At 62.0% G+C, this 57,098-nt stretch carries 48 protein-coding genes and 5 pseudogenes (1 of these 53 running past the window's edge); 32 read left to right on the top strand and 21 right to left on the bottom strand.

The genetic code is table 11. The features are described 5' to 3' along the window. Positions 1-345: the final stretch of a fimbrial protein gene (locus RTX79_RS06495; RefSeq protein WP_312682843.1), read on the top strand. 609 nt of this gene lie to the left of the window's left edge; only the last 345 of its 954 coding nucleotides appear in the window; its start codon lies off the left edge, out of view; it ends in the stop codon at positions 343-345. 81 nt (positions 346-426) lie between these two features. Here the strand turns inward: RTX79_RS06495 and RTX79_RS06490 are convergent, their stop codons facing one another. After that, positions 427-1,089, bottom strand: a complete 663-nt coding sequence (locus RTX79_RS06490) for a response regulator transcription factor (protein ID WP_312682842.1) — start codon at positions 1,087-1,089, stop codon at positions 427-429. 172 nt (positions 1,090-1,261) lie between these two features. Here RTX79_RS06490 and RTX79_RS06485 point away from each other — a divergent pair, with 172 nt between their 5' ends. The 8 genes from RTX79_RS06485 to RTX79_RS06450 all read left to right on the top strand — a co-directional run bounded on the left by RTX79_RS06485 (position 1,262) and on the right by RTX79_RS06450 (position 11,372). Beyond that, positions 1,262-2,113: a hypothetical protein gene (locus tag RTX79_RS06485; protein WP_312682841.1), complete on the top strand. Its 852-nt coding sequence runs from the start codon at positions 1,262-1,264 to the stop codon at positions 2,111-2,113. A 492-nt stretch (positions 2,114-2,605) separates the two neighbouring features. Continuing rightward, positions 2,606-3,160 carry a fimbrial protein gene (locus tag RTX79_RS06480; RefSeq protein ID WP_312682840.1) on the top strand — a complete coding sequence of 185 codons (555 nt, stop codon included), beginning with the start codon at positions 2,606-2,608 and terminating at the stop codon, positions 3,158-3,160. 74 nt (positions 3,161-3,234) lie between these two features. Next, a complete protein-coding gene (locus RTX79_RS06475) occupies positions 3,235-3,966 on the top strand; it encodes a fimbrial biogenesis chaperone (RefSeq protein WP_312682839.1) in 732 nt (243 codons plus the stop codon). Positions 3,967-4,125: 159 nt separating this feature from the next. Then, positions 4,126-6,645 (top strand): fimbria/pilus outer membrane usher protein, encoded by a 2,520-nt coding sequence (locus RTX79_RS06470; protein ID WP_312682838.1) that lies wholly within the window; start codon positions 4,126-4,128, stop codon positions 6,643-6,645. A gap of 125 nt (positions 6,646-6,770) precedes the next feature. Further along, positions 6,771-7,307, top strand: coding sequence for a fimbrial protein (locus tag RTX79_RS06465; RefSeq protein WP_312682837.1), 537 nt, complete (start codon positions 6,771-6,773; stop codon positions 7,305-7,307). Positions 7,308-7,340: 33 nt separating this feature from the next. Further along, positions 7,341-7,853, top strand: a complete 513-nt coding sequence (locus RTX79_RS06460) for a fimbrial protein (RefSeq protein WP_312682835.1) — start codon at positions 7,341-7,343, stop codon at positions 7,851-7,853. A gap of 64 nt (positions 7,854-7,917) precedes the next feature. Next, the gene (locus tag RTX79_RS06455; protein ID WP_312682834.1) at positions 7,918-8,901 is read left to right on the top strand and encodes a hypothetical protein; all 984 of its coding nucleotides are present in this window, start codon (positions 7,918-7,920) and stop codon (positions 8,899-8,901) included. A gap of 119 nt (positions 8,902-9,020) precedes the next feature. Further along, entirely contained in the window at positions 9,021-11,372 is a 2,352-nt protein-coding gene (locus RTX79_RS06450; protein ID WP_312682833.1) for an ATP-binding protein, read from the top strand. A 688-nt stretch (positions 11,373-12,060) separates the two neighbouring features. Here RTX79_RS06450 and RTX79_RS06445 read toward each other — a convergent pair. Next, positions 12,061-12,717: pseudogene (locus RTX79_RS06445) on the bottom strand (ATP-binding protein); the annotation flags it as partial. 214 nt (positions 12,718-12,931) lie between these two features. On the opposite strand from RTX79_RS06445, the gene RTX79_RS06440 reads away from it, so the two are divergent. The 6 genes and pseudogenes from RTX79_RS06440 to RTX79_RS06420 all read left to right on the top strand — a co-directional run bounded on the left by RTX79_RS06440 (position 12,932) and on the right by RTX79_RS06420 (position 18,819). Then, a complete protein-coding gene (locus tag RTX79_RS06440; protein ID WP_312683024.1) occupies positions 12,932-13,504 on the top strand; it encodes a TnsA endonuclease N-terminal domain-containing protein in 573 nt (190 codons plus the stop codon). Between the two features lie 81 nt (positions 13,505-13,585). Beyond that, positions 13,586-15,412 carry a Mu transposase C-terminal domain-containing protein gene (locus RTX79_RS06435; RefSeq protein WP_312682832.1) on the top strand — a complete coding sequence of 609 codons (1,827 nt, stop codon included), beginning with the start codon at positions 13,586-13,588 and terminating at the stop codon, positions 15,410-15,412. Then, complete coding sequence (locus RTX79_RS06430) at positions 15,412-16,299, top strand: TniB family NTP-binding protein (RefSeq protein WP_312682831.1); 888 nt, start codon at positions 15,412-15,414, stop codon at positions 16,297-16,299. The genes RTX79_RS06435 and RTX79_RS06430 overlap by 1 nt, the downstream gene beginning before the upstream one ends. Positions 16,300-16,301: 2 nt before the next feature. Then, positions 16,302-16,715: pseudogene (locus RTX79_RS18300) on the top strand (TniQ family protein); the annotation flags it as partial. 165 nt (positions 16,716-16,880) lie between these two features. Beyond that, entirely contained in the window at positions 16,881-17,336 is a 456-nt protein-coding gene (locus tag RTX79_RS06425; RefSeq protein WP_312682830.1) for a hypothetical protein, read from the top strand. Between the two features lie 613 nt (positions 17,337-17,949). Further along, positions 17,950-18,819: a hypothetical protein gene (locus tag RTX79_RS06420; RefSeq protein ID WP_312682829.1), complete on the top strand. Its 870-nt coding sequence runs from the start codon at positions 17,950-17,952 to the stop codon at positions 18,817-18,819. 66 nt (positions 18,820-18,885) lie between these two features. On the opposite strand, the gene RTX79_RS06415 is transcribed toward RTX79_RS06420, so the two are convergent. Beyond that, the gene (locus RTX79_RS06415; RefSeq protein ID WP_312682828.1) at positions 18,886-20,814 is read right to left on the bottom strand and encodes a hypothetical protein; all 1,929 of its coding nucleotides are present in this window, start codon (positions 20,812-20,814) and stop codon (positions 18,886-18,888) included. Positions 20,815-20,935: 121 nt separating this feature from the next. On the opposite strand from RTX79_RS06415, the pseudogene RTX79_RS06410 reads away from it, so the two are divergent. From RTX79_RS06410 to RTX79_RS06400, 3 genes and pseudogenes are all read left to right on the top strand, one after another. Continuing rightward, positions 20,936-21,694 (top strand): annotated as a pseudogene (locus RTX79_RS06410) (IS3 family transposase); the annotation flags it as partial. Positions 21,695-21,958: 264 nt separating this feature from the next. Next, positions 21,959-23,077, top strand: a complete 1,119-nt coding sequence (locus RTX79_RS06405; RefSeq protein WP_312682826.1) for an AAA family ATPase — start codon at positions 21,959-21,961, stop codon at positions 23,075-23,077. Continuing rightward, the gene (locus tag RTX79_RS06400) at positions 23,067-23,807 is read left to right on the top strand and encodes a hypothetical protein (protein ID WP_312682823.1); all 741 of its coding nucleotides are present in this window, start codon (positions 23,067-23,069) and stop codon (positions 23,805-23,807) included. Before RTX79_RS06405 ends, RTX79_RS06400 begins: the two co-directional genes overlap by 11 nt. A gap of 518 nt (positions 23,808-24,325) precedes the next feature. Here the strand turns inward: RTX79_RS06400 and RTX79_RS18295 are convergent. The 6 genes and pseudogenes from RTX79_RS18295 to RTX79_RS06365 all read right to left on the bottom strand — a co-directional run. Beyond that, positions 24,326-24,457: pseudogene (locus RTX79_RS18295) on the bottom strand (transposase); the annotation flags it as partial. A gap of 597 nt (positions 24,458-25,054) precedes the next feature. Beyond that, on the bottom strand, positions 25,055-28,129 hold the full coding sequence (locus RTX79_RS06390; protein ID WP_312682822.1) for a metallophosphoesterase: 3,075 nt from the start codon (positions 28,127-28,129) through the stop codon (positions 25,055-25,057). 552 nt (positions 28,130-28,681) lie between these two features. Beyond that, entirely contained in the window at positions 28,682-30,517 is a 1,836-nt protein-coding gene (locus RTX79_RS06380; protein WP_312682819.1) for a caspase family protein, read from the bottom strand. Positions 30,518-30,884: 367 nt separating this feature from the next. After that, positions 30,885-31,733 (bottom strand): annotated as a pseudogene (locus RTX79_RS06375) (magnesium chelatase domain-containing protein); the annotation flags it as partial. Positions 31,734-31,862: 129 nt separating this feature from the next. Continuing rightward, a complete protein-coding gene (locus RTX79_RS06370) occupies positions 31,863-33,233 on the bottom strand; it encodes a HipA domain-containing protein (protein ID WP_312682818.1) in 1,371 nt (456 codons plus the stop codon). Next, complete coding sequence (locus tag RTX79_RS06365) at positions 33,230-33,499, bottom strand: helix-turn-helix domain-containing protein (protein ID WP_312682815.1); 270 nt, start codon at positions 33,497-33,499, stop codon at positions 33,230-33,232. Before RTX79_RS06365 ends, RTX79_RS06370 begins: the two co-directional genes overlap by 4 nt. 271 nt (positions 33,500-33,770) lie before the next feature. Between RTX79_RS06365 and RTX79_RS06360 the strand changes: the two genes are divergently transcribed. Together RTX79_RS06360 and RTX79_RS06355 are read left to right on the top strand one after the other, a co-directional pair. Beyond that, positions 33,771-34,721 carry a glutathione S-transferase family protein gene (locus tag RTX79_RS06360; protein ID WP_312683022.1) on the top strand — a complete coding sequence of 317 codons (951 nt, stop codon included), beginning with the start codon at positions 33,771-33,773 and terminating at the stop codon, positions 34,719-34,721. A gap of 207 nt (positions 34,722-34,928) precedes the next feature. After that, positions 34,929-35,315, top strand: a complete 387-nt coding sequence (locus tag RTX79_RS06355) for a glycine zipper 2TM domain-containing protein (protein ID WP_057508509.1) — start codon at positions 34,929-34,931, stop codon at positions 35,313-35,315. Positions 35,316-35,353: 38 nt separating this feature from the next. Here RTX79_RS06355 and RTX79_RS06350 read toward each other — a convergent pair whose 3' ends face one another. Beyond that, entirely contained in the window at positions 35,354-36,247 is an 894-nt protein-coding gene (locus RTX79_RS06350) for a LysR family transcriptional regulator (RefSeq protein WP_312682810.1), read from the bottom strand. A 94-nt stretch (positions 36,248-36,341) separates the two neighbouring features. Between RTX79_RS06350 and RTX79_RS06345 the strand changes: the two genes are divergently transcribed. After that, positions 36,342-37,412 carry a tartrate dehydrogenase gene (locus RTX79_RS06345; RefSeq protein ID WP_312682808.1) on the top strand — a complete coding sequence of 357 codons (1,071 nt, stop codon included), beginning with the start codon at positions 36,342-36,344 and terminating at the stop codon, positions 37,410-37,412. A gap of 10 nt (positions 37,413-37,422) precedes the next feature. Here RTX79_RS06345 and RTX79_RS06340 read toward each other — a convergent pair whose 3' ends face one another. Together RTX79_RS06340 and RTX79_RS06335 are read right to left on the bottom strand one after the other, a co-directional pair. Then, on the bottom strand, positions 37,423-37,710 hold the full coding sequence (locus tag RTX79_RS06340) for a hypothetical protein (RefSeq protein ID WP_312682807.1): 288 nt from the start codon (positions 37,708-37,710) through the stop codon (positions 37,423-37,425). 228 nt (positions 37,711-37,938) lie between these two features. Next, the gene (locus RTX79_RS06335) at positions 37,939-38,424 is read right to left on the bottom strand and encodes a hypothetical protein (protein ID WP_312682805.1); all 486 of its coding nucleotides are present in this window, start codon (positions 38,422-38,424) and stop codon (positions 37,939-37,941) included. Positions 38,425-38,804: 380 nt separating this feature from the next. Between RTX79_RS06335 and RTX79_RS06330 the strand changes: the two genes are divergently transcribed. From RTX79_RS06330 to RTX79_RS06310, 5 genes are all read left to right on the top strand, one after another. Beyond that, a complete protein-coding gene (locus RTX79_RS06330; RefSeq protein WP_312682804.1) occupies positions 38,805-39,068 on the top strand; it encodes a hypothetical protein in 264 nt (87 codons plus the stop codon). Further along, on the top strand, positions 39,065-39,343 hold the full coding sequence (locus RTX79_RS06325; protein WP_312682802.1) for a DNA-binding protein: 279 nt from the start codon (positions 39,065-39,067) through the stop codon (positions 39,341-39,343). Before RTX79_RS06330 ends, RTX79_RS06325 begins: the two co-directional genes overlap by 4 nt. Before the next feature lie 157 nt (positions 39,344-39,500). Beyond that, positions 39,501-40,016: a hypothetical protein gene (locus RTX79_RS06320; protein WP_312682801.1), complete on the top strand. Its 516-nt coding sequence runs from the start codon at positions 39,501-39,503 to the stop codon at positions 40,014-40,016. A 58-nt stretch (positions 40,017-40,074) separates the two neighbouring features. Then, on the top strand, positions 40,075-40,662 hold the full coding sequence (locus RTX79_RS06315) for a hypothetical protein (RefSeq protein ID WP_312682799.1): 588 nt from the start codon (positions 40,075-40,077) through the stop codon (positions 40,660-40,662). A gap of 86 nt (positions 40,663-40,748) precedes the next feature. Then, complete coding sequence (locus RTX79_RS06310; RefSeq protein WP_312682797.1) at positions 40,749-42,545, top strand: peptidoglycan-binding protein; 1,797 nt, start codon at positions 40,749-40,751, stop codon at positions 42,543-42,545. Between the two features lie 127 nt (positions 42,546-42,672). Here the strand turns inward: RTX79_RS06310 and ubiK are convergent, their stop codons facing one another. Further along, positions 42,673-42,927, bottom strand: a complete 255-nt coding sequence (gene ubiK, locus RTX79_RS06305; protein ID WP_057508499.1) for a ubiquinone biosynthesis accessory factor UbiK — start codon at positions 42,925-42,927, stop codon at positions 42,673-42,675. A gap of 137 nt (positions 42,928-43,064) precedes the next feature. Here ubiK and RTX79_RS06300 point away from each other — a divergent pair, with 137 nt between their 5' ends. After that, positions 43,065-43,403, top strand: coding sequence for a P-II family nitrogen regulator (locus RTX79_RS06300; RefSeq protein WP_312682795.1), 339 nt, complete (start codon positions 43,065-43,067; stop codon positions 43,401-43,403). Between the two features lie 102 nt (positions 43,404-43,505). On the opposite strand, the gene RTX79_RS06295 is transcribed toward RTX79_RS06300, so the two are convergent. Beyond that, the gene (locus RTX79_RS06295; RefSeq protein WP_312682794.1) at positions 43,506-44,171 is read right to left on the bottom strand and encodes an RIO1 family regulatory kinase/ATPase; all 666 of its coding nucleotides are present in this window, start codon (positions 44,169-44,171) and stop codon (positions 43,506-43,508) included. Positions 44,172-44,616: 445 nt separating this feature from the next. Here RTX79_RS06295 and RTX79_RS06290 point away from each other — a divergent pair, with 445 nt between their 5' ends. Continuing rightward, complete coding sequence (locus tag RTX79_RS06290) at positions 44,617-45,522, top strand: aspartyl/asparaginyl beta-hydroxylase domain-containing protein (RefSeq protein WP_312682792.1); 906 nt, start codon at positions 44,617-44,619, stop codon at positions 45,520-45,522. A gap of 107 nt (positions 45,523-45,629) precedes the next feature. Here the strand turns inward: RTX79_RS06290 and speE are convergent, their stop codons facing one another. Further along, positions 45,630-46,481 (bottom strand): polyamine aminopropyltransferase, encoded by an 852-nt coding sequence (gene speE, locus RTX79_RS06285; RefSeq protein ID WP_312682789.1) that lies wholly within the window; start codon positions 46,479-46,481, stop codon positions 45,630-45,632. 176 nt (positions 46,482-46,657) lie between these two features. Here speE and speA point away from each other — a divergent pair, with 176 nt between their 5' ends. Next, a complete protein-coding gene (gene speA / locus RTX79_RS06280) occupies positions 46,658-48,547 on the top strand; it encodes an arginine decarboxylase (RefSeq protein WP_312682787.1) in 1,890 nt (629 codons plus the stop codon). Between the two features lie 80 nt (positions 48,548-48,627). Here speA and RTX79_RS06275 read toward each other — a convergent pair whose 3' ends face one another. Genes RTX79_RS06275 through RTX79_RS06265 form a run of 3 tightly spaced genes read right to left on the bottom strand, consistent with a single transcriptional unit; the run spans position 48,628 to position 50,889 of the window. Beyond that, complete coding sequence (locus RTX79_RS06275; protein ID WP_312682785.1) at positions 48,628-49,950, bottom strand: sensor histidine kinase; 1,323 nt, start codon at positions 49,948-49,950, stop codon at positions 48,628-48,630. Positions 49,951-49,960: 10 nt separating this feature from the next. Next, a complete protein-coding gene (locus RTX79_RS06270) occupies positions 49,961-50,623 on the bottom strand; it encodes a response regulator transcription factor (RefSeq protein WP_057508487.1) in 663 nt (220 codons plus the stop codon). Next, positions 50,623-50,889, bottom strand: a complete 267-nt coding sequence (locus RTX79_RS06265; protein WP_428695973.1) for a PepSY domain-containing protein — start codon at positions 50,887-50,889, stop codon at positions 50,623-50,625. Before RTX79_RS06265 ends, RTX79_RS06270 begins: the two co-directional genes overlap by 1 nt. Positions 50,890-51,040: 151 nt before the next feature. Here RTX79_RS06265 and RTX79_RS06260 point away from each other — a divergent pair, with 151 nt between their 5' ends. Further along, a complete protein-coding gene (locus RTX79_RS06260) occupies positions 51,041-51,490 on the top strand; it encodes a PepSY domain-containing protein (protein ID WP_123700191.1) in 450 nt (149 codons plus the stop codon). 107 nt (positions 51,491-51,597) lie between these two features. On the opposite strand, the gene RTX79_RS06255 is transcribed toward RTX79_RS06260, so the two are convergent. From RTX79_RS06255 to RTX79_RS06245, 3 genes are all read right to left on the bottom strand, one after another. Continuing rightward, on the bottom strand, positions 51,598-52,113 hold the full coding sequence (locus RTX79_RS06255) for a hypothetical protein (protein WP_312682779.1): 516 nt from the start codon (positions 52,111-52,113) through the stop codon (positions 51,598-51,600). A gap of 204 nt (positions 52,114-52,317) precedes the next feature. Then, positions 52,318-53,532 carry an NAD(P)/FAD-dependent oxidoreductase gene (locus RTX79_RS06250; RefSeq protein WP_312682777.1) on the bottom strand — a complete coding sequence of 405 codons (1,215 nt, stop codon included), beginning with the start codon at positions 53,530-53,532 and terminating at the stop codon, positions 52,318-52,320. A 4-nt stretch (positions 53,533-53,536) separates the two neighbouring features. Continuing rightward, complete coding sequence (locus tag RTX79_RS06245; protein WP_057508484.1) at positions 53,537-54,031, bottom strand: lipocalin family protein; 495 nt, start codon at positions 54,029-54,031, stop codon at positions 53,537-53,539. 164 nt (positions 54,032-54,195) lie between these two features. On the opposite strand from RTX79_RS06245, the gene RTX79_RS06240 reads away from it, so the two are divergent. Further along, positions 54,196-54,444: a hypothetical protein gene (locus tag RTX79_RS06240; RefSeq protein WP_042613258.1), complete on the top strand. Its 249-nt coding sequence runs from the start codon at positions 54,196-54,198 to the stop codon at positions 54,442-54,444. Between the two features lie 120 nt (positions 54,445-54,564). Beyond that, the gene (locus RTX79_RS06235; RefSeq protein WP_312683020.1) at positions 54,565-56,934 is read left to right on the top strand and encodes a DUF3772 domain-containing protein; all 2,370 of its coding nucleotides are present in this window, start codon (positions 54,565-54,567) and stop codon (positions 56,932-56,934) included. Positions 56,935-57,098 lie beyond the last annotated feature (164 nt).

Here is a 57,098-nt window from a genome sequence, read left to right as displayed (position 1 = left end):
AAGCACTCTGCCCTCGCGTCCAATCCCACTAGTGTCTGGGTGACCGGTAATCTGGTCAGCGCAGGCTGCGAGCACGTGGCGATCATGAACTATTCCGGAACAGCAGACAGTTCCAATCCTGCACTGTTTGCTCCCACTTCGGCTGGCGCTGCCAAAGGCATCGGCATCGAGTTGCAGAGCTACAACGGCCAGGCTGCGAAACCGAACGACCCGACAGGCATCCGCTGGGGCTTGCGCAACGACGGCGAGTCGTATCAGCACCGGGCGCGCATGGTGCGCACCACGGGCCCGCTGCAGCCCGGTACCGTGGGTGCAACCATCACGGTGTCTGTGACTTACGAGTAAGTGACTGATCCGGTGCGCTGCCATGGCGGGGGGGCGGACAGCGCACCTGCAGGCGGGCGGGTTTACGACCAACCGAAACGACTAGGTCAGCAGATTACGCAGTTTGAACAGTTCGTTGTCGTTGCGGACGCCCAGCTTGCGGAAGGCCGCCTGCTTCTGGGTACTGATCGTGTTCGAGCTGCGCGAGAACTTGGTGGCGATATCGCCCACCGACATGCCCTCCAGGCAGCAGCGGATGACCTCGCGTTCGCGCGGCGAGAGCTTACCCACAGCCAGAATCCCGGAGTCGTCCCCTCCCACGCTGGGCGCGCCTTCACTGCGCCCGGCAAGCTCCAGCGCCATCTCGGGTTGGAGGTAGATCCGGCCGTTGGCGATGGCGCGCACCGCGTCGAGGAAGTCGCCAAGTTCCAGGCGTTTGCCGATGAATCCGCGTGCTCCGGCCTGCAGCGCCAATGACACCGTAGATACATTGTGGTGCGATGAAAGCACCAGTACCTTCGTGGACGGAAACCTGATCGCCATGCCGCGGAGAAGGTTGAAACCGTCCACGTCTTCCGGGCCAAGGGAAAAATCGACTATCGCGATGTCCGGCGCCTGCTGGCGCATCGCGGCGAGCATCTCGGCGCTCTTTGAAAAGCTGCCGGTCAACTTGAACGCGCCATCCTGGGACAGGGTGGCCTGCAGGCCGACGCGGACGACATCATGGTCGTCCAGGAGCATGACAGTGTGCTTGTGGCCGATCATCGCTCCGATTCCTGTGCGGTGGTTACCAGTTTCAAATGAAATTGGAATCTGTTGCCGCACTCTATCCCCTGCGCGCTTTTGGGGCAATCACTATGGAACCCCCGCTCAGTCGCTGGATAGGCTGGATGGCACGACGATGCCGCTGGGGCATTGGACCGCCACGAGGCAGCACATGATGCAGCAGGAACAAGCACGGGGTCGGCTGAAGCTGGACCGGAGCCAGCGGATGCTCCATTCGCTGCTGCAGCCCGCGGGGACCCTGCTGAGACTGGCACCCCGAACCGACCCCGCGACCCTGATCGTGCAGGAATATGTGGCATCGCTGGACGTGGCGCTGGACGAAGGCCGGCAGTCCTTTGCTGGCGCGAGTGCACTTGCGACAGGACACACGGCTCTGGACTGTGTGGTGTTCGCCCGCACGGCATTGCGTGCAGCGCGTTTCATCGCGCTGTCCAATGCCAGACGGGTGCACCCGACAGTGGTAGTACACGCACCCATGGCGCTACTGCACCTGCCCTGCATTCCGCTGTGGCTCGCGCGGATCACCGCTGTGTCGGCGATCCACGCACAGGCGCTCAGGGTTGAGATTTTTCTGGAAACCGATGCGGCCATCCAAGCCCATCAGCAGGCTCTGCTCGCTTGTGGCCTGGCACCCATCCAGGTCATCGACGGTGCATGCGCAGTCGGCGATCGAAGCCCGTTGGCGTCCGGCCCGGCCAGAGCGCAGTACTGCGCGGCCGGCCCGTCGACATTGCCGCGCTCGGCGGACAGCGATACGCGCAGGAAGGCGCATGTCGGTGCGTCAGCTTCGTTGATGACCGGCATCGATAGCCGGAAGGAGCTGGAGCGCGCCGTGGCCGCCGGTACTGCGCTGGTCGAAGGCACGATGTTCGCTCTGCCTGCCGCGGTTGCGCAGATACTGAAGCAGGTAAATGCAGAGCAGAACGGAGGGTTGTCACCGACGCGTGGCGCTGCCTCCGCTGATGATCTGCGCCCGCATCGCCGCCAGCGTCCGGGCGCCTAGCGGTGTAAGACTGACCATCGGCGATGCCTGTCCCGGCGTGGTCGTCTGCACAGGCCGTACGTAGCAGATGAGTCCCTCAGTTCGCAGGCAATCCAGCGTGCGGTCAACCTGTGTGCCCTGCGTCCACTCTGCTGGCACTAATGCCGCGCCCTTGGGAGTGACCGGGCGTTCGGCCACTTCCAAAAGCTGCATGGCCAGTGGGAGATCCGTTCCGTTCCTCATTGCTGTCTCGCTTTCGTAGATTGGATGGTGCTGACCTTAAAGAAAGGGGAGCACGCATCACTATCGATATCCCCCCAAATTTGCGGCTTGCAGCGAGGGACGCACACGGATCCGCCCTTGGTCGGAAGTCGATCCGAGATTAGGGCGATGTCTAAAGATCTGTGTGGGGGGATGTCCGATAGTACGTCTCCCTTCGGCGGCACCATGAATCAATTCCATGGGTGCGTGGCTGGTGAGGGAACCAACCTTTCGAATCCTAAGAGACTAGCTATGAAAATCACTGCAATCGCTGCCGCCGCCGCCGCCGCTCTGACCCTGGCCGCCGGCACCGCCTCCGCCCAGGACGGCACCATCGATTTCACCGGCAGCATCACCGCCACCACCTGCTTGGTTGAAGGCGTGGCCCCGGGCCAGGGCAACATCGCAAAGGCCGTGGACCTGGGCGGCATCAATGTCGGTTCCCTGCAGACGGCCGGCGAGCGTGCGGGCGACAAGGGCTTCAACATCCAGGTCGGCGGCGCCGGCGATGCCAACTGCACCGACGGCCAGACCGCCCACGTCCGCTTCGACCCGGCCAGCCCGGCCCTGGATATCACGACCGGCCGCCTGAACATTGACAACACCGGTACGCCGGCGACCAACGTCCAGGTGGAAATCGCGAACGTGGACGGCACCGAGATCAACCTGTTCACCGAAGACTCGGCCGGCATCGTCATCGCCAACAACACCGCCGTCATCCCGCTGATCGGCCGCTACTACGCCACGGGCACCGCGGTCGCCGGTGAAGCCAACTCGCGCGTCGGCTTCCAGGTCGTCTACGACTGAGTCCCAGCGTAATCGTCATTCAACGGACGGGGCCGCATTCTGCGGCTCCGCCCATGATCAGGAGTATCAAGCCAATGAACGCAGCTATCCGGACCGCAGTCGCGGCCATTGCAATGACGGGCATCATGACCGCCACCGCGCATGCCGGTGTCATTCTCGGCGGTACCCGCGTCATCTACCCCGAAGCAGCGCGCGAGGTTTCGCTGCGCGTTGAGAACAAGGGTGAGCGACCGGCGCTGATTCAGGCCTGGATCGACGATGGCGAAGAAAAATCCACGCCCGATACGGCGACGGCCCCTTTTCTGCTGACCCCTGCGGTCTTCCGCATGGAGCCAGGCAAGCAGCACAGCATCCGCATGCTGCACAACGGCGAGCAGGCGCCTGCTGATCGCGAATCCCTGTTCTGGGTAAACGTTCTCGAGATTCCGCCGAAGCCCACCGATGCCGATGGCAAGAACCTGCTGCAGTTCGCCTTCCGCAACCGCATCAAGATGTTCTATCGGCCGGAGGGCCTGAAGGCGCCGACGGCGGACACCGCATCCAAGCTGGTCTGGCGCGTCAGTGGAAACGGCCAGCAGGTAACGGTCCAGAATCCATCACCCTATTTCATCTCGTTCTCATCCATCGATGCAGTCAAGGGCGAGGCCACCCTGCCGCGTACTGACAAGGGGCCCGGTATGGTGGCGCCGATGTCGAGCGAGACCTTCAGCTTCGCCGAACCCGTACGTGCGGGAACGACCATCAAGTACGCGGCGATCAACGACTTCGGCGGCCGAGCCGAGTACGAATCCACGCTGCTTCCTTAATCCTATTTTCGACTGTTGGCTGATTCTGTGTGCGCTTGGGCGCGCCGGCGGCGACTGTTGCCTACGCACCGAGAAAAATCTATGCGATCCATGCGTCAATCCCATCGGTCAGTGTCCTCTGCGCGCCGCTTGCCCGCGCGCGATCGACTGTTCACGCTCATGCTTGCTGCGCTCTCCACGACGGCACAGGCGGCGGGTCCACAGGATGCGGGGCATGTTGAATTCGAACCCGGATTCTTCCTCGGATCAGCGGAAACCGCGGCCGATCTCAGCCGCTTCAGTCGGGCCAATGCCGTGCTTCCAGGCAAGTACCGTGTCGACATTCTGCTCAATGGCGAAAGCAGGCAGACGCAGGAGGTCCGCTTTGTCGAAGGTGACGGAGAGACCGGTGTGTACCCCTGCCTTTCCGATCATCTGCTGCGCGGGCTCGGGCTGTCGGCCGAGGTGGTCGGTGATGTTGAACTCACTGCGAAGGAGCCGGAAACGTGCTCACCGGTGGATGTCCGTTTTCCGGGGGTGAAGGCGAACTTCGATGTGGCAAGCCAGTCGCTGGACATCATCATTCCGCAGGGCATGCTGGATCGTCAACCGCGCGGCTACGTCGACCCTGCCAGTTGGGACTACGGCGTCAATGCGGGGCTGCTGGGCTATCGTTTCAACAGCTATACGAACCGGACGCAGGGTGCGACCGCTACGTCGAACTACCTGGGACTCAACGCAGGACTGAACCTTCGGAAGTGGCGCCTGCGGCACGCTTCGTCGCTGACGTCCGGCAGCACCGGTAGCGCCTTCAAGACCATCAACACCTACGTCCAGCGCGACATTCCGTCCCTCAAGTCACAGCTTGTAGTGGGTGATACCTATACCGATGGCCGGCAGATCGACAGCTTCCGCATTCGTGGCCTTACCCTGAGCTCGGATGAGCGTATGACGCCCAGTTCGCTCGTGGGCTATGCGCCCACGGTCCAAGGTGTGGCTGAGACCAATGCGCGTGTTGTGATCAGCCAACGCGGGACCCAGCTCTACCAGGCGACGGTTGCACCGGGTCCGTTTGTGATTGACGACCTGTATGCGACCGGATACGGAGGCGATCTGCTGGTTGAAGTGCACGAGGCCGACGGACGGGTGCGCCGATTCACCGTGGCCTACGCGGCCACACCCAACATCCTGCGTGAGGGGCAGACCCGCTATGCGCTGAGTGTTGGCCAGTTCAACGAAGAGCGGGCCAGCGACAAGCCTTGGTTGGCACAGGCGACCTACGCACGTGGCCTCACCAGCAGCATGACGGGCTACGTGGGCAGCTCCTATGCCGACGGCTATGCATCACTGCAGCTGGGTAGCGCGCTCAACACGCGTATCGGCGCGGTCTCGCTGGACGTCACCGGGGCCCGGGCTACGCTGTCCGACCAGGAAAAGCGGTCAGGTCATAGCCTCCAGGTGCGTTACAGCAAGAACTTCGCCAAGCAGGGCACAACCTTCGCGCTGGGTGCTTACCGTTACTCGACCGAAGGCTATCTCAGCCTGGCTGACACGATGCGTGTCCGTGAAGCCATATCCGCCGGCTTTGGTACCGAGCGGCTGGACCGCATCCGCAGTCGTTTCGACCTGACGCTGAACCAGTCCCTGGGTCAACGCGGAGGATCGTTCTATCTGAACAGTTCTGCACAGAGCTACTGGAACGCGCGCCGGGATACGCGCTCGTTCTCTCTGGGCTACAGCAATAATGTGGGGCCGGTTACTTTCGGCGTGAGCGCGCAGCGCAGCACGATCATCAACTTCGACAATACGTCTCGCGACGATACGGTCTACCAGCTCAACCTCTCGATGCCACTTGGCAAGCAGGTCCGCGCGCCGGTGATGGTTGCCAGCGTTTCGCAGGAAGACAGGCGCGGCGGTGATGCGCGCCTTGGCCTGAATGGTTCCATTGGCGAAGACAATCTGCTGCGCTATGGCGTGGCAGCGTCTTCGGGCCAGAGCCGCGAAACGCAGGTGAGCGGAAATCTGGAATACATGGCTTCGGCCGCCCAGCTGAGCGCGGGTGCCTCGACCAGTTCCGGCTACCGGACCGCCAACGTCGGTGCCAGTGGCGGCGTGGTGATCCATCCCAAGGGGGTGACGTTCGCGCAGAGCCTGGGCGACACCATCGCGGTGGTGGAAGCGCAGGGCGCAGCCGGTGCGCGTGTTTCGAATGCAACGGGTGTCAGGATTGACCAGAACGGTTTTGCAGTGGTGCCCTATCTGACCCCGTACGCGAAGAATGCCGTTGACCTTGATCCGGCGGGCGCAACGCTGGACGTCGAATTCGATGCCACCAGCCAGACCGTCGTGCCTACCCTGGGGTCTGTGCTGATGCTGGACTACGCCAGCAAGGCCGGCCAGGCGACGCTTATACAGGCGGCGGATCACGAGGGTAAGCCCTTGCCATTCGGTGCGGATGTGCTGAATGCCGACGGCGCCGTCGTCGGCGTGGTTGGCCAGGCGAGCCGGATCTTCGTCAACCGTGCGGACCAGGAGTTTGGCTACCTGGTCCGCTGGAGCGCCGCACCCGCGGACCAGTGCGAGATCTCCCTACCCGATGCCGTAGTGCGCAGGAAGGGGGAGCAATACACCCGCCTGACTCTGTCCTGCACGCCCGTTAGAACTGCGGGAAGTCCGGAAAGCGTCGCGGCCTCGCAATAGGCAGGCACGCTGCCGAAACACCTCTGGCGGAAGGCTTCCGCCGACGCCCTCAATCCAGAACATCCAAAGCGCAGGTGTGCAACCTGCATGAAACGTCAGATCGCGTGTGAACGCAGGAGAATTGTATGACCATCTCGCAGAATAATCGCTTCCGTGTATCACAGCTGCTCGGCGCCTTCGCCGTGGCATCTTCGGCCGTCTTGTTTGTCCATGCTGATTCGGCGCTGGCCGCTGACAGCGCGACCTTCGACGTGACCGGGACACTGGTGGCGGATTGTGGCTTCGAAAGCACCAGTCTGACCTTTCCGCTCGGCCAGGTCCCCATCAGCAGTTTCGATGAAGTGGGTGCCATGGGCCCCGAGGTCAAGGCGAACCTTGTCTCAACGGGGTGTTCGGGTGTCACCAGAGTCTATATGAGCTTCACCGCTGATGCAGACCCGCTTAACACGAATCTGTTCGCAACACGGGGTGCGGGAAAGGGCGTGGGTATCGCGCTGCGGCTCAGAGACGCGTCCTTGGTTCCGAATGGCCCTGAAGGGTCGTGGAACCCGCGCGGCCCCGGCGGCAGCTATGAATTTTATGCGCGCTACGTAAGCACGGGTGCGCAGTTTGCACCGGGCGCTGCGAATGCCACGATTACGGTGAATATCCGTTATGAATGATCAATTGCAGGATAAAGCTGGGGAGATCGAACGATGATTGACTTCATTGCGTGCCGTTCTCGCAAATTCCTCCCGCTCGGTCTGGCGCTGTGTCTCTTGACCCCTATAGAAAAGGCACAGAGCGCCGACTTTGCCATGTGGGGCTCCCTGACGGGTACCTGTCGGGTCACGACGGAAAACGTGGAGATGCATTACAAGCTCACCGATTTCAGGGGCGTAGGCGTTGATCAGGAGTGGACCCCGTTCAACATCACCTCCGCCGGCTGCGATGACGGTGTGACAAGTGACATCAAAATCGCATTCACCGGTGAGGTGGATCCCGTCGATTCCACACTGTTCAAGGTGCAGGGCGTGGGCGGAGTCGGCCTGGAAGTGCAGACCAGCAATGCGCGCCCGGTCAGTCCGGATGGCACCTCCGCGCCTGTCTGGTCGCCCGGTGATGTGGGCTTCGTCTACGGCTACCGGGCGCGGTTTTCACAGCACTCCGCGACGGTGACGCCCGGTGTAGGCCGTGTCACTGCAGTGATCACGGTCACGCTTCAGTAATCAAATCGTTCAATGGGCCAGCCGGGGTCAACGACTGTGCCGACTTCCTGAAAGGACATTCATCATGGACACCATCCAAGTATCCACCAGGTGCCTGCGTCGCGCTGCATGGATCCGGGTCGGGTCGAGCATGCTCAGCGTGGTCTTCGGACTGCCGGCTACCGTGTGCCTTGCCGCGGACTCGGACGACGTCCGGTCGTTCCAGAACAGCGGTATGGCATCGCTGCTGGCTACGTCTTTCCAGCGCCAAGCCGATGAATCGGGAGAGGGACTCTGGAGTGAAGTCTCACAGCACCAGTCCTCTGGTCGCCATGGCGACGCTGCCCCGAAGGCGCGCGGCCATCATACCGGCGTCCGGATCGGACACCTGACACGCACCGACAAGGTGCCGCACCTCCAGTACGGTATCGAAGCCGGTACATATAGAGGTCACCTGCATGGCCGAGGGCAGCTGGTGGAGCAGGGTGCACGCTCTGGTCCCGGTCATTCGTCCCGGGGCCTCTACATGGGTGCGGGGCTCGGCTGGGCCGACGGCGAGCAGGGCCGTCAGCGACAAGCAGTAAGCGCTGTGGTCGGCTTGGCCAGGCTTTCGCCGCAGACGGCGGGCGGCCACGTGGGCCAGGGCTATTTCAATGCAGCTCAGGTGTCCATGCACTACAGCCGCTTCCAACGCAAGCGGCTCACCGGCGACCGAGTGCTGCTGCTGGTGCCGACAATCGGCATTGCCTCAGTGACACGCTGCAGCGAGGGGCCCGGAACCCGGGCAGAAGCGTGCGATCGTTCGCTGGAAAGTCAATTGGGTGCGCGGTTGAGTGTGGAAGAGCCCGCCCGCAGTGCACGAGTACGTCCTTTCCTGCAGGCCGCGTTCCACCAGGGCCGGGCCTCCGGCACTCCCAGGACGGCAGAACCCGCACGCGGAGTGTCGTATGGACTGGGCGCCGAGGTTGCGCCGGCTGATGCCGTGGTGGTGCATGCGGCATTGAACTTCGCTCATCTCCGGGACCGCAAAGAGGGAGGCGTAAGCATCGAGATTCGCCGGAACTGGTGACGGAGCGCTGCTGGTGCCGAGGCCGCCCTCGGCCTGCGCGACGCGGCCCAGGGGCTGTTATGCTGCCAGCGGACCTCACCGTTCGGTCCGCAGCGGAGAATGCTGTCATGCAAGTGGTCATGATGCTGTTGTCCGCAGCCTGCCTGCTGGGAGCCCAGGTCTCTGCGTTCGCGGCAACGCCATTGGCGCTATCCGCCGATGAGGCGCGCTGGATCGAGCAGAACCCTGTGGTCCGCTTTGCCGTGGAGTCCGGGCTGCCTCCATTGGAAGACGTCGAGGACGGACGCTACGTCGGACTCTTCGCACTTTATGTGGATGCGGTGGCACGACGGTCCGGGCTGCGTATGGAACTGGTGCCCACCCGCGACTGGAAGGAAGCGCAGCAGCTGTTTCTGGACGGCAAGATCGACATGCTCTCCAATGCAGCGCCCGACCGCGTCAGTGCGCAGGTACGCGAGCGTATACGCTTCAGCGAACCCTACTACGCCAGTCCGATCATCGTGATCGCGCCGGCCCGCGGGCACATCGTCTTCCGGCGTGAGCAGCTGCGCGGACTACGCATCGCGTTCCGCAGCCGCGGCGGTACCAATGAGAAAGCCCTGGATAATCTCATCCCTGACGCACGCGCCACGGCCTATCCCGATGCGGATGCTGCGATGCAAGCCGTTGCCGATGGGCGAGCTGATGTCCTTGTTGGAACGGAGGCGCTTTACCCGCCGCTTCTGCGCAGTCAGTACATGGGCGAGCTCGGTGTTGCCGGAATGCTCGACGCCGCCCCGTATCAGGCGATGTTCGGCATACGCCAGGATAAACCCGAGCTGCTCGGCATCATCAATAAAGTGCTGGGTACGCTGACTGCCGCTGAGACCGATAGCTTTTACGAGGAAGGTTTCGTTGGGGCGGATTATGGCGAGCCAACGCTTCGTTCGATTGCGCATTACCGTAGCTCGGAGCTGGTGCTGCTGTCCGCCCTGATCGCCTTGCTGGCAGCGGCGACCGTCTGGGCGTATCGCGCAAGTAACAAGGCGAAGCGGAGCGAGGCCGCGAAAGCTGTCTTCCTGGCGACCATGAGCCATGAGATCCGCACGCCTATCAACACGATTATCGGGGCAGTGGAGGCGCTTGAGCGCAGCAAGCTGGCACCCGAGGAGCAGGAACTGGTGGACATAACCGCAACGGCGGCTGAAGCATTGACCGACCTTCTGGATAATGTGCTGGACCTATCCAAGATGGATGCGCAGCGCCTTGAACTGGAGCGGCTACCCACGGATGTGGAGCGGCTGCTGAACCATGCGACCGTGGTGGCGGCCATGGCGGGCCGGCAGAAAGGTCTGCGGGTGACTCTGCGTTCCCAAGGACTGGAACAGCCATTGATGGTTGATCCTACCCGTCTTCGCCAGGTAGTCACCAACCTGCTCGGAAATGCCGTCAAATTCACCAACGAGGGCAGCGTCACCCTCAGTGCTTCGTTCGAAAGCGGTGGCACGGAATCAGACGCGGGAACGCTGGACGTGGAAGTTGCCGATACCGGCATCGGAATAGCGCCGGAGAGGCATGCCCGCCTGTTCGAAGCCTACACCCAAGCCGACCAGTCCACGACGCGGCGATACGGCGGTACAGGACTGGGACTGACCATCTGCCGTGAACTCATTCTCCTCATGCGTGGCCATATCGAGCTCGATAGCCGGGTTGGCGAGGGTACGAGGGTTCACTTCCGCATTCCCGTGGAACGTGGGCTGCTGCAGCATGGACCGGTTATGGTGGAATCGGACACGGCTGCGTCGGCTATCAGCCCTGGGGTTGCAACCCATGTGCTGGTGGCGGAGGACCATGAGGTGAGCGGAAGACTGATCTCCAACCAGCTGGCATCGTTGGGGGTGTCGCTTGACCTGGTGACGGACGGTGAGCAGGCGATACAGGCCGTCGCCAGGCGGCATTACGACATGGTCCTGATGGACTGCCATATGCCGGGTATGGACGGCTACGACGCAGCGCTCGCAATACGTCAGCGGCCGGCACAGGGCACCCACCTGCCGATCATCGCCATCTCAGCGGCTACGGATGCGGCGCATCTGCAGCGATGCGATGCCAGCGGCATGGACGGCGTGCTGCGCAAGCCGATCAGGATGGCCGACCTGATGGGGATGCTGGGACTCTGGGGGCTCGAGTACACGATGCCGCCGGAAGCCACGGAAGCCCCCGCGGTAGCGCGGCTGCCACCTGGTTCCCTGGAAGAAAGCCTGCTGGAAGATGCCGTGGCCGTTGCCTCCGCATGGATACGCAGTGATGCGCCGCGGATTGCGCATCACGCGCACCGGCTGCGCGGGGCGGCCGCCATGGCCGGGCTGCACGATCTTGATATGGCCGCCACGCAGCTGGAAGACCTCGTTGGTCTCCAACAGCACGTACCGCTGACCGCGTTGGTGAGTCTGCTGCAGGCAGTGCCTGCGCACGCCGGCGCTCCACCGTGATCTGTATGGGGAGGGGACCACAGCGAGTTGCTGCGCGCGCTGATGGCAGCCGTCAGGCTGCATGAAGGAGCCTTGCGTCAAGGCGCTGATGTGCGCAGTGATCTGTACGACCTTGCGTGACAATTCGTGTTGGAACCTCGGTGATCGCAGGCCGACGACCTTCGTGCAAGCTGGGACGAAGGCAGGTGCGCAGACCAGCACACTGTCAGCACGCTCGGCGCCTCGCTTCCCAGGGAAGGATCATGGCGCCTTCCAATCAGCGCTCCCACTGGCCGCGGCAGGTTACCTGACTCATGCGGTGGATCCTCAATTGTGGGCAGAAAGCTGATCCGGTGAACCCTGCTCAGCTCGGACATGCGGAGCTGACTGTTCGTCACTGCCCGCTCCAACGTATGGGGATAACGCTTGGTGAGGAAGATACCAGCACATATCCAGAGAGCGGACGCTGCAGCTGCTCCGCAGAGCAATAGTTTCATCAGTGCATCTGCCGTTGTCGTGACGTCAGAAATGATCGGTCCCTCCGAGACAGAGTGCTATCGATATAGATCTAAAACCGCTGCTAGCGTAAGCGCTGTGCGAACACTCGTGAGCATTGTTGGAACAGCGTGAGGGTCTGCCAAAGTGCAGCGCATCCAGTACGCAAATGAGTCTGACTGTTCCGTCGGTTGGCTCGCTGGAGATATGCTCTCTACGTCCCTCGATCCAACTGCCGATAGCCGATCGCCTCGGCCAGATGCGCCGTATCGATGTCATCAGCTCCCGCCAGGTCCGCGATCGTGCGCGCCACACGCAGGATCCGGTGCATCGCGCGAGCAGACAGCTGCAGCCGCTCGATGGCCTGTTCCAGCAGGCTCTGGTCGGCTTCTGAAAGATGCGCACACAAGCGAAGTGCCTTGCTGTCCATATGCGCATTGAGCGCGCCACGCTGCAGTTGACGTTCGCGCGCCGCGATCACCCGCGCGCGGACATCCGCACTGCACTCGCCCGCCGGGGCGCCTTCGCGCAGCTCCTCCGGCGACAGCCGGGTCACCGTGACATGCAGGTCGATGCGATCCAGCAAGGGGCCGGATACCCGGCCACGGTAGCGTTGGACGCGCTCACTGGTGCACAGGCAGCGGTTGCTGCGGTCGCCTGCCCAGCCGCAGGGGCAGGGGTTCATCGCGGTGACCAGTTGGAAGCGTGCGGGGAACACCGCACTGCGTGCCGCGCGACTGATGCGGATATGGCCTGATTCGAGTGGCTCACGCAGGATCTCCAGTGCCATGCGCGACCACTCCGGCAGCTCGTCCAGGAACAGCACGCCGTTGTGCGCCAGCGAGATCTCGCCGGGGTGGGGCGGGTTGCCGCTGTCATTTGTCAAGGAAACCGCGACTTAGGCCTTTACAGGTCCTTGGTCTTGGGCGATTCTAGCGTCTGAATCGTGCGACAGAAGTTCATCAATAACGCGACGGCGTTGCAAATGGCGATATATGACGCGACTGAGTTCCGCTGCGCCCGCCCGGGCGTTGAAAAATAGCCGCCGTGCCCTGACCGGGAAGGTCACTTTAGGCGGCGGCGAGATGGCAGGCTTCGAGTCCTCGCTGGAACGGGATTGGCTGCGACTGCTCGATTTCGACGCCAACGTCACCGCGTTGCGGGAGCAGCCCTTCACGATCTACTACGAAAATGAGGGGAGGCGCACCCGGTACACGCCGGACGTTCTGGCCGAGTACTCGCAGGCTAAGCAGGCCAAGACCGTGGTCTATGAGGTCAAACCGCTGGAGACCCTGCGCTCGGACTGGCAGCTGCTGCGGCCGCGGTTCAGGGCGGCGGTAAAGCATTGCCGGGCTCAGGGCTGGCAGTTCCGTATCGTGACTGAGCGGCACATCCGCACCCCTCTATTGGCCAATGCCACCTTCCTGCGCCGATACAGAGCCCTGGCCCCGCTGTTGGTGAGGCAGGCCCAGTTGAAGTACACCGCCACGGTGCTCGGACCAACGACTCCTCAGGCACTCCTCGCCGCAGCTTACTGGCCAGTCGATGAGCAGGCGCAGGCCATTCCCGCGCTTTGGCAGTTGGTGGCCAGCGGCGAAATCGAGGCCGACCTGAGTAAACCGCTCACCATGGCCACCTCCATCCGGCTGAGGGGCTGAGCTGTGTCCCTTTCAAATTTCTTCAAGGTAGAGCCTGGTGCCCAGGTCTTTGTTGGCCCTCGTAAGTACCGGGTAACCCACATGCTGTCCATCGACAGCGTGCTGGCCGAGGATATGGAGACGGGAGCCAGCGCCAGGCTCAGGATCGAGACGTTGTCTACGATCGTCTCTGCCGAGGATGCCAGTGGGGCAAGGGGCATCCCGATCCACCACTACTCGAAGGAAGAATGGTCGGTCGCCCAGAAGCGATTTGAAGCGCTGCGGCCGGTGATCGAGCATCCCATCAGAAGTCGCTCTGAGGTCGAGAAGCTCGCCACGGCCGCCGGCGTCCACGTGGCCACGTACTACAAGTGGCTTGCGGCCTATCATGACGCTGGCCATGTTGCCGCCCTTGTCCCGCGCAAGCGAGGTGCAGCCAAGGGCCAGAAGCATCTGGCCGCTGACCAAGAGCTGGTCATCAGCTCCGTGGTTGAGGACATGTATCTCAAGAAGCAGAGACACTCGCCCAAAGAGGTGGTGGACGAGGTTCTCTTGCGCTGCAAGCGCGCCAAGATCACCGCCCCGGCTCCCAGCACCATCCGTCGACGCCTGAAAGAGCTTTCACCGGCAATGACGCTGCGCCGGCGTGGCTTCAAGGACAAGGCCCGTGATGTGTACGAGCCCATTCGCGGGTCATTCCCGGGCGCTGACTTTCCGTTGGCTGTCGTCCAGATCGACCACACCCCGCTCGACGTCATCGTCTTGGACGAAGTGCACCGCAAGCCGATCGGTCGCCCGTGGCTGACGTTGGCCATCGATGTCTACAGCCGAATGATCGTTGGCCTCTATGTCACGCTGGACAAGCCTTCGGCGACGTCAGTGGCCATGTGTATCTCCCACGCAATGACGCCGAAGAGTGAATACTTAGGGGCTCTCGGGGTGGAGGGCAATTGGCCCGTTTGGGGTCAGATCGGCACGTTGCACGCCGATAACGCCAGAGAGTTCAAATGCAAGGCGGTCACCCGTGGCTGCCAGGCCAACCAGATCGACATGCAGTGGCGGCCGGTGAAGAAGCCACACTATGGGGCCCACATCGAACGTTACATGGGCGTAGTTGCGACCGAGCTCAAGAAGGTGCCGGGTACCACCTTCTCCAACATCCAGCAGCGCAAGGGATACGACTCTGAGAAGGAGGCCGTATGCACGATGAAGGAGGTCGAGGCCTATTTGGTGGAATTCATCGTCAACAACTATCACCAGCGCAGCCACAGCCAGCTTCAGGACGCTTCGCCGGCGCGTGTTTGGCAGCAGGGCATCGTGGGAACGTCAGAGCGGCCGGGCATCGGGGCAATGCCGATTGTCGGCGACCCTGAGCGGATTCGGATGGACTTCCTGCCGTACTTCGAGATCACCATCCAGCGGTCGGGTGTTCGCCTTGAGAACGTCTTCTACTACGACCCGGTCTTGGACCCATACATCGGTGCAACCATGCCCGATGACCCCAATGCGAAGCGCAAGTTTATCTTCGCGCGGGACCCGCGCGATGTCAGTCAGATCTACTTCCTTGATCCCCAGGCGGATCGGTACACCCCGATTCCCTATCGAGACCTCTCCCATCCACCCGTATCGGCGTCTGAGCTGAGAGAGGTGACCAAGGCGCTTCGTGCGGAGAACAAAGGGGAGGTGGACGAGCACCGCATCTTCAGCAGCATCCAGCGCAATCGTGACCGGATCAACGCTTCGACCGAGTCCACGAAGGCGGCCCGACGCCAGGCTGCGTCGCGCCCCAAGGCAAAGCAGGCGCCTGCCCAGGTACCCGGCCGAGTACCCGCGGCAGCCCAGTCGCCGGCGAGCGAGCGCGCCGCCGAGCCGGCTCTCAGCATCTTCGATCAGGAGCTGGAAGTGTTTGAAGTAGGAGAGCTGAACTGATGAGCGCCTATCCCCATCTCCTACCCCAGGTCGCTGAGCGAATGGAGGACTCGGAGTCCGAGCGCATAGAGTTTGCCCGCAGCGATCGATGGATCGCATATCCGGTTGCGAAGAGCGTCATTGATGAGCTTGATCAGATCATTGCCTACCCGACAACGCAGCGACCCCCGTGCCGGTTGATCGTGGGCCGGGGTGATAACGGAAAGACAGCCATCCTGCGTCAGTTCCGGCAGCGACATCCGATCACCATCCGCGAGGACGGCAGCCCCAATTCATCTGTGGTCGCCATCGGCATGCCGGCTACCCCAGACCTTTCTCAGATCTGGTCGGAGATCCTGCAGTCCTGCGCCATCACGCACCGTCGTGGTGACGCTGCCCATGCCAAGTACCCTCAGGTGGTTGGAGCCCTGAGATACATCAACGCGCGTGTGCTGTTGATCGACGAGTTCAACAACATCGTGAACGCAAGAAAAGGGGCTTCAGACGTCCTGGCCGGACTGCGCAAGCTCAGCAATGATCTGAATCTGAGCATCGTGGCTGCCGGAACGGAAGCAGCTATCAATGCGCTTTCCTTTGATGCGCAGATGCGATCGCGCTTCAAGCCATTGGCCTTGACCCGCTGGAGCTTGGACCTGGCCTACCTGTCATTCTTGAAGACTTACGAAAGGCTTCTGCCACTACCGGCGGCATCCAACCTATCGGGGAAAGAGTTGGCCCAAGTGATCTTCAATGCCGGCGGCGTCGCCATTGGCGGCAGCGTCTCTCTGATCAAGGAGGCTGCAGTTACCGCGATCCGGTCGGGTCAGGAACGCATCACTCCAGCGACCATCTTGGACACTCAGGAGCGCCTGCGCCAGAACTACGAGGGCGTGGTCGCCTCGACCTGACCATGCGCATCGGGTGGCCGCCGCTGGCTGGGAACGAGTTGCTGAGCTCGTATCTGTCCCGCGCGGCTATTGCTCGTGGCATGAGCGCCCAGAGTCTGACCTCGCTGGTCTGCCCTGGCCATGCCATCTGGACGCGGGATGTGGACACCAATGTCCGCGCGGATACGTTGAAGGCCTTGGCTGCAGCAATCGGTGAGCCTCTACGCTGCATTAGGGGTATGACGCTGCTGGGATTGAGCCATCCAGAGCCGCAGAGGCCTAGTTGGCAGGGAACCCATCACTGGGTTACTGCCATCGGGGTCTACCATCGCTCCCGGCGGCGTCACGGGCTATGCTTCTGCCCCGCCTGTCTCGCTGAGGGGCCGTTCTTTCGCCGCCAGTGGCGCTTGGCCTTCTGGACAGTGTGCCCGCGGCACCACGTGATGCTGCATGACGCCTGCCCTTCATGTGGCGGCACCGTGGAGCCGCATCGTCAGCTGTACGACCTGCGCCTATGCTCGCGGTGCAACCGCTCCTTGGTCTCTGGGGGGCGTGTGGCTGCGGTTCCGTCGTCCCTGCAGGGGGAGCTGTACAGGGCGTGCGTGCTGACCCGCCTCACCCAAGATTGGCCAGCGGCGCGTTGCACCGGCTGGGACTACCTGGTTGGGATGGATGCATTGCTTTCCGGCTTCGGCGTGGCGCGAAGGCGTGACTTCAGTCCCCGGGGCGAGTGCCGGGAGAGGCTGGAAATGCGCCGAGTCGACCAGCGCGACGCCGATCTCCGGTTGCTGGAGGCGCTGTGCCAGGCGTGGCCACAGTCGCTTCGCGCAGCGTCTGGGCAGTATCATGTGACCCAGCGCAGCTTCAGGCAGCAGTGTCCGGACTGGCTGGCACATGAGATTGGCCAGTTGGCGCCCGGACGCATCAACGGAGAGACCAATGTCGGTCGGCGGGCCCTGCGGATTGCGGCTGAGGCAGAGCAATGGCGGAAAGCTGGATGGCGCTCACTACGCGCAAAAACGCTGCTGAAGATGATTACGCCTTTCAATGAGCACTGACGATTACGGCCGCCGCACCTGCGATGGTTGCTACACCCCGATCGCGAAGGCGCACCGCGTTCACAACAAGGTCGAGTACTGCCAGAAGTGCTACGGCGAACAATTCGCCAAACGCACATGCCCGGAATGTGCGGGACCGGCGCGGTATCACGTGTCTGAGCCCTCGATACTGCCTTGCAGTAAATGTCTCCGGCAAAAGCGCCCGTGTGGTCGGTGCAAAAGGCCCACGCCTCGTGCTGCGCTCATCTTTGAGGTCGAGGTTACCGGTTTGGAAGAGGGTTTGGGGTCCGGGACGTTGAGTATGGCGGTCTGTGCCAGCTGCGTCCGGTATTTCCGGACCCCCGAGCCATGCGATCTGTGTGGGGAGCCGAGCTCTCACCTGGCGCGGGCGTCTCATCTGGAAGAAGGGGCGCGCGCGTGTCCCAAGTGCCGTACCGCAGATACCCATGCCACCTGTTGCCGGTGTCGCAAGTACAGGAAGATCGAGACAACGGTCGATGGGCGTCACTGTTGCAAGGCGTGCTCAGGTCCGGCAGCGGCTTCTCATGCCTGCCCGGGCTGCGGGCTCCCGGTCGCTGGTAGTGGCCAGTCCCACTGCGACGACTGTCTGATCATGTCGCGCCTGGCCCGCGAGGTGGACCTGCGCATGCCGCTCTTCGAGCAGCCTTGGGTGGCGCATCTCTACAAGAACTTTGCCGAATGGAGCGCCAACCGCAGTGTTCGCACACCGCGGCTGCCGGAGAACGTCGGTAAAGCGGTGGATTTCTTTCTGATTCTGGACCGTGCGGACGACCTTCGTCCGCCGCTGACGGCCGATGCCATGGTCAAGGTATTCAGCTCCAAGGCACTGCGCTCCAACTTGAATGCCTCGACCTTCCTGCAGGAGCAGTTCGGCTTCATCGTTGACGGCAAGGCCCGCGCCGAAGGACAGAGTCATGCACTCATCGAGGACAAGCTTGCCGCCGCGGCTGGTACCCCGTGGCACCCCTACCTGCTCTCCTACCGTGCCTGGTTGGCAGATAAGTCTGCACGCACGGTGGCTCAGTACATGGGCGTCGCCGAGGCATTCTGCCGGCAGTTCGAGATCAGCGGGCCGTTCTCACAGCAGGAACTGGTTGAGTTCCTGGCGTCCGCGCCGAGCGCTCGAACCAACCTCGGTCCCTGGGTCAGCTTCGTCCGAAAGCACCTTGGCTGGACCGTCACCTTGCCTCCAAAGGTGATTTCGGCTCCGGCACTGCGGACGGATGCTGCTCGTCTGGAGAGGCTTCTGGGGGGGATCGGTGACCTGTCTGAGGCGTCTACCCCGGACCTTGAGGAAGTTGTGGCGCTGGCATTTGGCTTTAACAAGCGCGAACTGGCCAAGGAAGTGCTGGGCGGTTCCGGGCCCCGTTATCTACAGACCCGCAATGGACCGGTAGAAGTCCCCGAGCGAATCGCGCGCCTGGTCGCGACGTGGCTCCAACGACGCGGTGGCAAGGCATAAGCGCGGTCGCCTGCCTGGCCGACAGGGCTTCTGCTTCGCTCGTAGGGGCCACGCCGGTCCTACGGCTCACTTCACAGCGCTGCCGGCAACTTGCCTGCCACTAGACACGTACTTGAAGAAGGCTATCAACCAGTCTTTGTCCCACTCCTTCTTGTGCTCTTTCTTCTTGCCGTCGTCAGTGCCCTCATCCTCATATTCATCCCTTTCTCGTGAAAGATAACGGTGGGTGAAGCAGTACGCCTTCATGGATGCGTTGTGGAAATGGTCATCGAGGTTGCTTCCCCTGGCGCTGTAGATGATGTTCAGCGCCCTAGAAATCTGAGCGTCGGTGTCAGATCCATCGTCAATCACAAGTGGGGTCATTGCGCCCTGGCGGGTCTGGATCTCGATCCAGAAGCCGTTCCTTCCATCCGACAGTGTCACACTCACTACAAGCGCGCCTCGCTCCAGCCCTCCGGACCGCCTGCCTTCCTGGTGAAGGAACGCCCATCCCCTACGTACCCGCTGGTCGTAGCTGACAGCCCGTTCCAGCTCGTCCAGAAAGTTCCAGCAGACGCAGGATCCAATCGGCACGCGTTGGGTCGGATCTTGAGGGTAGACAGGGCCGAATCCGGCAATGACTCCATCAGCCTTTACTGCATCCAGTACTTCCAATAGAGCTGTGAAGTTGCTCTCGGAGGCGCGGGCCTTTAGTCGGGCGTCAAGCGCGCTCTTCGAGCCTTTGGCACCATCGCGGTCGCCAAACGAGCCGTCCTCGGTACCGGTGTTCGGTCCCGGCCTCCGTGGCTCGGTGTACACCGCACTGTGGTCCTTCACCAAGTCAAAGCGAGGAGGGGCATTAATCCACTCGAACGTATCGCTGGGCTCATCGAACGCCTCATGGGTGGTTGAGCCGTTGTGACCATCATTGTCCTGCATGCCATTCGGGCGCTTGCCGCCGCGATCCGGCGCGCCACCATAGGGGGACGGTCCGTCGGAATGCTCGAGATCCCCATGCCGATTGCCATCGTTGACCAGGATGTCGCCCATCTCCGGGAAGTCACGGGGTAGCGAAAACCCCAGGAAGGAGGTGACAAGGAACGTCTTGCGCGGTCGACGGCCCCTATGTGGGGTCAGGTAGTACCCCATTACCCTGCCGCTATAGGGGCCAAGGTCTGGATCCATGGGGATCTGCGCATTGGAGTACCAAGAGAAATCACCACCGAACGCGGCGTCGTTCTGTGCCTTGAGCATCGGTGTATAGAGGGTATTGGCAGCGGCCTTGCCATACGGGAAGAAGTGCAGCAATGCGACAGATACGGCATCGCCCTTGCGCATCCCGCGCTGCATCACTAGGTGGAAGCGACGAGGGTCCTGCACCTCCCGCGTCCAGTTCCCAGCGAACTCCTTGTCCAGGAAGATCACCTTGCCGACAGTCTCATCCCAAATCCCCATGGTGAACACGGACGCCAGATAGGTAGAGCGGGCATAGAAGGTCCGGAATATCAGACTGCGTGGAATTAGGAACTCGATTCCGCTGCCAGAGTCTTCCGCGATCAACACCCCGCTGCGGAAGCGGACGCTGTGCTCGAGGTGAAGTTGGCTGGTCGGAACGGCCTTGATGGGGAAGTCGCCATCCTTGCCGATTACCGAGTCTAGCTGGATGCTGCGCCCGTACTTGCCGGAGCCTTCTCCATTCGACAGGGCATCTCCCAAGGATAGCTCTTGGCTGGGAAGCACGCCCACGCGCTTGCGGTCACAGTAGACGTAACCTATGCGAATAGAGGGCAGTGCACCGACCAAGACCTTTGCCACGAAGGGGGCCTGGTCCGTATAGCCGAACAGCTTAGCTATCTGATCTGGCGTAGCTCTGGCAGGATCTTTGATGTCGTCGGGTAGCGGTACCAGATAGCAGCACACCGACGTCGATGTTGAGGCCTTATGGGGCTTGGTGTAACGATCGATCCACCGGATGAAATACAACCGCGAATCGTCGGGGTAGTGCGTGAAGTCCATCGTGCGCCAATCGATACGTAGCAACGCAATGCTATCGGCACCCGCAAGGGAAGCTTTAGAGTGCTAGCCGCCATCTTCTTTGATGATGGGCCAGAGCCGTCACCGACCATCATCGCGAAGGATGAAAGAGTCGGCAAGCGATCGCGATAGAGACGATCACCGATTGCTGGGACTGATCAAGCACAGCTGGCTGGAAAGCGGTTCCGTGTATGGCCACCGCAAAGTGACCACAGATCTGCGCGAGCTTAGCGAAACGTGTAGTCGTCGTCGCGTGGCGCGCTTGATGAAGGGCGAGGGGCTGCGGGCTACGGTCGGCGATCACGCCCATTGAGCGGCCCTGTCGGATCAGTTCCCAAGAACGTTCTAGCTCGTGGCTTCAAGGTCAGTGAACCAAATCGCGCTTGGGTCACGGACATCACCTAAATCCGAACGTACAACGGTCTCTTGTACTTAGCGGTAGTGCTTGATCCTTCTTCGCGTCAGGTCGTTGGATGGGCAACCCGGCCAACTCAGCATACGGACCTGGTTTTGCAAGCGTTGTTGGCCGCAGTATGGCGGCACAGCCCAAGTGCTGGGCTTCTGCTTCGCTCCGACCACGGCACGCAGTTCACCAGTGAAGACTGACAGAGCTTCCTGCGCGAGCACGACATCGTGTGCAGCCTGAGTCGACGAGGCAATTGCCATGACAACGCGGCGATGTAGAACTTCTTCCAGCTGCTGAAGCGGGAGCGGATCAAGCGGAGGATCTACAGCAATCACGACGAGGCACGTGCGGATGTCATCCAGTACATCGAGATGCTCTACAACCTAAAACGGCGGCACAGTTCCAAAGATGGGCTGTCCGGTAGAGTTTGAGAAGCGGTACGCACTAAACGGCTGACAACTTTCTACAAAACCCTGAGTGATTTATAGATAGCCCACGTGATTCGGTAAATAAAAATAAATGCATGCATGAGATCCTCGCCAAGCTGGAGCCAAGATCATCTGGGTAAGAACTACAAAATTAAGGCTTAGACCAACAAAAAGGGAGGATCAGGCCGCCCTAAGTATGATCGCATCATTGGATGAGACGCACGCCGTAATTTTTTTACGGGAAGATCATGTTCTGGTGCTAGACTGCACCACCCAGTCTAGGAGTGTGGTGATGCTAAAGCGCTTCGAAGTGAAGAACTTCAAGAATTTTGGAGAGAACTTTGTATTTGATCTATCCAAGACCAATGCCTACGAATTCAATAAAAATTGCGTCATTGAAGGGTTAGTTAATAAAGCTATTATTTATGGATACAATGGGGTCGGAAAGTCAAACCTTGGCTTCGCAATCTTTGATCTGATTTCGCACATCACAGATCGTCAGAAGGGCGTTAGATCTTATAATAACTATCTATTTGCCGGTGCTCAGTGTGAGATGGCTATTTTTAGATATACTTTTGCTGTGGCTGGTGGCGAGGTTTACTACGAATATGGCAAGTCGGATCTTGAGACTATTGTATATGAAAAGCTACTTGTAAATGGAGGTGATTTTGCTTCCATTGATCGCAGGGATAGTAGTATTGCCAACATCAATGTGCTGGGGGCAGAAACGCTGAAGCGTGATGTTGGCGATTCTATGATATCTATTGTTCAGTATATCAAGAATAATGTAGTCCTTGATGAAAATTTTGACAATCAATGTTTTTCGAGTTTTCTATCTTTCGTCGATGGAATGTTATTCTTTAGATCGCTAGATAGCAATCATTACATCGGATTCGAGCAGGGCTCGTCTGGCATTCAGTCAGACATCATTGCCAATGGAGGGATTGATGATTTTGAGAGATTCCTCAACGATTCTGGCATCAATTGTAAGCTCGCGGTTGTCAGTGGGGAGGACGGTTCTTACATAGCACTTGATTTTGGCGGAAAGAAGATACGATTTTTTGATGTGGCATCTCAGGGCACAAAATCTTTGGCTCTGTTCTATTATTGGTACAAACGATTGAAGGGGGGGGATTCGAAAGTTAGATTTCTGTTCGTGGATGAATTTGATGCCTTCTATCACTACAGCCTTTCAATAAAAGTAATTGAGCTTCTAACGGAGATAAAGGCGCAGGTAATTGTTACGACTCACAATACGTCCGTCATGACTAACGATTTACTTCGCCCTGATTGCTATTTCTTCATATCTGGCAAAGGGATAGAGTCGCTCTCAAATAGCACTCCAAAGGAGCTGAGGGAAGCGCACAATATTGAAAAAATGTACCGCGCGGGGGCGTTCGGTGGCCAGTAACATTCTTTTTGTGTTTGAAGGTGAAGTCACTGAGAGGCGGATCTGGAATGTGCTTGAAAGCTTTTATTTCAAGGGCCGCGATATCCCCGTGGTCTGTGCGATATATGGTGGTGAGATATATAGTCTATTTCACAAGCTAAAGGCAGACTCTGATCTAGACTTGTTCTCCATTCTCAAGGCGGATGATAAGAATGCTGAATGTCTTGGCCTGCTGTCGCGTGATGAAATATCGGAGATCTACTTATTCTTTGATTACGACGGGCATGCGACAGCAGCATCTGATGAAAAGATTTCGGAAATGCTCGATCTTTTTTGCGAGGAAACCGATAAAGGCAAGCTCTACATTAGCTACCCAATGGTGGAGGCATTGCGGCATCACAATCCGGATGTTGATTTTCGGGCTGTTACGGCAGAGTGCAAGAGGAAAATCGGGTACAAGAATGTAGTTCATCAGACTTCAAGTGCTGCTTATCGCGATGTAACAAGTTATTCTGATGGGCAATGGGCGCATGTGTGTTCGGAGCATTGCCGAAAGCTAAATGTATTGATGCTTGATAATTTTGAATTTCCCGAGGAATATTTTGATCAGTCCTCGGTTTTTAAGATGCAATTAGAGAAGTACATTGGGCCAACATCAGAAGTTGCTGTTCTCAGCGCGTTCCCGATTTTCCTCTTGGATTATTACGGGAGTTCAGAATTCAAGAGGATGCTTAGGCCTGACCAGGGATAAGAGTGATCTTTGCCTTTACGGCGATTATTCTTGATATTCTTTGGTGTATCCTCAAGCATCCCGCCGATGAGGCGCACCGTCTACGTGCGATGAAACGCTCCAGCGAAGCAAATTTTCGACTACTGGACCGCCGTGATGTGCTCCTTTCAGTTTTACCTGCACGGCCTGCGCATTGGGCAACGAGCGCTGCTCGGGGAACCAGTAGCGGGTGACGTCGACCCCAATCAGCAACCCTTCGTCATCGCCCATCGGCGCGAGGTAGGGCGCCGACAACGGCTCCAGGCAGAACGCGGCTTAGATCCGCGCCTGCATAGCAGCGAAGGACGCCGCCGCTAAGCCGACTTCCCTGATGCAGGTCATCTCGCTGCCATGGAATTCGCCTTGAAGCGCCGATGCGGCCAGGCGCTTGCGTGCGATAAGTGCCAGGATCAGGCCGTCGGCGTCGGTGAAGTTGATCGATTTCGAATTCCAACATCCTTCGAAAGTGAAGCGTTCCTGGCCTTCGGCATTGCGCTGAGCATGCGCGTCTTTTCCGCCTCCGAGTCCTTTAGCCGCCTAGCTTGGAGCACGTTCATGCCACCCAACTTACGACGCCACAGATAGTAGGAGGCGTCATTGAAGCCCTGCCGGCACAGGTCCTTGATCGGCATGCCCGTTTCGGCTTCGCGCAGGACGCCAATGATCTGTTCTTCGGGCTTTTCAACAGACGAATGTCAGGTCAAAGCGCTTCGTCAGGTCCAATCTCCTTGTCATTGAGGATTGGCCTCCAAACCGGCGCGCGACTCAAACTCGGCTTGACGTGGTCGAGCGGCATTAACTTGGCCATACAGTAGCCTCTAGTTTAAAAGGAGCCAGAAGGTCATTTTTAAACGCGACTTGCGCCATTTGATACGCGACAGTTAAGCCTGATGCATTCCTCGAGAGAAGGCCGGTCGTGTAGGTTAAGCGAATCCCTTGTCGACACGTAATAATGGTGTGCGCTGGTCAGGCGGGATTTTTGGTTTACGTCTACCTTGCCGAGCGAAGCGTTTTTTGCCAACTGCGCGCGTACGCTATTAATTTCCTGGCTTAACAAGTCGTAAGCAAGCTCATACAGGTCGGCATTCGATATGATGCTTTCCTCGTACATGAAGAAGCTATCTCCGTAAGGGCGGCGACACCGCTAGGAACTCAAAGGTGTAAATGGGCCTGGCGCCGTCCCAACACTCGACGAGGCGCCGCCAGGATTAACATGTGTGTGGCAAGAATTAGCCAATCTTTCTGCCGCCGGACGCGTATGCGATTTGATGTTGTTGCGTGAGCGGGATTTCAATCGTTGAAGCTATCCATCTCATGTCATGCTCAGACGTCTTGAACATATAGAGTCTTGTTAAAACCAAGAGCTTGATGATTCGGTTGGCTATAAGGTCCGATTTTTTTAATTCGTAGAGATCTTGTAGTAATACGCGCGGTATTGGCTTTGCGCTATCAAGGCGAACCGCGAGCTCGATGATCCTGTAAGCCGTTGATACTTCTTCGCGATCTGTGTCTTTTAGCGTCGATCCTTTGACTGCGTCTGCAATCTCCTCACTGAGATCATCGGAATTAATGCTCGCCGCTGCGTGAGCTATGATCCCTACAGAGATCGACTGAATTATTTCGGCAAGAAATCTGCGCGCCAGCTTGTCTCGTTGGGAGGTGTCAGAGACCTTGCCGGTCTCTTCGATAGCCTTCTTCACCCGTGAGAGGGTTCTATCCGAATTGTCACCAACACTATTGAAGAAGCGGTTGATCGCCTTCAGGTTGCCATCGAACAGGGTGTGTAGCAGGTCTCGCTTAACCGGCCTGCGTATTGTGGAATACTGATTTTTTAATATCTGTCCGAGTATCTCGGTCGTTTTGAAAAGCATGATGATCTGGGAGGAGAGACTCAGGCTCTCTGAAGTTTCCTCCACGTCCATCATGCCATCACGGCTCCCATCCCCTTCGTCCATCTCGTCCATTTCTCGATTTTTCTTATCACGATGCTCTTCAGGCGTGCCGCCGTGATAGATAAGTGCTGGGGCGTCCGAGATTAGTTCATTTATGGGCGTTGTATCGCCATTGAAATGAATTGGATCAAACCCATGGAAGAGTTTGGTCATGGAATCTTTCATTGTGCTCAGCAGCCACTCATTATTTGAGTGGTGCGCTAGGAATAGTATCGTGTTCGCATGGTCACGGACGTACAGGTGGTTGCAGCATCTGGCGACATAGTTTTGGATGTTTGGATCAGTTAAGTTGGATGCCAGGTACCTTCCCTTCAGGTGGTAATACATGTATGGATAACGAAATTCGTACTCATCTCCGCATTCGATCAATATTCTTGCCGTCAGAAGTAATTCCAACTCTGCTTCGAAATTGCTACTGAAATACTCCGATGAGAAACGTTGATTGAAGTCGCGAAGTTGCTCCTTATTTAAGCGGCGTGATGGGCTCGCGCTGTATTCCCATGCTAAATAGGTCGCATATTGATAGTGGCTTGTCAGTTTTGCTCGACTAACTCCAGCTTTCATCAACGCTTCGGTTAGCAGGAACTCGTAGTAGTGTCCGAGGGAGCTCTCTTTCAAGTCCGCACTCTTGCCGGCGTTGACGCTTTGAAGAAGTGTCAGCAGATAGAGTGGTGCAGAAGGAATAAGCGACTTGTGCATGGCCGACGCAATCAGGCGCTCATTCCTATCGCATTCGCTGATGAGGTCTGCGCCGTCCATACTGCGGCCGCCCAAACCGATCCACCGTTTTACAAGCTCTGCACGCTTGGTATACCCAAAGGGTTGAATCTCATAGAACTCCATTTCGACGAGATCTTCCGTGTTGTCCTCCTCTAGAATTTCATCAAGACCAAATGAGCCGGACACTACGACAACCAAGTGGTCGGCCAGTTTCCGCAGGTAGGAGAGCATCTCCGCCCTGCCCTTGGTGTCGAGCACCTTCGCATCATCTATATCATCAACCAACAGTATTTTCTCGGAACGAGAGCGTCGGGTGATTTCATCTTGGCTTTCCTTTGCATATTGCTTGCGCACTGCATCGGCAACCAGAGAGTCGATATGGCTAGGTTTGGATCTTTTTATGTCAGCACCATTCAAGAGAACCGGTGCGAAGCCCTTGTCTAGATAACCAAGGAAAAGTTGGTAGAGCAAACTGGTGCTTCCCGTTCGCTCATCCGATTTAAGTATCACACCGCCCCTAGTCGAATCTGGTGCTAGCAGTACTTTGGCGTCGCTGAACTTGCTTGTCTTCCCCCGCTCGTGGACCTTGCGTAGATGTGGGTAGACGTAGATATCTTGCAGTGAGACGGGGACGCTGATGTCGGGGTGAGAGATGGCACCTGCATCCTCTATTACTCTTCTGAAGTCGGCTGCTAGCGTCGGCACACCGTTCTTTGGCGAGGGCATCTTCCAAGCGCGCGAGTTCGCGTCTCGCTTGTAGCCATCACCTGCGTAAGAAAACTCGGTGGCTGTAAAAACCATGTCGCCTAAATCAAGCTCTACCACGTAGAACCCAGTGTTGCTTAGATCAGTAGGGCTGTGTTGAAGAACTTTTCCCTCAATGTAGAGACTTGTCCCTGTTTCGGACTCATCAATCTGTCCCACATTTCCCTCATGTTCATGACCGCTCACCAGGATGCTTCCAAGCTCACGGAGATGTTTGCGAAATGGGCGATAGGAGCTTTGTGAGAACCAGTTTAGGGGGTGATGGAAAACTATAACTCGGGCATCCGATGCCTCCGCCGACGTTTTTTCTCTGTAGCGCTCGACAGGAAAGAAGAGATTCTTGTCTTCTCTCAGGTTAGACACCCAAGCGACGTTCAGGGCGTCAAAGACGATTTTCTTTCCCTCCGCATCAATTCTGTACGTGCGCCACAACCTGTCGCCGTCGAAATCCTTCCACGTTTCAATTTCGTCGCGGAATTTAAAAAACTCATTTTGGATCCGCGTACACGCGTTAATCACTGAGTCGTCCACGTCGCCTGAAGCCTGAACGCTCGCGATATTATTCTTTCGAGATCCATTATTCGTAGTGAAGTCACAGTCGTGATTTCCTGGGCATACCAGGATTTGCACGTCGCAGCGAGCTTCCTTCTTTAAACGCTTCTTAATTTCCTCGAGGAAAAGCCTGGCTGCCAAATATTGTTTCTTCGTTCCTGAGAACGCCACATCGCCAGAGACCACGATTACGATAAGGCTCGCTGTGGCAACGGAGGAATATAAAGAGCTTGCGATCGCCTCGCCCTTCTTCAGGATCGCGTCTCGGTCGGAGCGGATATGAATATCCGAAAGGTGAATCATGAGAACTGACATAAATCTTCCTTGGTTGCCTAGTCTGGGAGTGCACTCCAGTCGAGTCGACTCACCTGAGTCTCCCGAGTTCTATGTCCGTCCATCCCCCTGATGCTATAGTGCGACACGCAGCACATTACTGACAAGATGTGTCTATGCCTCTAAGACAGCCAAGGGCTTTGTAGGCAGTCGTCAGCCGTCTAGTGCGTACTGCTTCTCTGACTCAGCCGGAGACAGCCCTTTGTTGGAACTGCATCTTCGTGCCGATTTGCAGAACGCTTCGATGTACTGATCGTCATGAGCGCATGCCTCGTCGCCCCGCAACCTCCGTGACCTGCGCTACCGGGCGGCCCGTACTCAACGATCTGCATGACCGCTTCGATCTTGAACTCATCGGTGTACCACTTCGTGCTCATAATCACCTTCGCCTAAGCCATAGTTTGTGGCTGCGTGGGGTCTGCGGAACCCTGAGCGATTCATAGTGGCCTTGGACGCCGAACGAAGCGTCCGGTTCAGTGGCAGCGAAACCGGAGCAGTTAACTACCCATCGCTCCGTACCTCGCCGCCAAAATTCTAGAACCAGTTAAGCCGAGTGATAGCTAACCTGTACTCTTCTGCGGCCTTCAAGAATCCCCCGTAGTTGTCTCCAAATAGGCCTGCTTTGAACGGTGCCCACTGTTCACCTTCATCACGCGCGCGCACGAACGCGGCTTCAAGAGGCGCCTTTGAACTCCGACTATGCTTCCATCCGAATCTACCGACCGGGCCCCATACGCTTCGCTCTTCTTTCACATATGCCTGCGCCGACGCGAGTGCGAGTAGAACCTCAAACTCGTCAAACGCGTGCTCATAGGCGCGCCCGATGAACAATGCATCGTCAAGCCGCGGCTGAAGCAACTTGAAGAGATAGTCGCTCATAGGGGTGTGATGGCGTTCGTACCCAGGCAGGCGTTTGAACAGTTCGGTGCGACTGAACGCAAGAATTGCATCAGCTACCGCGCGGAAGGCAGGACGAGATTCTTCAGCTGTATGGATCTCAGTGGAAAACACATCCGCCAGCGTGTCATAGCGCCCTGCCGCCACGGCAGCGATACCAGCGCAATAGGATTGTAGGACAAGCGGGTACCAGCGGAGGTTCGACCAAACGGCCATCCCACCACTCGCCTCCAAGCGGTCAACCGAGCGAGCCAGGACTTTGCGTAGCACTGGTCGGTGTGCGTCACCCGCCCAGTACGCCAGACAGGCTTCAATCACCGACAGATCCAGCGTGCATTCCTCATAGGCAGCGAGCCGCTGGGTCAGCTCCTCATCACTGTATGAAACATCGTGGTTGAAACTGTCCTGTGCGGTTGCAGAAAGAAAGCGCTTCAGCTCATCAATGACAAAGTCATGCAGCTCAATCGCACGGTCAGGCTGGGCTAGCAAGTGCTTTGCACGCGAGACCTTGGATTCCAGCCCGGATCGCGTGTCCAACTCTTCCGGGTACGGCACCACGAACAGTGCGTCCTCACTGCTTGTGCCATCAGCATCAGCTACGTGCGGCATCCGGAAGATGAAGTCGCCATCTCCATCGATATGGCCATAATGTGGTGTTTGGAATGACCCTGCGTCTGCCGATACACGGCCGTACACGTACGCCATCAAGCCACTCGCGGTGAGCACGCCGCCCGCTGTTGCGGCGGCCCCGTCGAGTCCTTGCAGGAAGTGCCCGGTGAATACAGAGTGGCCAGGCAGCGGCCCGCCAGCATCAGCGACGGTTTCATCTGCCTTTCCGGCAGTTAAGACCTGACGAGAGATTCGCTTCAGCATGTCGTTGATAAAGCGAACACTGCCTGCACCAACGGCTCGGGTGACGGCTAAGCCTCCGTAGCAAGCATCCATCACAAACAAAATGTGCTTGGCCGCGATGATCTCCGCATTACGAGTCAACTCGTCCCATCGAAGCAGCGTCGAAAGATCATTCAAGTCCCCGTCGTGCGGCACCAAATAGCCGATCTCGCCACGCACTCCTCGTCGAGTAGCTCCGTGGCCGGCGAAGAATAAGACGACTCGATCATCAATTCCGACCGAATCCTGATCAGCGAAGCGAAGGAAGGCCCGCCGAATAGCTTCAGAAGTGGCATCTTCGTCCAAGAGCAATTGAACGTTCTCAGTCTGAAAGCCGTAATCGCGCGTTAGCCTGTCGTACACGGCGTTCGCATCATTGACCGCGTAACCCAGAGGCCCAGCATGCCGATAGCGATTGATTCCGATGATCAGGGCGTGACTTTGACCATAGCGGGGCCTAAGAAGGAATCGGATGTCGCGCACACTCTTCTCCATTTGCATGCATCGGTTCTGCTGAATCGTATTCCCTGCGAAGGAATCGAGCCACCGAAGGGCATCAGGATAGGTCGTGACCTCGTCCATTGACATTCAATGCTCGCTTCGACCAGTCCTCAGTACGCGACATCTCACCAGGCCCTTTAGCCCACCTCGGATGGTTTGCGATCCAGCTAGGAAGCGAGTAAGCCGCGGCCATCCAGGTGCTCTCGGACCGTCGCGAGGTCTTCGAGCCGACTACTAAACATAAGCGCTAAAGCAGTAGAACATTGAAACAGCGAAGCGGAGTTGTGCCGGCGGACCCAGCCGTCGGCATGCTGCCGACTGGGAATATACCCGCGCAGCTCTTGCACATTTGCTGGTGGACGTCGTTGCGGATCCACGCTCGCCGCCGAGGACGCCTTCGTCGCAGCCAGTCGCGTGTTTCATGGCTCTGTCGCGTCAATCGTGACTCGTGACAGCCGCCACCGGCCAACGCGGCCGGGCTGGCGCTGTGATGTGGCGCGCGGAAGGGGCGCTGGCGCCAACGCCGCGGGTCCAGCCCACTACCGCTGATCGATGCAATGGCCGCGCTCTGCAGCGCCTCGGCCTGGCTGGCTTCGGGCAGGATGCCGGCCAGCCGCGAAGCCAACAGGGTCTTGCCGCATCCGGGACTGCCGATCAGCAGCAGATGGTGGCCGCCGGCCGCAGCGACTTCCAGCGCACGTCGCGCATGGGGTTGGCCGCGCACATCGGTGAGGTCCAGCGGCGGATCCGCCTCGATGCTGGCACGCTCCGCGCGCGGCAGCCGCGAAGGATTCTCGACCGATGCGCAGACCTCCAGCAGCGTGCGCGCCACGCGGACGTCGGCATGCTCGGCCAGCGCGGCCTCGGCAGCATTGGCCGGCGGCACGAAAAGTGTGCGGTTGGCCTCGGCGGCTGCGATGGCGGCAGGCAACACGCCATCGACAGGCCGCAGCTCGCCGGTGAGCGCGAGCTCTGCCACGTACTCGTGGCGGACCACCTGCTGCGGGTCCAGCTGGCCACTAGCGGCCAGGATGCCCATCGCGATGGCCAGATCGAAGCGGCCGCCTTCCTTGGGCAGATCCGCCGGCCCCAGGTTGATGGTGATGCGCCGCTGCGGGTAGTCGAAACGCGCACAGAGCAAGGCCGCGCGAACGCGCTCACGCGATTCGCGGACGGTGGTTTCAGGCAGGCCGACAATCTGGGTAGCGGGCAAGCCACCGGACAGATGCACCTCGACACGAACCAGCGGCGCATCGGCGCCGGCACGGGCGCGGCTGTGGACCAGCGCGAGGCTCATGCGGTGACTCCATCGGATGCAGGAATCCAGTGTGGTGCCGATAGCGCGGCGTGAATGTCGGCGGTTGGTTCACAGGTTGGTAAGCGTACGCCGCTTGGGTGGTGTCGCCTGTTCGACACACGATTCGGCTCAGGAACTCAGCTGCTTCGCCATCGGCTTGATGACCAGTTCGATCACTGTACGCAGCATGCGCATCTCGCCTTGAAGCGCCGCTCCTGCTACGCCTGCCCATTGCGGGTTCTCAGACTCGATTTCCGCAAGCACCGAGGCGGCCCGCGGTACGATGTCGGACGTCATTTCGGAGAGTCGCCGCTGTGCCAGACGAGTGGGTAGGCCCAGCTTCACGCCGGCCTGCACCAGTAGGTCGGGTGTCATCTCTGCAAACCGCACTGTACCCAGTAGGTCCCACGCAAGCGTGGATGCCTGCGGCCAGCTCGCGTCCTCTTGCTTGTAAGCGTAACTGCGCCCTGCGACCGTGCTGAGAAGGTCGTAGTGCGGTGCCAGAGTGATGCCATCAGCACCGAGCAAGAAACTCAGGTTCTTCAAGTGAGCGTCATCGTTGCCGGTCAGCACGTTGAACACCAACCAGTCGAAGAGTCTGCTGCGCGTGCTCAGTCTCTCGCGACAGTGCGTGACTACCGCTTCGAGCACCGCGATGCTCCCCGCCGAGTACTTGTCATTGCGCTGAAGATTCAATAGTTGGCAGGCGTCGATGGCATGCAGGCGACGCGTGTTTCCTTCGTCCACTACCCGATCAAAGCGTTCGATCAGAAAGATCGGCTCCGGTACGTAACGCCGGCGCACCTGCGGCACCATCAGACCCACTTCGGCCGCAAGCCGCATAACGAAATACTCGTTGATCACCGTGTGCGGATAGTCAGCATCGGTGCTGTGCGGCTTCAGGATATGGGTTGTGGCTTCCGCACCAATGGGTTCGTAAAGCAATCCCTTTTCTTCGATGACACCCAGCTTGTGCTGTGCGCCAGCGAGTGACATTCGCTTCTCAGCGCCGCCAGCCAGCGAATGGCGCGGGAGGTCGCGGATGCGCCGCGCCAGCTCGGCGTCTGGCAGCGGTGCCCGACTACTCGGCTCAAGCGTCAGGTTTGGGGGGAGCAGAGTGAGTGATCCTGCTGATTCAGCCCCGTAGCAGGTGAGCAGGGCGAAGTCATCGCTGCCGCGGACTCCGGCATCCTGTGCCATGCGTGCACGTTGCTGGGCTTCTGGCAGCAGATTGTCGAAGTACCACTGCACCGGGCGCGAGGTACTTCCATCCAGAATGGTACCGATACTTCGTGGAAGCCACGGAGACAGGTCGAAGCTGCCCGGGAGGTCAAGCCATCCAGGTGCGTACTCGAAACGCCAGAGGTTGCGGTATTCGTGCAGAGTACCGACATGCTGGCCGTCCCACGTGGCCAGCAATGAGCGGTCCTGCTGTGCCAAGGCGTCTGCAGTGACTTCGACGGCAGTCGTCGGCTCTGCCCGGATGAAGCGCTGGCTCATTCAGCACCACCGCGCTGCTTGATCGGCGTCTGCAGCAGCGACGCGGCAGCATCTGGTACGTCGATTTCTACCTGGATGCCCAGCTCGGTGAGAACCTGAAAAAGCTTCTGCCACTGCACGGTTCCTCCCCCGCGCTCTACCTTGGCCAGGAAGTTTTCACTGACGCCGATACCTTCAGCGGTATCGTCCTGGCGCATGCCCTGCGACTTGCGCGTCGCCCGGACCAGAGGCCCTAGCTCGTCATAGTTCTTTAGGAGGAACTTCATTGGAATCCTTACATTCATCAGGATTTTCCGGCTTCTTGTGTGACTCTATACCGAATTCCTCATGTTTGTAAGGATTTTGATGGAATATTACGCGGCTGCGGTCGAATCCTCATGATCATGAGGATTTAGGGCGTGACCCGGAGTGCGGATCTCAGGGATCTTCCAATTCAGCGCTTCGTTCGCTTGATCACTTTTGGTGAACTTCACGCTCTACGTCACGTTGCCGAACACTACGCTAAAAGAAACCGACATCACACAAAGGTTCCCACCGATGGGCATGTTGGTAAATGGCGAATGGCAGACCGGTACCGCGGGCAGCGCAAGCGAAGACGGGCACTTCCATCGCGAAGAATCCACCTTCCGCCGCTGGCTCACCGCCAACGGTGAGTGCGCGCCGAACGGACAACCGGCCTTGATGGCCGAACCGGAGCGATTCCGCCTGTATGTCAGCCTGGCCTGCCCGTGGGCCCATCGCGCGCTGATCGTGCGGGCGCTCAAGGGACTGGAGCCGCTGATCCCGTTGTCCATCGTCAACTGGCACATGGGCGACAACGGCTGGAACTTCGCGCCCGGCCCCTTGGTGACGCCGGATCCGGAGCGCAACGCGGACTATCTGCATCAGCTGTATCAGGCCGCCAAGCCCGGCATGACCGGCAAAGCGACCGTTCCCGTGCTGTGGGACCGCGAGAAGGGCGAGATCGTCAGCAACGAATCCGCCGACATCATCCGCATGTTCAACGATGCCTACGATCACCTGGGCGCGAGGCCGGGTAACTACTACCCGGAGGCGCTGCGGACAGAGATCGACCGCATCAACGAACGCGTTTACAGCACCCTCAACAACGGCGTGTACCAGGCTGGCTTCGCTGCCACGCAGGAGGCCTACGACGAGGCGATCGTGCCCTTGTTCGACACGCTGGAGTGGCTGGATGGTTTGTTGACGGATCAGCAGTGGCTGGTCGGTGGCGTGATGACCGAAGCCGACATCAGACTGTTCACCACCTTGATCCGCTTCGACTCGGTTTATTACGTGCACTTCAAGTGCAATGTGAAACGCATCGCGGACTACCCGGCACTGCATGCCTTCGTGGAACGGATGATGGCCATCCCGGGGGTGGGGGGAACGGTCAATTTCGAGCACATCAAGCACCACTACTACGGCAGCCATAAGCACATCAATCCGTCCGGCATCGTGCCCGCGGGGCCTGCGGTCGCTTACTGAGGGGAGGGGTCAGACGGCCACTTCCAAGCGCCATCCATGGCCCATTTCGCGTGCCCGCGACAACGCCCGCCCCAACCTGAACAGGCGCCGGTTCATCTCCGGGTACGCAATGTTCCGGCAATCTTCGGCGACGAGATTGATTCGTGCGGGGACAGCACAACGCCCGCTCCCCGCAACTGATCACCTGTCCTATTGGAGGATTTGACGATGCTTACCTCAACCGCTTCCGTATTCCGTGGCCTGGCCCTGGCGTTGGCACTCACCGCCGGCGTTACCGTCGCCAGCGACGCCGACGCGATGTCGCGCAAGGACAAGAACACGGCGATCGGTGCCGTGGTCGGTGGTGTCGCAGGTCACGTCCTGTCCAATGGCGACCCGATGATGACCGTCGGCGGTGCCGTGGCCGGCGGTGCAATCGGTAACGTGACCACCAAGGATCGCCGCGACAACCGCAACTATCGCTACGATCGTGATCGTCGCTATGACCGCAACCATCGCTATGAGCGCAACACCCGTTACGACCGTCGCGATGACCGCCGTCATTGGAACAACGGCCGTCGTGGCAATGACCGCCATCATGGTGGGTGGCGCTGAGTTGATTCCGGCATCGGGGTGACGGCCAGCGGCCGTCACTACCCGGCCAGCGCGTCCTGCAGGAAGCGCACGCAGGCGCGCACTTTGGCCGAGGCGCGCAGCCGTTCGGGATATACCGCCCAGATGTTCGCTTCCTGCCGATAGTCCGGCAGGACGCGCACCAGCTTGCCTTCGCGCAGCATCGCATCCACCTGCCACGTCGAGCGCAGCACGATGCCCAGTCCTTCCACCGCCCACTGCACGGCTATCTCGCCGTGATTGGTCGACATCGGTCCGGTGACCTTCACCGTCTCGCGCCCGGCACTTCCCTCCAGCCGCCACACGCCGAACGGATGATCGCGCTCGCGGATCACCACGCAGTCGTGGGTAACCAGGTCGGCCAGCGTGCGTGGCGTGCCACGTCGCTGCAGGTATTCCGGTGATGCACACAGCACGCGCTGGTTCGACGCCAGCCGCGTTGCGACGAACTGGGGCGCGATCTCATCGCCGATCCGCACGTCCAGGTCGAAGCCTTCGTCGGCAATGTCGATCAGGTGGTCGAACAGCTCCAGCCGGACCGCCAATGCCGGATGCGCCGACGCCATGCGCGCCAGCGCTGGCGCAACCACCTGCCGTCCGAAGCCGAAGCTGCTGCTGACCCGCAATACGCCGCGCGGCAGGGCAGGGCTGGCGGCCACCGACTCGACCAGGCTGTCCATGTCATCCAGCACCCGCTGCGCCCAGCCGAACACGCGCTCGCCTTCTTCGGTGATGCTCACCTTGCGCGTCGTGCGGTGCAGCAACCGCGTGCCCAGCACGGCTTCCAGCAGCCCGATGCGCTTGGTCACGTACGCGGGAGAGACACCCAGTTCCAACGCGGCGGCACGGAAGCTGGCGCGGCGGGCGACGATGACGAACACGCACAGGTCATCGATAGGCGGCCTGTTGTTCACGAAATGGGCACGATCAAACCACGGTTGTGCCAATAGTAATGCGATCCGTGAATGCCTAGCATCGGGGGCACTCCCTTCCTGATGCGAGCGCCCCATGACCCAGACCTTCAAGATTGCCGTCATTCCCGGCGATGGCATCGGCCGGGAGGTCATGCCCGAGGGCCTGCGTGTGCTGGAAGCCGCCGCACGCCGCTTCCAGCTGGACCTGCAGTTCACCCACATCGACTGGGCCAGCTGCGATTACTACCAGCAGCACGGGCAGATGATGCCCGACGACTGGAAAGTGCAGCTGCAGGACATGGATGCGATCTTCTTCGGCGCAGTCGGCTGGCCGGACACGGTGCCGGACCACGTCTCGTTGTGGGGTTCGCTGCTGAAATTCCGTCGCGAGTTCGACCAGTACATCAACCTGCGGCCGGTGCGTCTTTTTGAAGGTGTGCCGTGCCCGCTGGCAGGGCGCAAGCCGGGCGAGATCGATTTCCTGGTGGTGCGCGAAAACACCGAAGGCGAGTACACCAACCTGGGCGGCATCATGTATGCCGGCACCGAGCGCGAGATCGTCATCCAGGAAACGGTGATGAGCCGTCACGGGGCCGACCGCGTGTTGAAGTACGCCTATGAACTGGCACAGTCGCGTGCGCGCCGCCACCTGACCGTGGCCACCAAGAGCAATGGCATCGCCATCAGCATGCCGTGGTGGGATGGCCGCGCGGATGCGGTCGGCGCAGCCTATCCAGAGGTCACCGTCGACAAGCAGCACATCGACATCCTCACCGCGCGTTTCGTGCTGCAGCCGCAGCGCTTCGACGTGGTGGTGGCGAGCAACCTCTTCGGCGACATCCTGTCCGACCTGGGCCCGGCGTGCACCGGCACGATCGGCCTGGCGCCGTCGGCCAACCTCAATCCGGAGCGCGATTTTCCGTCGCTGTTCGAGCCCGTGCATGGCTCGGCACCGGACATCTTCGGGCAGGGCATCGCCAACCCGATCGCCATGATCTGGTCTGGTGCGCTGATGCTGAAGTTCCTCGGTTCCGAGGAGGCTCACGACGCCATCATGGCGGCGATTGAAGGCGTGCTGGCGCAGGGGCCGTTGACGCCGGATCTGGGCGGCAAGGCGACGACGGCGCAGCTGGGGGAGGCGGTGGCGAGGGCGGTGGCGGCCTAGCGAAGCACGGCTAGATCATCAAGAGAATGAGGAACAGCAACGGCGCGCTCACCAGCATGGCGCGAGCGAGATGCAGCCTGGCCCGGAGGCCGAATACGTACTGCCGCTTGGGCATGTGGCGGTCCAGAAGCAGCGTTGCGGCAAGCAGGGATCTTGAAAAGTACCCGGCTGCAGGTGCATTCGTGTACTTCCGGTATGACGGGTCAACGCGATCGACCTCCGCAGCGACCCGATCGATTACGACGATGTACACGCCCAAGTACACAACCACCGCGAAGAATGCCAGATTCAGATCCATGCGAGTCTCCCACTCACTTGCGTAGCCAGACACATTTGCCAGAGCCGCACGCCATACATGGCAGCGGTAAAAAGTACGGCCTTCAGGTAGTACATGAAGACGAACGTGCGGACTGATTTGAGCTTCATGTGTCTTTTCAGTCCGGTATCGGCGCCAGATCGCCACACGCGCTGACCGCACCAGCACCGCATGACCCGAAGTGCTCCGTGTGGGGACGGCAGTCGCAGCCTAGCGCGAAGCACGGCCCATCTGGATCCCCGACAGGCAGGCCGTCCTGCCCGGTCCGAACGAGTAGGTCACGCGGGACTGGCCGATCACCGTTGCAAGGGAGTAGCTGCCGGCGGGCTGGTCCATCAGGGGAACCCCGGCTGCCTGCAGGGTGGAATAGCGCGCGTGCAACGCAGAAAGCGGCACGCAGGCGCCGGTCAGGTTGAGCGTGAAATAGGTGGTCCGGTCGTGACCCATCGCCGTGACGGTGCCATTGACGCCGCTGAGCGCTTTGCCGATCCGTATCCGTCCCATTGATGGATCTGACGCGGCTTTCAGGGTATCGGAGAAATCGGCGTTGTCCTGTGGCAGCGCGACGGCGAGCGCTTCGGTGAACGTCCACAGGGCGCGCTGATCGTCCGCCGACGCGACAGGGGGCGATGCCCGCGCAATGCCGGGAAGGGCAATCAGGGCAAAGGCGATTCCTGCAATGGCGATTCCGTGCATCGTGGTCTGCTCTTCCTGAGTCGTGGGCGGTGCGGCGTCGTGTTGTGCCTGCGGTGGTGTCGCTGCGGGCGCGGCTCGCACGGGAAACTACAACTTTCCTGATGTACGTCCAACGCCCTGCCTGCGCACGATAACCCCGACTGGTGCCGAAGAGTGCCAGCCGGGATTGCAGTCCCGTTTTGCGAAATACGGATTAGGCTCTGTTTTGCCCACGTGGGCACGGCGGAGACTGCATGGCCCTGCCGATTTCATGGCAGGCGATGTGTGGGGATTTCTCCACTGAATCCGCCGGTTTTTTCCGTAGTTTCCCGGTGACTGCAACCCGCATCGCCTGCCACCTCGCAATCCCGCAGGTGGCATCACCCGATGGGAGGCCACCGATGTTGCAGAAGACCCTGGACCATTACCTGAGCCGGCCGGCGCTCAGCGTGCCGCCGCTGGACGAATCCGCCCGGCAGAACCTCGCCTCGGCCCAACGCAGCCTGCAGGGGCTGGCGGCCGTGCTGGACGTGCTGGAAGCGGATCACCTCGTTTACAGGGCGGGCCCGAGCGAACCTCCCCTCGCGCCGCAACTGGTGGATGGCCTGTTGATGGCCGGGCGCCAGCTGATCGCTTCCGCCCAGGCCGCGCTGGATCGCCCATGAGCGGCCACGAAGAGGCGTCCGCCGCCACGCCGCAGGCCATTGCCGACCGCTTGCAGGCCTGCCTGCAGGACAGCGACGGCGATCCAAAGGTCTTCATCGACGCGCTGGCGGCCGTTGCCGAGAACCATGGCCTGGTGACCCTGGCAGCCGAGTGCGGCGGCGTGTCCGCCACGACGCTGCGCCGCCAGCTGTGCGGGCATTACCCGACGTCCTTATCGACCGTGATGCGGGTGCTGCGCGTGCTGGGCATCCCCCTGCAGGTGCAGGCGAGGTAGGCGGCGTCAGCGACGTCATGCGCCGCGTTCAGCGTGCGTGAAAGTGTGACGGAAAGCACGCCTTCACGACTGTCTAAATCGCTTAACAGGTCCCCCGGTATGCTCCATGCACCCGCGCGCCGCCGTAGGCGCGCGAACGACCGATCAGGAGGATCCGTTGTCTCAATCACGCTCTCTCGCGCTGCTGGCGCTCTCGCTGGGCCTGGCCCTTACCGCGTGCGAACCCGCCCAGCCGACAACGCCGGCAGGAACAGAGCCGGCTACCCCGGCACCGGCCACTACCGCAGCAACCACCGCTCCCGCAGCGCCCGCTGATGCTGCTACGCAGTGCCCCCATGCCGACTTCAACACCTTCCTGGCGCATTTCGGCAACGACATCGCCCTGCAGGAGAAGTCGGTCGCCGACCCGCTGGTCACCGAATCCATCGATGCCAACGCCCAGCCCGAACCGGCCAAGGTAACCCGGCAGGTCCCGCTGGCGGAGGTGGAGTGGCCGGTGATTCCGGACCCGGCGACGCTGTCGCGTCTGGGCCGCGAACTGCAGATCACCCCGCAGGCCGACGGCAGCGTGCAGGTACGCCTGCGCACGCCGAACACCAGCGACCAGCAGATCTACACCTTCGCGCAGAAGCCGTGCTGGCAGCTGCAGAGCGTGGACGATCAATCGATCTGATCCCACTGGCGACAGGGCCTGCTGACAGGCCCTGTTGCCGCTTCACGGAGCACGACGCATGACGTCAAAGTTTGTCGCCCCTGCCTTGATGTTGCTGTTGGCCGCCTGCAGCGATCCGGCGGCGGAACCGTCCACCCCGGCCGCACCGGCGGCGGCGGCCACCCCGGCTGCAGGCGCCACCGCGGCCCCCCCGGCGACACCGGCAGCGGCTTCCACGACCCCCTCCACCCAGCAGGACGACACAGGAATGCACATCGAATGCCAGGGAACCCGCCTGACCGTGGCGGGGCTGCCTGACCAGGGCAATGACGCCCCGCCGCAGACGCGGCTGGATATCGAAAAGGACGGCCAGCGCCGCACCTTGGACAAGCCGGCCGAGATGACCGACTACACCGCCGTGGGCCTGGCCTGCGTGCAGGACAAGGAGAACACGCCGTATTTCGTCGTGCAGTACGGCGAGCTGCCGTTTGGTTGCCAGTTCTGCGAATGGTTCTACCTGTATGACGCCGACGGCAAGCAGCTGACCCACAGCAATCCGCCGCTGCACGGACAGGCGCCGTCGCAGGAACCCAACAACGACGAGTACGAGCAGTGGCTGGCCAAGCTCGGCGTGACCCACCCGGAGGTGACCTACTTCAAACCCTGAAAGCGATAGGAAGCACGCTGCACTGTTTCACCTGGAGCAACACCCCTTAAGGAAATTCCCTTTTTCATAGAATGGATCGCACCGCTATGCCTGACATCTACCAGAACATGATCCAGCCCCGCGGGGCCGGATACCGCAGTGACCAGATAAAACCCTATAGCCATTACCGCGAGCCTATCGATCAGACCGATGGCCGCTTGCATGGTGAATCGCGCCGTTGGGGCGATGCGACGCCGGAAGTACAGTCACGCGTGATCGACACGCTGATTGAATCTTCCCGCGAAGCCGGGCTTTCCCCGCGCGAAACCGCGCATGTACTGGCCATCGCCCGCGTTGAATCCGGCTTCAATCCGGATGCCGCCGCCGGCACCACGTCCGCCTCCGGACTGGGCCAGTTCATCGATGGCACCGGCAACGCTTACCAGTTGAACAACGGCAACCGCTTCGATGTGGAAGCGCAGTCCGATGCGCTGGTGCGGCACTTCATCGACAACCGCCAGCTGGCCCAGCGTCGCGGCCAGGGCGAGGAGTACATCTACAAGTACCACCACGATGGCCCGACCCGCGATTACGGCGGCCTGGGGCTGTCGGAAAGCAAGGTGATGCCGCGCCTCGCCGAGTACGAGCAGTTCGTCAACGAGCGCCTGGCGCAGTCGCAGTCGCAGGGCCAGACGCAGGCGCAGGCGCAGGCTCAAAGCCAGGCGTCGCCGACGCAGACGCTCGGGGCGGCAGCAGCGGTGGCCGGTGGCGCGGGAGCAGGCGTTGCGGCCGTGCAGGCGGCTGCCGCGCAGCAGCAGTCGGGTTCGTTCCAGCACACCATGCAGGTGATGTTGCCGCCGCAGAACGGGGTCAAGCCGCACATCACCGGGCATTATGGTGAAGAGCGCGGTGCCAAGGACCACGGTGGTACCGACTTCAACTATGTCGGCGGCCAGACCGGGATCAACCGGCAACATCCGACCATCAATGCGCCGATTTCGGGCAAGGTCACCTTCGCCGGTGGCAGCTACGGGACGGTCAAGATCCTCGATGCGCAGGGCAATTCGCACGAGATCCTGCACATGAAGGACGTGCAGGTGAAGGAGGGGCAGCAGATCCAAGCCGGCCAGCCGATCGGCACCATGGGCGGACGCGGCCCGAACGGGGCCGACCAGTACGCCCAGCACGTGCATTACCAGCTGCGCGATCCGGCCGGGAAGCTGCAGAGTCCCGAAGCGTTCTGGGACCAGCGCCGGGTGCAGGAGGGTGCGACGGCGCCGGTGCAGGGCCGTGTAGATGACGCGTCGTCGGTGCTGCGCCACGGTGCACGCAACGAGGATGTGGCCAAGCTGCAGCAGGAACTGAATCGCCAGGGTGTGCGCGATGCCAATGGCAATCGCCTGGCCGAAGACGGCCGCTTCGGTGACCACACCCGCGAGGCGGTGACCGCCTACCAGCAGGCCAATGGGCTGAAGGCCGACGGCATCGCCGGCCCACAGACGCTGGGCCGGTTGGGCGAAGGCCGGCAGGCTGAGCACGGGCATTCGCATGAGGCCCCGGTACGTGGACCGCAACTGGGCGAAGCCGGGCATGCGGATACCCCGTTGCATGCGGCGATCCGCGGGCAGCTGCCTTCCGTGGTATCCAACGACATGGCTGCGCACATCACCCACATGGCCAAGCAGGCGGGCATCGACAGCCCGGACAAGCTGCAGGGCGTCGCGGTGCAGGATGGCAAGGCGTTCGTGATGGGCACCACGCCGGGCTTCCGCGCGATGGTGGACATGAGCCAGCCGGCGCCTGCCGCCGAGCAGACCAGTGCCACGCTGCTGGGCGAGCGCTTGAGCGCCCAGGTGCAGCAGGGCCAGGAAGAACAGCAGCGCGCCGCGGTGGCGATGCGCTGAGGTTCTGGTGGTCATCCGGCAGGTGGCGGCCGCTGGTCGTCACCTGCCGGGACGTAAAGCGTGACGACCAACGGTCGTCACCCACCGGTCGTCAACCGCCGGGGCAGGGCTGACCCACCGCGTTCTGTCATTCCGCCGGCGGCTGTGGCTTTTCCATCGCGGCGACGACCTGTTCGAGTGCATCAAGCTTCTCGCGCGTGCGCAGGAGCACGGCGCGCTGTACGTCGAATTCCTCGCGGGTGACCAGGTCCAGTTTGGACAGGCCGGCCTGCAGGGCACTCTTGAAGGTGGACTGCAGCTCTTCGCGCGATTGGCGCAGGCCCGGCGGCACCAGGTCGCTGAGGCGGCGGGCGAGGTCATCCAGCTGGTTGAGGTCGATCATGGGGGCTCCTGGGACGGCCGCGTGGCCGCCACGGCAAGCCGGCGCCACGTGCATTACGAATGAGGGATGCCAAGGATACTCTCGCCACTGCAGGCGCACAGGCGCTATCCTCGCGGCCGAGTACAGGAGGATCCACGATGAAGATGGTCATGGCGGTGATCAAGCCGTTCAAGCTCGATGACGTGCGCGAAGCGCTGGCCGAGCGCGGGGTCACCGGGATCACGGTGACCGAGGTGAAAGGCTTCGGGCGGCAGAAAGGCCACACCGAGCTGTACCGTGGCGCCGAATACGTGGTGGACTTCCTGCCCAAGGTGAAGCTGGAAGTCGCAGTGACCGACGATCAGGTTGAGAGCGTGGTCGAATCGATCGTCAACGCGGCCGGCACCGGCAAGATCGGCGACGGCAAGGTCTTCGTGTACGAACTGGGCAGCGTGGTGCGCATCCGCACCGGCGAACTGGATGCAGATGCCCTCTAAAGCCAGGTGAGCGGTAGCGCCGGGGCGTGTTCGGCGAGTGCAGCGGCAAAGGCGTGACGACCAACGGTCGTCACCCACCAAGGCAAGGGCCAGCGGCCGTCTCTACCCGGCCCGCTTTGCCCACGCGTAGAAGTGCTTCCAGCCCTGGCGGATGGCGGCCACCCAGCCGGGGTCGGCCACGCGCGCGGCCAGCGCGGCACTCGGCCGCTGGCCGGTCAGGCGCTGGCGCATCTTCACCAGGTTCTTCAGGTCGCTGCGGCTCAGCTGGCGGGTGATCGGATTGCGCCGCAGCCAGCGCGGCGTGCGCCAGGCCGAGGTGAAGTCCAGCAGCACCGGCACGCCCCCACTGACCACCACGTTGGTGCCGTGCAGGTCGTTGTGGGTGATGCCGGCGGCATGCAGCCGGTCCAGTGCCTGCTGCAGCTGTTCGAACACTTCCGTGCCCACCGCCTGCGCGGTGCTCAGGGTCTGCCCGGGAATGAACTCCATGCCCAGCGCGAGGCCGCCGATGGTGCCCAGCAACGCGGGGGCATGCTTCCAGCCGCTCAGGCGCTGCAGCATGTGGGCTTCGTGATGTACCAGCACGCGCGCCAGCAGCGACAGGGGGGTGCCGCGATAGCGGGTGTAGTCCTTCACCACGGCCGGCTGTCCATCCATGCAGGTGCGGTAGACGTCCGGCTCCAGGAAACGTTCGCCGCGCTTGAGCAGCAGCGGCATCGCGGCATCGTCGCCGCAGATCGGAGAGGGGGAAATAGAAGGGGTGTCCATGACGTTCTCTGACAGCCCGGTGGGTGGCGCAGAGCGTCAAGCGAACCGGTGGAAGGGGCATTAGCGAGTGCGCTAATTTTAGTACCCGCCAGTTTTCTATTAAATAATTGTGACGGCTTCGGCAGTGCAACAGTGCGTCATGCCATTTCGGACAATACCGTCTCACTTATTCGTTATGCGTTATTTATCAACGAGTTGAGGCGTGGATGGCTGTCGCTTCCAGCCAAACCCGAGATGAATGTGAATGTGGCAGCCGTATATGGCACGCTGCCAATACCCTGCGGTGCTTGACCGGCGCCGCCCAGCTGCCGACCATTGCGCGTTCCCCGCGCGCCTGGCCGGACCGCCCCTGTCGGCACGTCCCCGTCCCGTGCGTGACCGGCGCGGCTGTGTGCCCGCCCGTTCCCTGCCCACCTGCGTCCGGCCCCCGCCGGAGGAATCGTCAATGATCAAGATCGTGCTGGCCGTGCTGTTCATCGCCTGCGTGCTGTACATCCATTACCGCGGCAAGGTCCGCGCGCGCTGGTCGCGCCAGTTGTTGGACCATTCCAGCTTCATGGCCCCGATCAACGTGGTCATGTACCTGTTTTCCAAGGTGCCAACCACGCCGTTCCTGGATCCGGGCAAGGAGTTCCCGCAGCTGGAGCCGCTGCGGCAGAACTGGACCGTGATCCGCGACGAGGCGCTGGCGTTGCGCGATGCGCAGAAGATCGCCGCGTCGAGCAGCTTCAACGACGCCGGCTTCAATTCGTTCTTCCGCCGGGGCTGGAAGCGCTTCTACCTGCGCTGGTACGGCCCGTCGCATCCGTCGGCCAGGCAGTTCTGCCCGCAGACGGTGGCATTGATCGAATCGATCCCGGACGTACGCGCGGCGATGTTCGCCCAGCTTCCGCCGGGCAGCGAGCTGCGCCCGCACCGCGATCCGTTCGCCGGTTCGCTGCGCCTGCACCTGGGACTGAGCACGCCCAACGATGACCGCTGCTACATCGAAGTGGACGGGGTGAAGAAGAGCTGGCGCGATGGCGAATGGATGATGTTCGACGAGACCTACATCCACCACGCGCACAACGAGACCGAACAGGACCGGGTGATCCTGTTCTGCGATATCGCCCGCCCGCTGCGTTTCGGCCTGCCTGGCCTGTTCAACCGGGCGGTAGCGTCCACGCTGCTGGCCGGTGGGGCCTCGCCGAACCTGCCGGGTGACCCGACCGGTGGGGTGAACAAGGCATTTGGCGGCGTGTACAAGGTACGGCTGAAGGCCAAGGCGCTGCGTGCGCGAAGTGCGTTCGCCTACCACGCGATCAAGTGGGGCCTGGTGGTGGCGGTGATCGCGGGTATCTGGGCGCTGTAAGCGCACGGCCGCCGGGCATGGCCTGGCGCTTCCGGAAAACAAAAAACCCGCGCGGTCGCCAGCGCGGGTTTTTTGTTGGTGGATGCCGACCGTTGGTCGGCAGGCCCTTACTTCAGCGCAGCCTGCACGAACGGCGGCGTCACCAGCACGCCGGTGTGCAGCGCGGCGGTGTAGTACAGCGTATCGAAGCTCTTTGCCGCCGCGTCGGACTGGCGGAAATCGAACCCGCTCTCGCCCTTGCGCGCCAGGGTCACGCTCCACCAGCCGGTGGGGTAGCACGGCTGCGGGAACGGCAGGGTCTTGAACGAACCGAAGCCGGCCTTGCCCATCTCGGTGCGCATTTCGTTGATCAGTTCCAGCTGCATCAGCGGCGATTCGGACTGCTGCACCAGGATGCCGTCGTCCTTCAGGGCCTTGAAGCAGCTCTCGTAGAACGCCTTGTTGAACAGGCCTTCGCCGGGGCCGACCGGGTCGGTCGAATCGACGATCACCACGTCCACGCTGCCGGCCGGGCAGTTGGCCATGTAGGCCACGCCGTCGTCGAACATCAGTTCGGCACGCGGGTCATCGTTGGAATCGCACAGTTCCGGGAAGTGCTTGCGCGCCATCACCGTGACCTGCTCGTCGATATCGCACTGGGTCACGCTCTCCACGTTCTTGTGCTTGAGCACCTCGCGCAGGGTGCCGCAGTCACCGCCGCCGATGATCACCACGCGCTTGGGGGCGGCATGGGTGAACAGCACCGGGTGGCTGATCATCTCGTGGTAGAAGAAGTTGTCCTTGCTGGTCAGCATGATGGCCCCATCGATGGTCATCAGGTTGCCCCAGTCGGTGGTCTGGAAGATTTCGATCTTCTGGAACGGCGACTGCACTTCGTCCAGCTTGCCGGTGATGCGGTAGCCGATGGCCGAGCCAGTGCGCTCGAAGTGTTCGATATACCAGTTGCTGTTGTCAGTCATGGAGGAGCAATCCTTTTCGGAGGATGGGACGCCGGGCTGGCGGAAGCGGGGCCGCGTGGCGGTACGCCCGTTCAGGTCCAGGGCAGCGACCACGGGCGCGGGCGCGCATGATAACGAACCCTTCGTCGATCAGGGGTTATCATGCACCCCCTTTTTTACCAACCAGGCCGACTTCCATGACCGATTGGTCCCTCGACCAAGCCCGCAAGACCTACTCGATCCCGCATTGGGCGGACGGTTACTTCGACGTGGATCAGGCCGGGCACATGGTGGTGAGGCCGACCGGGGCCGATGGCCCGGTGGTTTCGCTGCCCGATGTGGTCGATGCGGCGCGCGCCAACGGGGCCAAGCTGCCCCTGCTGGTGCGCTTCCCGGACATCCTGGGCCAGCGCCTGGGCAAGCTGCAGGCCGCCTTCGCGCAGGCCCAGGCCGACTGGGAGTACCCGGGCGGCTACACCGCCGTGTACCCGATCAAGGTCAACCAGCACCGTGGCGTGGCCGGCACCCTGGCCAGCCACCACGGCGAAGGCTTCGGCCTGGAAGCGGGCAGCAAGCCGGAACTGATGGCCGTGCTGGCGCTTTCGCGCCCGGGCGGGCTGATCGTCTGCAACGGCTACAAGGACCGTGAGTACATCCGGCTGGCGCTGATCGGCCGCAAACTGGGCCTGCAGACCTACATCGTCATCGAGAAGCCGTCCGAGCTGAAGCTGGTGCTGGAAGAATCCAAGGCGCTGGACGTGAAGCCGGGCCTGGGCGTGCGCATGCGGCTGGCCTCGCTGGGTGCGGGCAAGTGGCAGAACAGCGGCGGCGACAAGGCCAAGTTCGGCCTGTCCCCGCGCCAGCTGCTGGACCTGTGGAAGTCGCTGCGTGACACCGAGTACGCAGACTGCCTGAGCCTGCTGCACTTCCACATGGGCTCGCAGATTTCCAACGTGCGCGACATCGCCAACGGCATGCGCGAAGCCACCCGCTACTACGTGGAGATGTCGCAGCTTGGCGCGAAGATCACCCACGTCGACGTGGGCGGTGGCCTGGGCGTGGACTACGAAGGCACCCGTTCGCGCAGCTTCTGCTCGATCAATTACGGGCTGAACTCCTATGCCAGCAGCATCGTGCAGCCGCTGGCCGATGCCTGCAAGGAACATGGCCTGAAGCCGCCGCGCATCGTCACCGAGTGTGGCCGCGCGATGACCGCCCACCATGCGGTGCTGATCGCCAACGTGTCCGAAGTGGAACAGGCGATGGAAGGCCGCGTGCCGGACCAGCATGACGACGAGCCGGCATCGATCCGCCACCTGCGCGAGATCCATTCCGAACTGGGCCAGCGCCCGGCGATCGAGCTGTTCCAGGAAGCGCAGCATTTCCATGCCGAAGGCCTGTCCAGCTATGCGCTGGGCCAGATCGACCTGCCGCAGCGGGCGCGCATCGATGACCTGTTCTACGCCATCGCCCATGCAGTGCGTGCACGCCTGAGCTTCGACGAGAAGAGCCATCGGCCGGTGCTGGATGAGCTCAACGAGCGGCTGGTGGACAAGTACTTCGTCAACTTCAGCGTGTTCGAATCGATCCCGGACGTGTGGGCGATCGACCAGGTGTTCCCGATCGTGCCGATCGAGCGCCTGGACGAGCAGCCGGACCGTCGCGGCATCATCGCCGACATGACCTGCGACTCGGACGGCATGGTGGAAACCTATGTCGGCAACGAGAGCCTGGACAGTTCGCTGCCGCTGCACGCGCTGCGTTCCGGTGAAAGCTACCGGATCGGGTTCTTCATGGTCGGTGCGTACCAGGAGATCCTGGGCGACATCCACAACCTGTTCGGCGATACCGATGCGGTGGAAGTGCGTGCCGGCGCGGGGGGCTATGCGATCACCCAGCAGCGCCGCGGTGACACCACCGATGTGATGCTGGACTACGTGGGCTACAGCCTGGCCGAACTGCGCGCGACCTATGCCGAGCGCGTGGCCGCGGCAGGTCTTACGGTTGACCGTGCGCAGGAACTGTCCGACGCACTGGAAGCTGGTCTGACCGGTTACACGTACCTGTCCGACGAACCGCTGATGTAAGCGGGGACCCGGTAGTGACGGCCGCTGGCCGTCATTGGACGGTCACTGATTGACGGCCAGCGGCCGTCACTACCGGCGGTTCACCCCGCCGGCAGCCACAGTGTGGCGCGCAGCCCGGGCTGCGCGTTTTCCAGCTTCAGCTCGCCGCCGTGGCTGGCGGCGATGTCGCCGACGATCGCCAGGCCGAGCCCGCTGCTGCCTTCGCGCTGGTCCAGCCGCACGCCCCGTTGCAGCACGGTCTGCAGCTGGGATTCCTGCAGCCCCGGACCATCGTCGCGCACCTCGATGCGAAGCCGTTGCGCGTCCATCCAGGCGCCCACCTGCACCTGCTGCGTGGCCCACTTGCCGGCGTTGTCCAGCAGGTTGCCCAGCATTTCTTCCAGATCGGCGGCATCGCCGGCAAAGCGCAATGCCGGGTCGATGGCATCGCTGCTGAAGTGCACGCCGCGCCCTTGATGTACGCGACCCATCAGGCGGCACATCGACTGCACCACCGGTGCCACGTCCGCGCGCTGCCGGTGATCGACCGCCAGCCCTGCCGCAAGGTAGCGCTCGATGCTGGCCTGCATGTGCGCGCCCTGTGCGCGCACGGTCTGCTGCCAGTCGCCCCCCGGATGTTCCGCTTCAGCTGCCAGCACGCTCAGCGGTGTCTTCAGCGCGTGGGCCAGGTCCTGTGCGCTGGTGCGCGCGCGCGCCACCATGCGCTGGTGGTGGTCGAGCAGAGCGTTGAGTTCTTCAGCCAGCGGCGCGATCTCCGCGCTCAGGCCGCGTGCATCCACCCGCTGGACTTCGCCGCGGCGCACGCCCTCCACCTGCTGGCCCAACCGCCGCAACGGACGCAGGCCGAAGTGGATCTGGCTGGCCAGCACCGCCAGCCAGACCGCGACCAGCACCGCCAGGGCCAACGCGCTGCGCTGACGGAACTGCGCCACCTGGGCCTGCAGGTCACTGCGGTCAAGCGCCACCAGAACCTGCAGCGGCGCCTGCGCGCGGGGCAGGCGCACCTCGCGCGCCAGCACCCGCAGCGGCTGCTGCAGCGGCCCGATGATGTCAGCGGCGATGCCGGCGCTGCTGGCCGCCGGTGCGGCCAGGCTTTCATCCCACAACGAGCGCGACTGCAGCAGCGGGGTGCCGTCGGCCGCGCCGACCTGCCAGTAAGCACCGGAGAACACCCGCTGGAAGCGGGCTTCGTTGGGTTCCTGGCGCAGCACCACGCGCCCATCCGGGTTTACTTCGGCCTGCGCCAGCACGGTCAGCAGGTCCTGTTCCAGCGCCGCATCCAGGCTGTCACGCGCGGCGCGTTCGAACAGGTGTCCCAGCAGCGCGGTGGCCAGCGCCGTGACCAGCAGCAGGCCCAGCCCGCCCGCCAGCAGCAGCCGGTTGCGCAGCGAGGCGCGCTTCATCGCGATGTCCTCATGCCGGCGCCGTCAGCCGCCAGCCCTGGCCGCGCACGGTCTGGATCAGGTCGATGTCCAGCTTGCGCCGCACCCGTCCGAGCAGCACGTCCAATGCATTGGAGTCCGGATCGAAGCCGCTGTCGAACACGTGCTCGCCCAGCCGCTCGCGGCCGATCACCGTATCCACGTGGTGGATGAAGTAGCCGAGCAGGCGGAACTCCTGCGGGCTCAGCGCCAGTTCGCTGCCGTGCAGGCTGAAACGGCCTGCGTTGACATCCAGCTGCAGCGGTCCGCACTGCAGGCGCGGACTGGCATGGCCGGTGCTGCGGCGTATCAGCGCACGCAGGCGCAGCACCAGTTCGTCGGGCTGGAAGGGCTTGGTCAGGTAGTCGTCCGCGCCTGCATCGAAACCGGCCAGTTTGTCGTGCCAGCGTCCGCGTGCGGTCAGCACCAGCACCGGGAAGGTGCGGCCATTGGCGCGCCATCGTTCGATGATGCTCAGCCCGTCCAGGCCCGGCAGGCCGAGATCGACGATGGCGGCCTGCAGGTCTTCCACCTGGCCATGTTCTTCGGCCGCGCGGCCATCGGCGAATGCATCCACCACGAAACCCGCCTGCTCCAGCAGGGGCTGCAGGCGCTGCGCCAGGTCGTGGTCATCTTCGGCCAGCAGGATCCGCATCAGTCGTCCAGTTCGGTCTTCAGCAGCTTGCCGTTGCGCGCATCATAGTCCAGCTCCACCACCACGCCGTCGGCGCGCAGGATCTCGACTTCGTACACGGCATCGTCCAGTTCCACTTCCAGCAGCTTGCCGGGATGGCGGCGCATGGCATCGCGCACCACCGCTTCCAGCGGCACGTAGCGGCCCTGTTCCACCGCACGTCGTGCGGTCTGCTGGGCATGGTCGTCGCCCGCCGCCACCGGCAGGGCGGGCAGCAGCGCGAGCACGATCACGGCCAGGGTCTTCAACGGATACATGCGCCTATCAATAGCGCAGCGGACTAACCGTTGGCTAACAGCCCGGGCTAAGTGGCTGTTAGGTGCGCTGGGCAGACTGTGTTGGCCGGGCCCGCTGGGGTCCACCATTCCGGAGAACACCATGAACAAGCTGTCCCTGATCGCTGGCGCCACCGTTGCCGCCCTGCTGGGTACCACCGTGGCCGTCACCGCCCATGCCGCACCGCTGGGCCTGGCCCAGGTGGAACAGAAGCTGCGCGACGCCGGTTACAGCCGCATCCATGAGATCGAGAAGGACGACGGGCTGTGGGAAGCCGACGTGACCCGCGACGATGGCCGCTTCCGCGAGGTCTATGTCGACCCGAAGACCGGCGAGATCTTCGACGAGTTCGATGGCCGCACCCAGCTGACCATCGACCAGCTGCTGGCCAAGGCCAAGGAGCAGGGCCTGAAGGACATCCATTCGGTGGAACGTGACGGTGCGACGTGGCAGCTGGAAGCACGCAACGCGCGTAACCAGAAGGTTGACGTGCGCCTGAGCGGGCACGATGGCCGCATCCTGGACAGCGAGCGCGACGGCTGGCTGGATTGATCCACGCGCCATCAAACCCGGACCGGTAGCGCCGGGCCATGCTCGGCGAGCGCAGCGGCGCATCCGGAGGCGGACAGGCCGGTCGTTGCGCCGCCGGGCGCGGCTGCTTACCAGCCGAACGGCGGCGGGCGGCCCCAGTAGCCGGGGCCAGGGCCGTAGCCCCCACCGAATCCGCCGCCATACGGACCGTCCCAGGGGCCAAAGAAGCCCGGCCCCTTGCCTTCGCTGACGTGGATGTTGACGTTGACCCCGCGGGTCTTGCCTTCATCGGTGGTGTAGTTCTTGCTCAGGTTCAGCGTGGCCGCGTTGTAGTGGCTGTTGCCGTAGCCTTCGGAATAGCCGATACCGGTGCTGACGCTGCCGGAGACGCGCAGCTTGTCATCGGTGACCTCGGCGATGCCGTTATCGCTGCCGGCGCGTGCGCGCGGACCGCTCTTGTCGCCGTAGTAAGTGCCCGGGGCATCCTGCTGGAAGCTGGGATCATTGAGGTAGCGCAGCGGTTCGCTGGGCACGGTCAGGTTCAGGCCGGTGGACGACTGCGGGCCGGTGGCGCCTGCAGCACTCTGCGCCAACGCGACCGAGGGGGCGCAGGCCAGGCACAGCAGGATCAGGGGGCGGATCATGGCACGACGCTCCAGCAGCGGACGGGGCAGGGCACGCGGGCCCTCATGGCGACGCTAGCAGCTGCTGCTTGAATGATGCCTGTCGTGACGCGTCGACGGTAGTGACGGCCACTGGCCGTACGCTCTTGCTGGCACCGCTGCGCTCGCCGCGCATGGTTCGTCGCTACCGGCATCGCCCGACTTCGCCGGGGCGTGCGTTGGCGATCAGCGCTCCAGCCGCTCGAAACCGAACAGCGCCTGCAGAGGGTGGCGTCGGCGTTCGATGGTGGCGCGCAGCAGGCCGGCGCCGATCATCGAATAGGTGATGCCGTTGCCCCCGTAGGCCATCGCGAACTGCACCCGAGGTCCCCACTGCGCATGCGCGCCGAAGAACGGCAGGCCATCGGCGGTTTCGGCGAAAGTTCCGGCCCAGGCAAACGCAGGGATCGGGTCCAGCGCCGGGAACCAGTGCCTCAGTCCCTTCATGAGCTTCTTCGATTTGCCATCGACGCGGCGGTCGCGGCGTGCCGGGACATCCACCGCATCGTCCAGCCCACCCAGCAGCAGCCGGCCATCGCCGGTGCTGCGCAGGTACAGGTAGGGGCGCGCGCTTTCCCAGACCATCGTCGTGGCCAGTGCGCCAAGTTCGTCGGAATGCAGCGGATCGGTGATCAGCGCATAGCTGCTGCGGTTGCGCGCCACGCGCTTGTCCAGCCACTGCTGGTTGGCGTAGCCCTGGGCCAGCACCACGTGCTTGGCGCGGATCTGGATGCCGTCTTCGGTGCGTGCGGTGACCCCGCGCGCGGTGGGTTCAAGCGCATGCAGCACGGTGCGATCGTGCACGTGGCCGCCGCGCCGCTTGACCCGCTCCAACAGCCGGTAAGTGAGGCAGTAGGGATCCACGCGCGCGGCCTGGCGGGTCAGCAGCGCAGCGTCGCCGTCCATCCCCATGCGTTCGCGCAGGGCACCGCGGTCCAGCCAGCGTGCGTCCAGCCCATGCTTGCGGCGTGCCGCGCCTTCTTCGCGCAGTACCGGCACATGGCGCGGCTTGCTGGCCAGGTACACGCTGTCCATCTGCTTGAAATCCACCCCGCGCAGGCCGGCGGTGACCTCGCGCAGCTGTGGCAGCGCCTGCGCACAGGCGTGGTAGGCCAGCGCCGCATCGTCTTCGCCATACTGGCGGGCCAGGTCGATCAGGTGGGTGTCGATCTCATACTGCAGCAGCGCGGTGCTTGCCGCCGTGCTGCCCCAGCCGATGTCGCGCTGTTCGATCAACGCCACTTCGTGGCCGTGTGCGGACAGCTCATCGGCGATCAGGGCGCCGGTGATGCCGCCGCCGACGACCAGCACATCGCAGTGCAGGTCGGCTTCAAGCGGAGGGAAAGCCTGGATCAGTCCATTGCGGATGGACCAGTACGGATACCCGCTCTTCAGGTCCATGGACTCAGGCCGTCGGCTTGCCGGTGTGGGGGGTATCGATCAGTTTGGACAGATCGAAGCCCTGCTGGCGCGCGGTCGCCAGATAATGATCGCGAACGGTCTTGTCCAGGTGCGGCGTACGTGACAACAGCCAGAGATAATCGCGGTCCGGGCTGCCGACCAGCGACACGCTGTAATCGGGGGCGATCTGGATCACCCAGTAGTCGCCCTTGGTGAACGGCAACCAGCGCAGGCCCTTGGGCAGGAAGCTGACCGCGAGTCGCGCGCTGTCGTTGTCCACGACGCTGGCCTCGCCGATGGCTTCTTCGATCTCGCCTTCCATCCGGCAGCGGTTGTGCACGCGGATGTTGCCGTTGTCCTGCAGGCTGTAGTTCGCCGATACATCGGTGCAGGCTTCGGGTTCGTGGCGCATCGGCAGGCGGGCGATCTCGTACCAGGTGCCAAGGTAGCGCGGCAGCTTGAGGTCGGGGACGGTCTTGAGGTCGTTGGGGGTGGTCATGGGGCTCTCGTCCCGGAGGCGGTAGGCCACCTTGCCGCGCCCGCCGCCATGGCAAGGTGAAGCCGCCTTGCCATGGCGTAAGCGCAACACTGCGTAGCGGCCCGTGGGTTTATCGGGCCGCTATGCGGGTCCATGCTGATGAACAGTGCCAAGGAGTGATGCCGATGTACCAGGTGATCCTGTTGAAATCCGAATCCAGCTTCGCGCGTGCCCGATGGGAGCAGGTCGAGGAGGTGGTCGACCACGAGGGCGTGGCCTACACGCTGCGTGCCGGCCCCCGCCAGCCGCTGCCCACCGACCACGCCTGGGACCCGATCGTGGTGTATGCCCCGGAAGAGATCCCCGAGGAAGAGTTCCAGGAGTGGTACGCCGCCCAGCAGCCGCAGGTGGAGGAGCTGCGCCTGAAGTACTGATCCGATTCCCACGCGACACGTCGTATAGTCCGCGCAGGCGCGGTGGTCCGCGCATGCCGGTAACGCGTTTTGTCTCTTTCCAGCCTGATCTCCAAGCGCGGTGCCGTCGTCGGCCTGCTGATGTTCCTGCTCCTGGTCGCGGCCCCGGCGCTGGCGCAGGCCCCGCCCGAGCTGACCCCTGAGGCCCAGGTAACCCGGGCCGAGGCCACGCTGAAGTCCGCGCGGGCCTCGCTTGAGGACGCCGAAACGCCCGATACGCTGGCCACCCTCAGCGAGCGCGCGAAGGCGGCCAAGGACGATGCGGACGCCGCCGCCAAGGCGCTGCAGCCCCAGCTGGACCAGCTCAACGAACAGCTGGCACCGCTGGGTGAGGTAGCCGAGGGCAGCACCGAGGCCCGCGAGATCGCCGTGCAGCGGGCCAGCCTGACCCGGCAACGCAACAAGCTGGACGGCACGATCAAACGTGCCGAGCTGGCAGTGGTCAACGCCAACCAGCTGGCCGCCGACATCGAAAAACTGCGCGCCAGCCAGTTCAGCGAAGAGCTCGGCCGCAAGGTGGCTTCGCCGCTGTCGCCGGCCTTGTGGAGCCAGGTCGCCGCGACCGCGCCGGCCGATACCACGCGGGTGCTGGCGCTGTACCGGCTGGGCACCAACGCGGTACGCGATGCGTTGAAGCGCGAGGGCTGGGCCCTGCCGCTGCTGGGTCTTGGGGTGGCGCTGCTGCTGTTCTTCCCCGTGCGGCTGTGGCTGCGCGCGCTGGGACGGCGTTATGCGGCCGCCGAAAACGCGCCGCAGGGCCGCCTGCGCCGGACCGGCCTTGCGGTCTGGCTGCTGCTGGTGGGCACGGCGATGCCGGGACTGGCGGCCTGGGCGTTGATCGCGTCCTTGGATGCGGTAGGCGCCATTCCGCCGCGCCTGCAGACGCTCTCCAACTACTTCGTGGGCGCCACCTGCTTTTCTGCGTTCATCGTCGCGCTGAGCGCCTGCCTGCTGGCGCCCAAGCGCCCGTCGTGGCGCCTGCTGGACCTGGATGACACCGCAGCGCGCAACCTGCGCAAGTACGCGTGGAGCGCCGCTGCGGTGAGCTGGATCAGCATCATGCTGGCGGCGGTGGATCGCGCGGCACGCACCAGCGAGATCAACACCATCGCGCTGGACGGGGTGATCGCCCTGGTCTACCTGTGCCTGATCATGGCGATGCTGGTGACCTTGTCCCGCCTGCACCGGCGGCAGACCGCCGAAGCGGCCGAGCGCGCTGAAGCGCAGGCCGCCGATTCGCGCGCGCGTGGGCCGGCCCAGCGCAGTGGCTGGATCGTGTTGACCCGCGTGGCGGGCAACGTGGTGGTGGCCGCGGCGATCATCGCCTCGCTGTTCGGTTACCTCAATTTCGCCAAGTTCGTGACCTCGCAGCTGGTCTGGGGCGGCATCGTCGCGCTGACCACCAGCCTGCTGCTCAAGTTCGCCGACGACCTGTGCACCTGGATGCTGCATCCGGACAGCCGCATCGGCCGCACCGTGGTACTGACCACCGGCCTGAGCGCGGCGCAGGTGGAACAGGCCGGCGTGCTGCTGTCGGCCTTCAGCCGCATCGCGCTGGTGCTGATGGCACTGCTCATCTTCACCGCTCCGTTCGGCAATGTCGGGTCGGTGTTGAGCAGCATGCAGGCGCTGTCGGATGGGTTCGAGATCGGGAGTATCAAACTGCAGCCGGGCAAGGTTCTGCTGGCCATCGCGGTCCTGCTGGCCGGGCTTGCATTGATGCAGGCCCTGCAGCGTTGGCTGGTGGATACCTACCTGCCGAAGACCGAGCTGGATTCTGGCGCACAGAACTCGATCAGCACCGTGGCACGTTACCTGGGGATCATCCTTGCCGTGTTGTGGTCGCTGACCGCCCTGGGGATCGGCTTCGGCCAGCTGGCGCTGGTGGTCAGCGCGCTGTCGGTGGGCATTGGTTTCGGCCTGCAGGCGATCACCCAGAACTTCGTCTCCGGCCTGATCCTGCTGGCCGAGCGGCCGGTGAAGATCGGTGACTGGGTGAAGATCGGCGACCAGGAAGGCGACATCCGCCGCATCAACGTGCGCTCCACGGAGATCACCGTCGGGGACAAGTCGACGTTGATCGTGCCGAACTCGGAGCTGATCACCAAGACCGTGCGCAACATGACCATGGGCAGTGCACAGGGCCGGATCCAGATCCAGTTCACGCTGCCGTTGAACGCGGACGTTGCGGCGGTGAAGCAGGTGCTGCTGGATGCCTACACGGCGCATTCCAGCGTGCTTTCCGACCCGGCGCCATCGGTGTTCATCGATTCGATCGCCGGCGGCCAGGTGGCGATCAACAGCTTCGCCTACGTCTCCAGCCCGCGGCAGGTCTACGGCGCGCGCAGCGACCTGTTCTTCAGCCTGCTGCAGGAACTGGCATCCAGGGGCATCGCGCTGTCGGCACCGACGGACATCCACCTGGTGCGGGATCCTGACGGGGCAGTTTGAGCCTGCGGCTCTTGCTGGAGCGGAAGCAACGGCAAGAGCAACGGCAACGGCAACAGCCTGCAGGGCTGTGTGTGGGTGGGGCGGGGTGGGTTGGCGGGGGACGGCAGAAACTGCGTCCATGCGGGCCTCGTTTCGCGCCATCCATGGCGCTCAACGCCCCCGCC

The organism is Stenotrophomonas chelatiphaga, from assembly GCF_032054965.1.
GTDB classification, from domain to species: Bacteria; Pseudomonadota; Gammaproteobacteria; order Xanthomonadales; family Xanthomonadaceae; genus Stenotrophomonas; species Stenotrophomonas chelatiphaga.
The sequence above is the reverse complement of the archived record's forward strand: the minus strand, read 5'-3'. Positions and strand labels throughout refer to the sequence as shown.

What these genes read in the sequence shown, in the direction of transcription:
- RTX79_RS06490 (WP_312682842.1), bottom strand. Translation starts at nt 1,089, where the DNA reads ATGATCGGCCACAAGCACACTGTCATGCTCCTGGACGACCATGATGTC.
- RTX79_RS06485 (WP_312682841.1), top strand. Translation starts at nt 1,262, where the DNA reads ATGATGCAGCAGGAACAAGCACGGGGTCGGCTGAAGCTGGACCGGAGC.
- RTX79_RS06480 (WP_312682840.1), top strand. Translation starts at nt 2,606, where the DNA reads ATGAAAATCACTGCAATCGCTGCCGCCGCCGCCGCCGCTCTGACCCTG.
- RTX79_RS06475 (WP_312682839.1), top strand. Translation starts at nt 3,235, where the DNA reads ATGAACGCAGCTATCCGGACCGCAGTCGCGGCCATTGCAATGACGGGC.
- RTX79_RS06470 (WP_312682838.1), top strand. Translation starts at nt 4,126, where the DNA reads ATGCTTGCTGCGCTCTCCACGACGGCACAGGCGGCGGGTCCACAGGAT.
- RTX79_RS06465 (WP_312682837.1), top strand. Translation starts at nt 6,771, where the DNA reads ATGACCATCTCGCAGAATAATCGCTTCCGTGTATCACAGCTGCTCGGC.
- RTX79_RS06460 (WP_312682835.1), top strand. Translation starts at nt 7,341, where the DNA reads ATGATTGACTTCATTGCGTGCCGTTCTCGCAAATTCCTCCCGCTCGGT.
- RTX79_RS06455 (WP_312682834.1), top strand. Translation starts at nt 7,918, where the DNA reads ATGGACACCATCCAAGTATCCACCAGGTGCCTGCGTCGCGCTGCATGG.
- RTX79_RS06450 (WP_312682833.1), top strand. Translation starts at nt 9,021, where the DNA reads ATGATGCTGTTGTCCGCAGCCTGCCTGCTGGGAGCCCAGGTCTCTGCG.
- RTX79_RS06440 (WP_312683024.1), top strand. Translation starts at nt 12,932, where the DNA reads ATGGCAGGCTTCGAGTCCTCGCTGGAACGGGATTGGCTGCGACTGCTC.
- RTX79_RS06435 (WP_312682832.1), top strand. Translation starts at nt 13,586, where the DNA reads ATGCTGTCCATCGACAGCGTGCTGGCCGAGGATATGGAGACGGGAGCC.
- RTX79_RS06430 (WP_312682831.1), top strand. Translation starts at nt 15,412, where the DNA reads ATGAGCGCCTATCCCCATCTCCTACCCCAGGTCGCTGAGCGAATGGAG.
- RTX79_RS06420 (WP_312682829.1), top strand. Translation starts at nt 17,950, where the DNA reads ATGTCGCGCCTGGCCCGCGAGGTGGACCTGCGCATGCCGCTCTTCGAG.
- RTX79_RS06415 (WP_312682828.1), bottom strand. Translation starts at nt 20,814, where the DNA reads ATGGACTTCACGCACTACCCCGACGATTCGCGGTTGTATTTCATCCGG.
- RTX79_RS06405 (WP_312682826.1), top strand. Translation starts at nt 21,959, where the DNA reads ATGCTAAAGCGCTTCGAAGTGAAGAACTTCAAGAATTTTGGAGAGAAC.
- RTX79_RS06390 (WP_312682822.1), bottom strand. Translation starts at nt 28,129, where the DNA reads ATGTCAGTTCTCATGATTCACCTTTCGGATATTCATATCCGCTCCGAC.
- RTX79_RS06380 (WP_312682819.1), bottom strand. Translation starts at nt 30,517, where the DNA reads ATGGACGAGGTCACGACCTATCCTGATGCCCTTCGGTGGCTCGATTCC.
- RTX79_RS06370 (WP_312682818.1), bottom strand. Translation starts at nt 33,233, where the DNA reads ATGAGCCAGCGCTTCATCCGGGCAGAGCCGACGACTGCCGTCGAAGTC.
- RTX79_RS06365 (WP_312682815.1), bottom strand. Translation starts at nt 33,499, where the DNA reads ATGAAGTTCCTCCTAAAGAACTATGACGAGCTAGGGCCTCTGGTCCGG.
- RTX79_RS06360 (WP_312683022.1), top strand. Translation starts at nt 33,771, where the DNA reads ATGGGCATGTTGGTAAATGGCGAATGGCAGACCGGTACCGCGGGCAGC.
- RTX79_RS06355 (WP_057508509.1), top strand. Translation starts at nt 34,929, where the DNA reads ATGCTTACCTCAACCGCTTCCGTATTCCGTGGCCTGGCCCTGGCGTTG.
- RTX79_RS06345 (WP_312682808.1), top strand. Translation starts at nt 36,342, where the DNA reads ATGACCCAGACCTTCAAGATTGCCGTCATTCCCGGCGATGGCATCGGC.
- RTX79_RS06340 (WP_312682807.1), bottom strand. Translation starts at nt 37,710, where the DNA reads ATGGATCTGAATCTGGCATTCTTCGCGGTGGTTGTGTACTTGGGCGTG.
- RTX79_RS06335 (WP_312682805.1), bottom strand. Translation starts at nt 38,424, where the DNA reads ATGCACGGAATCGCCATTGCAGGAATCGCCTTTGCCCTGATTGCCCTT.
- RTX79_RS06330 (WP_312682804.1), top strand. Translation starts at nt 38,805, where the DNA reads ATGTTGCAGAAGACCCTGGACCATTACCTGAGCCGGCCGGCGCTCAGC.
- RTX79_RS06325 (WP_312682802.1), top strand. Translation starts at nt 39,065, where the DNA reads ATGAGCGGCCACGAAGAGGCGTCCGCCGCCACGCCGCAGGCCATTGCC.
- RTX79_RS06315 (WP_312682799.1), top strand. Translation starts at nt 40,075, where the DNA reads ATGACGTCAAAGTTTGTCGCCCCTGCCTTGATGTTGCTGTTGGCCGCC.
- RTX79_RS06310 (WP_312682797.1), top strand. Translation starts at nt 40,749, where the DNA reads ATGCCTGACATCTACCAGAACATGATCCAGCCCCGCGGGGCCGGATAC.
- ubiK (WP_057508499.1), bottom strand. Translation starts at nt 42,927, where the DNA reads ATGATCGACCTCAACCAGCTGGATGACCTCGCCCGCCGCCTCAGCGAC.
- RTX79_RS06300 (WP_312682795.1), top strand. Translation starts at nt 43,065, where the DNA reads ATGAAGATGGTCATGGCGGTGATCAAGCCGTTCAAGCTCGATGACGTG.
- RTX79_RS06295 (WP_312682794.1), bottom strand. Translation starts at nt 44,171, where the DNA reads ATGGACACCCCTTCTATTTCCCCCTCTCCGATCTGCGGCGACGATGCC.
- RTX79_RS06290 (WP_312682792.1), top strand. Translation starts at nt 44,617, where the DNA reads ATGATCAAGATCGTGCTGGCCGTGCTGTTCATCGCCTGCGTGCTGTAC.
- speE (WP_312682789.1), bottom strand. Translation starts at nt 46,481, where the DNA reads ATGACTGACAACAGCAACTGGTATATCGAACACTTCGAGCGCACTGGC.
- speA (WP_312682787.1), top strand. Translation starts at nt 46,658, where the DNA reads ATGACCGATTGGTCCCTCGACCAAGCCCGCAAGACCTACTCGATCCCG.
- RTX79_RS06275 (WP_312682785.1), bottom strand. Translation starts at nt 49,950, where the DNA reads ATGAAGCGCGCCTCGCTGCGCAACCGGCTGCTGCTGGCGGGCGGGCTG.
- RTX79_RS06270 (WP_057508487.1), bottom strand. Translation starts at nt 50,623, where the DNA reads ATGCGGATCCTGCTGGCCGAAGATGACCACGACCTGGCGCAGCGCCTG.
- RTX79_RS06260 (WP_123700191.1), top strand. Translation starts at nt 51,041, where the DNA reads ATGAACAAGCTGTCCCTGATCGCTGGCGCCACCGTTGCCGCCCTGCTG.
- RTX79_RS06255 (WP_312682779.1), bottom strand. Translation starts at nt 52,113, where the DNA reads ATGATCCGCCCCCTGATCCTGCTGTGCCTGGCCTGCGCCCCCTCGGTC.
- RTX79_RS06250 (WP_312682777.1), bottom strand. Translation starts at nt 53,532, where the DNA reads ATGGACCTGAAGAGCGGGTATCCGTACTGGTCCATCCGCAATGGACTG.
- RTX79_RS06245 (WP_057508484.1), bottom strand. Translation starts at nt 54,031, where the DNA reads ATGACCACCCCCAACGACCTCAAGACCGTCCCCGACCTCAAGCTGCCG.
- RTX79_RS06240 (WP_042613258.1), top strand. Translation starts at nt 54,196, where the DNA reads ATGTACCAGGTGATCCTGTTGAAATCCGAATCCAGCTTCGCGCGTGCC.
- RTX79_RS06235 (WP_312683020.1), top strand. Translation starts at nt 54,565, where the DNA reads ATGTTCCTGCTCCTGGTCGCGGCCCCGGCGCTGGCGCAGGCCCCGCCC.